The sequence below is a fragment of the Pseudomonas sp. LS-2 genome, assembly GCF_003605735.1.
Taxonomy (GTDB): Bacteria; Pseudomonadota; Gammaproteobacteria; order Pseudomonadales; family Pseudomonadaceae; genus Aquipseudomonas.
Genome location: NZ_QXTJ01000017.1, coordinates 1 through 57,671, shown reverse-complemented (window position 1 = coordinate 57,671; position 57,671 = coordinate 1). Strand labels below are relative to the sequence as shown.

The window sequence follows — 57,671 nt, the reverse complement described above, 5'->3', positions numbered from 1 at the left end:
CAGGCGGTTGGCCACCTGCAGACCTGCAGCATCGTCCTTTGCGCTATTGATTCTCAGACCAGAAGAAAGACGAGACATGGAAAGACTTAATGCATCCGAGGACCGATTGAGATTCCGTTGAACAGACAGTGAAGCGTTATTGGTATGAACGGTTAAAGCCATTTTGAATTCCCTCGTTGATAGAAACGGCTGGTTTTCTAAAGCGGGGAAGTCCCTTTCTCCCGGAAAACCTACATGGGCCTTATCGACGATGCATCAGAGGGCTTTAACAACTTTCCAGCCACACACTCAGTGCCATCACGACAAATGTCGGATGAATATTTCGCTAAGTCCTTAAATACACGGAGGTTAAAAAAAATCAAAAAAAACAGCCCATTCGGACTGTTGATTAACGGTGAGTTGTGACGCCATGTAGGACTTTTCCACGACTTTTACTTATCGGGAAACATTAACCCTTATGAAAAACGAAAGAAGTCCTCAATGATCCGCCGCTTCGACGGTTTCTGTATCAACCCGTCTTCGCCGGCGAACACCATGCAGCCCGCAGCGACGTCTGTGCTGATGACACTCACGCTTTGGGCGATGAGTGCTTCTTTGCCGATGTGGCAGCCGCCGATCACTGCGCTGTTGGGATAGAGAATCACGCCCTCGTCAAGTACCGGTGCGATACCGTGGTTTTTACCGACGGTAGAATTCTGGTAGACGACCAGGTAGTTGGAGTAAGTGGCCTTGGCGAATACGATGCCGGTCGAGTGTCCGATGAAAAAGATCTCCGGCATATGGATCTCATAAAACAGATCGATTCCGTTAAGGGCCTTATTCAGCAGAAACAGTTTGGTGGGCACTTCGGTCGTGCCGGTTTCGCGCCATACCGTATTGGACAGGTAATAGAGATAGGTGCAGTACTGCGAGGAGTGCAAGTAGTTGAATGCGTCCGGGGTCCAGGTTTTGACCGCATTGATGCAGACATGCAAACGGGACAGGGCTTGGTCTATATATTGCTCAATCAAAACGCGGGCCTGCTCTTCGCGTCCGTCAGGCAACAGGTTCGCCAATTGCCGGGTGGTAAACGCCACCAACCCGTCACGCCCCAGGGTCAGGATATTGAGCGGTTTCGTCATGTGGAAGTCCTGAAAATATCGAATCGCATGAGGGGGTGCGGTGGTCAGTCAGTACGCCTTGAGCAAGCCGACCAGGTCATATTCCAGCCAGTCCGCCACCCCGATCCAGTCCTGCCGCTCCTGACATTGCAGGATCGCGCCAAGGACATGGGCCCAGGCCGCGTGTCGCTCCTGGGAGTCGGCGAATATCGGCACAGCGGCGTCTACCAGATCGACCATCTTCAGCGCGGCCTCGATATCCCGTCCCAGGCGAAACAACTGTGCGCAGCGACGGGCCTCGTCGATGAGCGATGCAGGTGTTTTCATGAGGCCGTCCAGTCTGGGTCAAATTCGGCACCGACGATGGTCGCGCCGTCGCGGCTGGTGTTGAAGAACTGCACTTCAGGATGCTTGACGATGTAGCGCTCCAGTTCGATGAGGTAGCTGCGGAAATTGAGCTGTGTCTTGACCTTGTTCCCACGACCGTCGCGCACCCAGTGTCTGGCGATGTTCATTTCCGGCCCCAGATCGCCGTCCTGCCAGCCCGTGTGGGTCTTGCCACCGGGGAAAGCGAAATCGGCGCCGAACAGCGTGATGCGGCTTGCACCCATCTTCACTGCCAGATCAATGGCAGGATGAATCACGCTGCCGCCCACATGCAGCGTAGCCCTGGGGATCTGTTTACGGATATCGGCGTAGACCGGGCTGGAGGAATAGCCGACGTAGCGCGGCCCTTGCCAGGCCTTGAGCATCGCGGCTTCCTGACGTGGCAGGTAGACCAGTGCGATGTCGCGAGTGTCGGACGGCGGAAGGTGGCGGGTGCTGATGCGGTGATCGATGCTGACCACCAGATCGGGCTTGATCCCCTGATTGCGCAGCGGCACGTAGGCGGTGTCGACACAGATGAACAGCGGCCTGTCGGCGCGTTGCCAGGTACTCAGCAAGCGCGGCAGATGCTGTTGCAGGCTTGGGCCGGTGGCGATGACGAACACATCACGGCCTGGTTGGGTGCCGAACAGCGTGGCGACATCGGTGTCGGCTTCCAGCAGTGCCCTGCCCTGCTCCAGTCTCTGGAGGTTGTCCGGGTTGTCCGCCGAGAAATCCTGATTGGTGAAGGTCACGTGAACTTCGCTGACCAGCCGATCACGAATCCGCGCGTTGGCATCGTCGGCCAGCACCAGCTCCGCTGGGAGCGCGAAGAACGGCAACTGAATCTCGGCATGTTCGTCGGCGTAACCCAGCACGACGCGCGGATCGGTCAGCCAGTCCTGTTGATCCACCAGTCGCAATACCTGCATGAACAGCGCGCCATTGAGGATGTGCATCTGGAGCTCGAGCAGTGTTTGGGCTTGCAGCAGGACGCGTTGCAGATCGCCAAGGCCGGTGCCATAGAGATGAACCACGGGGCAGTTGGCGGGCAGGCTGGCGGCCTGGATTTGCGCTTCGGCAAGGTGATCGTGACGACTGGTGAGCTGGATGCCGGCCACGCTTACGGTCCACGCCCGGCCTTCGACAAGCACGACGGGAACGGATGAGGGGGTTTCGGCAGACAGCCGCAGCGCAATTTCGGGCCAACGCTGTTCAATGACAGCAAGGTTGCGCTGAAGTATCTCGCTCATGACGGCAGTCCTTTTCGGGCGAGGATAGCAGAACGCAAAAACGGTGACGTGAAGATCAGCGTCACCGTTGCGGATGGAACAGGATCAGGGACGATAAATGATCGCCGAACCCCAGGACAATCCTACGCCAAAACCGCTGAGGGCCACGCGCTTCCAGGTCGCGTTGAGCACATGCTTTTCCAGCAACAGCGGAATGCTCGACGAGACCGTGTTGCCGGTCTCCAGCATGTCCTTGACGAATTTCTCGGGCGCACTGCCCTCTTCGAAGCGGCGCGCCACGGCGTCGACGATGGCAGCGCTGCCCTGGTGGATGCAGAACGCGTCGATGTCCGAGGATTGCAGGCCGGAGTCATGCAGCAGTTCGTTCAGGTGCGCAGGCACCTTGACCAGCGCGAAGTTGAACACCTGACGGCCGTTCATGAAGAAGTTGCCGTTGGTGGTCTTGAGAAATTCCGCACCACCGCCGTCGGTGCCGAATTTCGACTTGCCCAGTTGCCAGGGTGCGTCTTCGCCCATCCAGGTCGCGGTGGCCGCATCGCCGAACAGCATGGTGGTGTTGCGGTCTTCGGGGTCGACGATCTTGGAGTACGGATCGGCGGTGATCAGCAGCCCGTTTTTCAGACCGGCGGCTTCCATGAACCCTTTCAGCGCATAGATGCCGTAAACGTAGCCCGAGCACCCCAGGGAGATGTCGAACGCCGCGACGTGGGTCGGCAGGCCGAGTTTGTGCTGAACGATGGCAGCGGTGTGTGGCAGGCCTTCTTCATCGCCGTTCTGGGTGACGACGATCACTGCGTCGATGGCGTCCCGCGACAGCTGCGGGTTGTTGGCGAACAACTGGTTGGCTGCTTCGACGCACAGGTCTGAAGTTTCCTGTGTGTCGTCCTTGCGTGGCAGAAAAGCAGAACCGATCTTGCCAAGGATGAAGTCTTCATCCTTCCCGAATTTGGCACCCTGCGCGTAATTGTCGACGCCGGCTGCAGGCACGTAACTCGCTATGCTCTTAATGCCAATCATCATGGCTTCCCAATCAAAAACTGCTGAACATCACCCGTCGCCATGAGGCGGGGCATTGAAAATCCGGGGCTTGAGGCCGAAAAAAATGGCAACGTCAGGACGTAATGGCGTTCAGAAGTTCTCCGAAATCAGCCTGATGCCTTCATTGCCTGCAAGCACGATACAGTGAAGATGCCCGTTATGACTCACAGGTCACCAAAAGTTTTACATGCTTTTAGCTGACCGATGGGCACTGCGCAAGGGTGCAATCGCTTTCAGACAGGCAATTGACATGAAGGCGTCATGGGTTTGTGAACCGTGAGCCAATTGCCAGCAGACGGCCCATCTGTAGCAGCCCGGCCTTTGACTCTGGCTGCAGGCCGTGGGTGGCGCCGGGTGGCGCTCCACCTTGTCGAAGCGCGCTCAGGGTTTTGATTCTGGCCGCAGGCCGTGGGAGCTGCCGGGTGGCGCTCCACCTTGTCGAAGCGCGCTCAGGGTTTTGATTCTGGCCGCAGGCCGTGGGAGCCCGACTTGTCGGCGATCTGCCGGGTACCGGCAGCAAGAACGGCGACTTCGGTCGATCCGCCCCACCACAATGATCGTTCCCACGCTCCAGCGTGGGAATGCCTCGCAGGACGCTCCGCGTCCGCACTCGCAGAAGCGCGTCCTGATTCACCCCACCACATCCCAGCTCAACGCCGTGCCGCGCTTGATGGCGCATCGCGCCTTGCGACCGAGAACGGCGTCGATGTGCTTCGGGGCCAGGCCGAGGCCGGGGCGGATGGCGCGGATGTTGTATTTGCTGAAGCGCTCGCCTTCGGCGATGTCTTGCACCACATACAGCGAGCGGCGGAAGACCAGGGATTTCTGCTCCGCCAGAGTCGCGCCGTAGTGCACCCGGCCCAGGCCCTGCCAAGCGCGTTCGGTTTCGCTCACAAGGCTGGCCATCTCGGCCGGCTCCAGGGAAAAGCTGGCGTCTACACCGCCCTCGGCGCGGTCGAGGGTGAAGTGTTTTTCGATCACGGTCGCGCCCATCGCCACGGCGGCAACCGATACCCCCACGCCCATGGTGTGGTCGGACAGCCCCACCTGACAGCCGAACAATTGCGCCAGGTGGGGAATCGTTCGGATGTGGCTGTTTTCGGGCGATGCCGGGTAGGTGCTGGTGCATTTGAGCAACACCAGATCCGTGCACCCTGCCTCGCGCGCCGCCCGCACGCTTTCGTCCAGTTCGGCGATGCTCGCCATGCCGGTGGAAATGATCATCGGTTTTCCGGTGGCCGCGACCTTGCGGATCAAAGGAATGTCGGTGTTTTCGAAACTGGCGATCTTGTAGGCCGGCACGTCGAGGCTTTCGAGAAAATCCACGGCGCTCTCATCGAACGGCGTGGAAAACGCCAGCATCCCGAGTTCCTTCGCCCGGGCGAAAATCGGCGCGTGCCATTCCCAGGGCGTGTGCGCCTGTTCATACAGCGCGTAAAGCGACGACCCGGCCCACAGGCTGTTGGGGTCCTTGATGAAGAACTCGCCCTCGTCGATGTCCAGCGTCATGGTGTCGGCGGTATAGGTTTGCAGCTTGAGCGCATGAGCGCCGGCCTTCGCGGCGGCCTCGACGATGCGCAATGCCTGATCCAGCGACTGATTGTGGTTGCCGCTCATTTCCGCGATGACGAACGGCGGGGCATCGGGGCCGATGGTTATTGAACCGATCTTGAAGCTATTCATCACTGAGCACTCGCTGAAAATGACGCTCGGCCGAGGTGTACCCGGCCTTCTGAAAAAGAGAAATGGACACCGCGTTATCCGCCAGCACCTGCGCGCGAATCACCCGCACCTGCGGCCAATGCCGTCGCAGGAAGCGCTCGCCCCCGCTCAGCAGCGACTGGCCCCAGCCAACCCCGGTCTGCCCTTCGAACAGATAGATCGACACGTCGACGCCCTCGCCTTCACGGTCGTAGCGCACCATGCCGACAGGACCGCTCACCGTTTCACCGATCAGGATGAGTCGCTGCGGATCCTCGAGGCTGCGCGCCAGCCAGGCTAGGTGATCGTCGCGATCAATCAGCTCGCGATTGAACGCCCACTGCCGGACGTGTGGTGCATTGCGCCCGTCGAACAGCAGACCGGCATCCCGTTCGCCAGCCTGCCGCAGCGACAGTCCCTGCCCGGTCAACGCCACCGCCAGACGCTGCGCCCCCCGGCCATCGACCAACGCCCGCGAGCGCTCGGCGAAACTCTGACGCAGTTCGCGGTTATCACGCAGCAGCGCAATGGCCTGAATCAAGGTGTGTGGGTCAAGAGCATCGTGCGGCCCCAGGTACAACTGCCCGCCCGCCTCCGCCAGCAAACGGGCATTCAGTGCCTGGTTGTGGGCCACCGAAATGCAGATCGTCGGCAAGCCCAACGCAGCGCGCTCCCAAGTCGTGCCGCCGCCGGCGCCGATGAACAGATCGGCCTGTTGCATCAACGCGAAGAAGTCACTGACCAGCGCGTGCAGTCGCCAGTTCGGATGCGCCTTCGCCAGTTGGCTCATGGCGTCCCATTCGGGATTGTCCAGCCCGGCAACGAAATCCACTTGCAGGTCCTCAAAGCCCTGCAGCGCCAGCATCGTCGCGTGCACCTGTCGCGCCGCATCGAAGCCGCCGAAATTCACCAGCACGCGCTTCACCCGGGGTGCGATGACGATGGGCTGGCATTGAAACTCATCGCGCATGAGGGCGAAGCGCGGGCCGAGGAACGTCTTGCAGTCGTCGTTGAGCCACGGCGCATAAGGGCGTTCGAGCACCTGAGCCGAATAATTCTGATCCAGCAGCACGTCCACCGCGTGGGGTCGATTGGCGAGGTCATCGATGGCCATCAGGCGATCGGCAAATGGTCGAGCCGCATTCTCCCAGCGGGCATCCAGACCGTAATGGTCAACGATCAGCCAGTCGAAGCGCGGTGCGTCTTTCAAGACGTCGGCAAGGGCGTCGATGTCGGCTTGCCACGGCAGAACCGTTTCAATGCCCGGATCACTTTGCGCCTGCGGATAGCGCTCGGGCAAACCGAGGGCGATATAGCCTTGTTCGGCCAGACGTCGCAGCGCATGGCCAGGCAGGCGTCGGCAAGCGAAGACCACGTCGACGCCATCCTTGCGCAGGACGTTGGCCAGTGTCAGGCAGCGTGCAATGTGGCCACTGCCGATGGCTGTCGAGGCATCGGCACGAATGAGCACTCTCACGGCTGTAATTCCCCGCCGGCCTTGAGCGCGGCGTAAAGGTATTCGGCACGCAGCCAGTCTTCCTCGTTGTCGATGTCCTGAACCAGATGCCGCGGCAGGACCACCGGCAGGCTGAGCTCGGAAAAGATCACGTCGCCACGCAGCCAGGCCTCGCTGCGCCCCCAATAGAACTGACCGGCGTCCTGATAGGCCGCTGGCAGATCCTGGGAACGCACAGTGCGGTACTCAGGGTGCATCGACCTCAGGCTGCCATCGTCGTTGATCAGCAGCGCCCGCTGCACCGGAAAACCGAAGCCGCAGACCGAAAACGCATAGGATTTGTCGGGCGCGGCCTGCAACGCCTGCAACCCCTGGCGCAGAAACCGCGCTTGCAAGAGGGGTGCGGTGGCGTAGATGCAGCAGGTGTAGTCATAGCGCCGATCCAGCGCACCGATGGCATGCTCGATCACGGCCGCTGTGCCGGTGTAGGCGTCGGCCAGCGCTGCCGGGCGCATGAATGGCACCTGCGCGCCATGGGACCGTGCGACCTGGGCAATTTCCTCGTCATCGGTGCTGACCACCACGCGCTCGAACAGACCGCTTGCCAGCGCCGTGCGGATCGAGCCGACGATCATCGGCTCGCCGTTGAACAGCTTCAGATTCTTGCGAGGGATGCGCTGACTGCCGCCACGGGCAGGGATGATCGCCACTGCGTTCATGGACGTTTTTCCAGCAGGAACCAGGTGATGTCGTCGGCGGGGAACTGCGGATCGCGGCGGTAGACGAATCCGTAGTCGAGCAATTTGAGGTCAGTGAAACGATCGAGCATCTCACCGGCAAAATCGCGCTTGAACAGCTTGCCGCCATTGCCGCGATAAGACACCTCCACCGGTGCCGGGTTGTAATACTCGGCGAGCAACACGTACCGCGAGCTGAGATGATAGAGCTGATCGTAAGCCTGGTTCAGCCACTCAGGCGCCAGGTGAATCAGCACCCCTTTGCTGAAGGTCAGGTCGTAGCTGCGCAGGCGTGGAAAATCGAACAGCGAACCGTGCCACACCTCGGCGATCCCCAGGGACTGCACCTGTGCGTGAGCCTTGGCGTTGATTTCGACGCCATTGAGCTCACAGCCTGGCAATAACCGACTCAGCGCCAGCAGATTGTTGCCGGCGTTAGTGCCCAGTTCGAGCAGACTCGTGAGCCCCTGAACCCGGCCCAGCGCTTTGGCGAACAAGGCGATGTTCGCCGAAATCAGCGCCTGGCCCTGGTTGCGCTCCACGTATCGATCGCCGAAATCGCCTTGCCAGAATTGCTCTTGCTCGGTCAGTTCTCGCATGTCCCTGCTTCCATCATTCAGCGGTCGTCAGCAACCGCTTCAGTTGCCCGATCACACAGTCTTGTTGCTCATCGGTCATGGCCGGATACAACGGCAAACTGATGGCCTGAGCGTAATAGGCGCAGGCCTCGGGAAAATCGTCTGCGGCAAACCCCAGGTCACGGTAGTACGGCTGCAAATGCACCGGGATGTAGTGCACGTTGACCCCGATACCCGCTGCGCGCAAGCCCTCGAACACCTGACGATGACTGACTGTCAGACGCTCGGTCTGCACGCGCACGACATACAGGTGCCAGGCCGACTCGGCATCGGCCTGACAGGTCGGCAAGGTCAACGGCAGATCACCGAGCAACGCCTGATAACGCGCCACCAGCTGCCGACGCCGGGCCAGAAAACCGTCGAGTTTGCTCAACTGCGACAGGCCCAGCGCAGCCTGCATGTCGGTGATGCGGTAATTGAAGCCCAGTTCGATCTGCTGGTAGTACCAGGGCCCGTGGCTGGGTTCGTCCATCTGCGCCGGATCGCGGGTCATGCCATGGCTGCGCAGGCGACGCAGGTGTTCGGCGCGTTCTGGCGAGTTGGTCAGCACCAGACCGCCCTCACCCGTGGTGACGATCTTCACCGGGTGGAAGCTGAACACGGTCATGTCGGCGAACTCACCGCAGCCCACCGGACGCCCGGCATAGCGCGCGCCGACCGCGTGGGACGCGTCTTCGATGACCACGAAGCCGTAACGGCGCGACAGCCCGGCAATCGCGCGCATGTCGCAGCTTTGCCCGGAAAACGCCACCGCCACCAACACCTTCGGCAGTTTGCCCTCACGCTCGGCCGTTTCCAGCTTGCGCCCGAGGACATTGACGTCGAGGTTCCAGGTCAGCGGATCGATGTCGACGAAGTCCACGTCGGCGCCGCAATAACGGCCGCAGTTGGCCGAAGCGAGAAAGGTATTGGGGCTGGTCCACAGCACGTCGCCTTCGCCCAGCCCAGCCGCCAGACAGGCAATGTGCAGCGCCGCTGTGGCATTGCACACGGCAACCCCAAAGCCGGCCTGGCAACGCTCGGCCATCGCCGCCTCGAAACGTTCGATGGTCGGGCCCTGGGTCAGCCAGTCGGACTTGAGCACTTCGACCACCGCGTCGATGTCGGCCTGATCCAGGCTTTGCCGACCATAGGGGATCATGGCTGGATGCCGGCGTGCAGTTCGCCGATCTGCGGGATCGTCAGGAAGTCCGGGTTGGTGTCCGAGCGGTACTCGAACTCATCGCTGACCGCCTTGCCCTGCTCGCCCGTCGCATCGACCGCGAAATCGGTGTCCACGTTGTTGAAGCGGATCGACGGCACGATGGTGTAGTGATCCTCGAACTCCAGGGTCATGCGCGCATCGTCCTGCGGCACCATCAGTTCATGCAGCTTCTCGCCGGGACGAATGCCCACCAGCTTGTGCGGCAGATCGGCGGCCATGGCCTGAGCCAGATCGACGATGCGCACCGACGGGATCTTCGGCACGAACACTTCGCCGCCATGCATGCGCTCGAAGCTCTGCATCACGAAATCGACGCCGTGGTCCAGCGTGATCCAGAAACGGGTCATGCGCGGATCGGTGATCGGCAGCTCTTTGGCGCCCCCCGCAATCAGCTTGTGGAAGAACGGCACGATGGAACCCCGCGAACCCGCCACGTTGCCATAGCGCACGACGGCGAAGCGCGTCTGCTCCTCGCCACCGATGTTGTTGGCGGCCACGAACAACTTGTCCGACAGCAGCTTGGTGGCGCCGTAGAGGTTGATCGGGCTAGCCGCCTTGTCGGTGGACAGCGCGATGACCTTCTTCACGCCGTTGGCAATCGCCGCCGAAATGATATTTTCCGCGCCATTGACGTTGGTGCGGATGAACTCGGTCGGGTTGTATTCGGCCGCCGGCACATGCTTGAGCGCAGCGGCATGCACCACGTAATCGATGCCACGCATGCCTTGCTGCAAACGCTCGGCATCGCGCACGTCGCCGAGAAAATAACGCATGCAGGGCGCATTGAATTCCTGCTGCATTTCGTACTGTTTGAGCTCATCGCGGGAAAACACCACCACGCGCCGGGGCTGATAGCGCTCCAGCAGCGTGCGGATGAATTGGCGACCGAACGAGCCGGTCGCGCCTGAGATGAACACCGATTTGCCGTTGAACATGGCGAAGCCCTCTACCCTTGCAACCTCAAGCGAGCAATTGCGCCCAGGTCGAACCGTCACTTTCGCCAAGGGTGAAGCCCTTGCCGGTGAGCGCCAGGTTTTTGTTATAGGCCAGATCATGGGCGAACGCGTCGGCCCACTTGTCTTGCAGGGCCGCCAGGGCAGTCGGCGCGACGGGCAACGTGCCCGGATGAACGACATGCACCTGCGGCGTCCACACGGTCATGTACCCGGCCTGACCCAGCTTGAGGCACAGATCGATATCGCTGAAGGCGTCGGCGAACTGTTCTTCGTCCAGACCGCCCGCCGCATCGAAGATTTCCGAGCGTACCATCAGACAGGCGTCGGATACCGCGCCGTAGTTCTGGTCCAGCAGCAGGCGTTGCAGATAGCCGCCCGCGTCTTTTGCCTCGCCCACGAACGCCGAGCCGACACCGCCATTGAGCCCCAGAATCAAGCCGGCCTGACTGACCCGATCATGACGATCCAGCAGCTTGGCACCCACCACGCCAACTTCCGGGCGCTGGGCGTGATTGAGCAACGAATCGATCCAGTTCGGGCTGACCACTTCACCTTCAGTGGACAACAGCACCAGGAATTCACCCTTGGCGCTCTGACGTGCCGTATTGACGAGGGCCGCGTGGCTCAAGCGCTGTGGCATGCGAATCACGCGCACCCGGGCCTTCTCCTGCTGCCCCAGCCATTCGACGAGCTCAGGCGACTGGCTGTGGTTGTCGGCGATCAGCACTTCGTAGTTCGAGTAACGAGTGCGCAACAGCACGCTGTTCAGGCAGCGTTGCAGTTCGGCCAGGTTGTCTTCGCTGCGCAGGATGATCGAGACCAGCGGACGCTGGCTGTGACGATAGTCGATGCGCCAGGCGCCACCGGTCACCGCGCTGACCTGCGCCTTGTAGCCACGTTGGGCCAGATGGCGAGTCAAGGCCAGGCGCTGATGCGGATTCTCTTCGGTCGGCAACGCGTCACAGATCAACAGGGGTTCGTCCAGATGGGCCAGCCAGGCCAGACCACCCTGTTCGATTACGCGCAGCAGCAGCTCGAATTCCGGCGCCTGGTCGAAGTCGGCCGAGTAACCACCAGCGTCCAGCAGCACATCGCGACGCATCAGCCAGTGACGTGACATCAGCGAAGGATGGCTCTGCAGCAGGTCCAGGTTGAAACCGGGACGCATGACGTGGGTCAGCGCGCCATTGGGCAGACGCTGGATTTCATCGGCGAACACTGCGCGGCAATCGGGCGCTGCCTGCAATTCCAGCGCAGCGCGCAACAAACCGCCCGGGGTGAACTCATCACCCACTTCGGCCAGCATCAACCAGTCGCAAGTCGACTTGGTCGCCGCTGGCGGTTCGCCGGTGGTGAAGACCACGACCTTGAAGGTCTTGCAGTGCCCCTCAACCAGGCTGTCCAGCGTGACTTGCAGCTTGGCCATGTCGCTTTCCAGGTCCAGCAGCAGAACGCCAAACTGCGGCCCGCCCCCCTGTTCGGCGATGCGCGCGGTGATGGCCTGCACGTCTTCGACGCCCGGCTTGCGCGCATCGAGCCATTGCAGCAGGCGACCCGACGGCATGCTATTGAACCGCACACGGTGGTCTTCGCGATTGACCGATTCAAGGCGTTCAAGCCAGTGAGCCATTTGCGCGACTTCTTCCTGATCGTCCTGTTCGGTCATCAGTTCCAGCAACGGCGCGACGATCTGCGGATTGAAAATGTTGAGCGTCATGGCCTCCCACAATCGGTTGGCGATGGTTTCCGGCGTGTCGTTCTCGTGGGTGCGCAACAGCAATTCCTGTTGCGTCCAGACGCCTTCGAGCTGCTCCATCTGCAGCTTGCCGGCAGGCATGGCATGGATCAGGAATTCGATGTCGCTCAGCACGTCGAAGAACGCCTGGTTGTAAAACGGCATTTCCACGAACTGACGCGTGCCGAACTCTTGCTCGGCCGGCGCGAACACATCGCTCCAGCGCGATACAAAGATGCTGGTCAGGGTCAGCGAGCGCGCTTCCAGCAAGCAGGTGGTCAGCGCCGACATCGCCGTCAGCGCCAGTTGCGAACGTTCCTGTGCGGTTTTATCGCTGATGCCGGTTTCAAGGGAACCGAGGAATCTGGAGAACTGCTGACGCTCGGTTTGCGACTGTGGGTCGGCGTCGGCGAGTTTGACCAGAATGTCGGTCTGATGCTCGGAGCGCAGGTAATTGACCTCACGCACGACATAGGGAATCGGCAGGATCCGCGCCTTGGCGCAGGACAACAGGAAGTAGGCATGGCCAAATTCCTGCAACTCGAAACCCGTGCCCTTTGGCAACGAGGCGTACCAGCGCTGCAACAGCTCGGTGCGGGTCACGGCGTAGAACGGCGGGATGTACTGGCCGAGGTAATCGAGCACGCGCTCGGAGGCGTCTTCGCTGGCGTAATCTTCACAGACCTTCTTGTCGCGACGGTAGTATTCGACCTTGTTGCCATACGCCAGATACATCAGGCAGTAGCCGTGGCACAGGCCGTAATCCGGGTTCGCGGACAGGAAGTCCACCGACTGGATCAACGCGTCATGCAGCAGGAAATCGTCGTCAGGAACGAACGTCATGAACGGAGTCGTTACCAGACCGACGCCGTAGGCAGCCTTTTCCTGCAATCCGGTGTAGGAAAATTGCGGCAGATGACGGTAGTCGACGTCCGGAAACAGCTCGGCGATGGCGCTGGCCGATTCGGTGGACGAGTCCAGCACCAGTACCCGCGCCGGCAAGGTGCTGTAGAACTGCAGGGTCCGACGCAGAAAGGCGGGCCGATTATGGGTCAGAACCACCAGGGTGAGCTGATCGTCGAGCGACATGTTATTTCCTGCGATTTGATGACTGTGCATTAACGTTGTCCCGCCATCCGGCGCATGGCCGGACCTAGAAATGTTTGAAGGAAAAAGCGCATTGGGCAAGGTGCTTCGACGGCGTTCATCAGCCTCCTCTTCGCAGTGGGGCCGGGGATTGCTCGCGCAGTTGCTGCAAGCGCTCGGTCGCTCCCCAGAACGCCATCGGTTCATGACTGGCGTAACCGTAGTGACCCAGATTCAGGGCAATCGTCGCGTTGCGTTCGCGCACCCGAGCTTCCACCAGCGCCCTGACGGAAACCGGCTTGCCGCTGCAGCAATTGACCACCCCGGAAAACTGCGGACGCTGCAGCACATCCACCAGATACCCGGCCGCGGTTTCGATGCTCAAGTAGTCGCGTAGCTGATCGCCGGCGGACATGTCGAAGGTTGCAGCGCCCGCATCCATTGCCCTCTCGAGGCTTGCGAGCAGACTGTTGGGGTTTTGCCCGGCGCCGTGCAGATAGAACAAGCGCGCCCATTGCAGAACGAACGGGTGTTGAACCTGCAACGCCTCGAGAAACAGGCGCAACGTATGTTTGGCCAACCCGTACGGGTTGGTGGGCTGCGCCAGCACCTCCTCGCTCAGCGGCCCGCTCTGCATGCCGTACTCAAAGCAGGTGCCAGTGACCATCACCTGCGACACACCCGACTGCACAACCCGTTTGATGAAGCCGTAGTCGGCCATCAGGTTGTGCTCGAAATGAAACAGATCGCGGTAGTTCGGCAGACCCGGCCAAGCCAGATGAACCAGCGCGTCGATACCGTCGTTGAGCGCCAGAGTGTCTAGGTCAGGGGCATGGATATCGGCGCTGACGAATGTGACTTCGTTGAACCAGGGCATCTTGCGGGCGGTGTCGGGATTGCGTGCAACTGCCCGCACCGAATAACCGCGCGCCAGCAATTGCGTCACCACATGACGCCCCACGAACCCGGTGGCTCCCGTGACCAGCACGTTGCCTGCACTCACAGGAACGTCAACTCGGGAACGGCGATCACGAAGCGGCCACCCCACTCATGCACCACGGCCTGCTGCTGGCTGACTTCCTGAAGCAGGTTCCACGGCAAGACCAGCACATAGTCGGGTTTCTCGGCGGCAATACGGCTCGGATCAACCACCGGAATGCGGCTCCCCGGCAGGTATTTATCTTGCTTGTGGGGACTGGCGTCGGCGACCCAGGCCAACAGGTCAGGCTTGATGCCCGCGTAGTTGAGCAAGGTGTTGCCCTTGGCGGCGGCGCCATAACCCACGACCCGCTTACCTTCGGCGCGGGCCTTGAGCAGAAATGCCAACAACGCGTGTTTGATGCGCTCGGCAGCAGGCGCGAGGGTCGCGTAGAACGGGCGAGTCAGGACGCCCGCCGCGCGCTCTTCTTCGAGCTTGCGGTCGACGCTCGGCTGCACCTCGTGATGGCCACCCTGACGCTGCACGAACACCCGCAGCGAGCCGCCATGGGTCGGCAGTTCGCTGACATCGAACACGTGCAGACCATTGCGCTGGCACAGGGTGTTCACCGCCGTCAGCGACAGGTACGAATAGTGTTCGTGGTACAGCGTGTCGAACTGGTGGCCAGCCATGAGCGCCAGCAGTTGCGGGAATTCGAAAGTGGCCACACCGTCAGTTTTGAGCAAGGTGGCAAAGCCGCTCAGGAAATCGTTGATGTCCGGCACATGGGCCAGCACGTTGTTGGCGGCCATGAGGTCAGCGGCCCAGCCCTCTTCACGCAATTGCGTGGCGCTGGCCTTGCCGAAGAACACTTCGCGAATCTCCAGGCCCCTGGCCCGGGCGACATCGGCGGTGCTGCGCGTGGGTTCGACACCCAGACACGGGATGCCTCGCGCCGCGACGTACTGCAACAGGTAACCGTCATTGGCGGCGATTTCCACCACCCGGCTGTCGTGGTTCAGGCCGAAGCGCTCGACCATCTCGCCGACATAACGCTCGGCATGGGCCAGCCAGGAGCTGGAATAGGAACTGAAATACGCGTAGTCCGCATCGAACAGACTGTCGGCCTGGGTGTAGTCGTTGGTCTGCACCAGCCAGCAGTGCTCGCACACCTCGACCTTGAGCGGCACCCACTGCTCGGCCTGGGTCAGTTGCTCGGCTCGTAGATAGGCGTTTGATGCCGGCGCGGTGCCCAGATCGATCAATGGCAATTTGAGCTCTGTGCCACAACCACGGCAGTTCATAAACGCACTCCAGCGAAAGACGAGTTCAGCAAGGGATGGCCAGCGTCTCTGGCCGACAGATTCTTGACAGGCAGTGGCCAGGCAATGTTCAACCGCGGGTCCTGCGCGGACAGCCCGGCTTCGTGCTGCGGCGCGTAGTCGGCGCTGTGCAGGTACAAAAGCTCGGCATCGTCGGTCAGGGTTTGAAAGCCATGGGCGAAACCGGCCGGAATCAACAGGCTGCGGCCATCCCCGGCTTGCAGATGCTCGGCATGCCAGTGCAGAAAGGTCGCTGAATCCGGGTTCAGGTCCACCGCCACATCCCACACCTCACCGCGCAGGCAAGTGATGAGCTTGGCTTCCGGCTGTGCCGCGGTCTGGTAATGCAGCCCTCGCACACTGCCGCGTTCGGCGGTGCAGGAGTGGTTGATCTGACGCACGTGGAACGCCTGACCGAAGGCGCTCAGACTGCCCTCGCAAAACAGACGGCTGAATTGCCCACGCTGGTCGGCGTGGCGACGGTGCTGGAGACTGAACAGGCCGGGCAATGGCAACGCGAGCATCTGCATATCGCTCATGCGGCCTCCATGTAGGCGGCCAGCTGCTGTCGGGTGAACGCACGCATGTCCTGCCCGGCTTTCCACGCCAGGTGCCAGGACAAGGTGTGTTCCAGGCATTGGGCCAACGACCAGCGCGGTCGCCAGGCCAGTTGCTGGCGCGCACGACTGCTGTCCAGGCGCAACAGCCCGGCCTCGTGCAGTTCGCTGGCCTCGACCTGCAAACCGGGTGCCGATGGCCAGTGTTGCGCCAGGTGCGCGACGACTTCGCCCACCGTGCACATGTCGTCTTCACCGGGTCCGAAATTCCACGCCCCGGCATTCTGCGGGCCATGGACATACAGACTTTCGGCCAGCAGCAGGTAGCCCATCAACGGTTCCAGCGCGTGCTGCCATGGCCGCACGGCCTGGGGATAACGCAAGGTCACCGGGGTGTTGGCCGACCACGCCTTGAGGACGTCGGGGATCAGCCGGTCGGCGGCAAAGTCGCCGCCGCCCAGCACGTTCCCGGCCCGCGCCGTTGCCAGCGCCAGGCCGTGCTCGCTGTAGCGCTCGGCAGGAAAGAACGAAGCAGCATAGGACTGCGCCAGCAACTCGCAGCACGCTTTGCTGCTGCTGTACGGATCATGCCCGCCGAGGGGTTCGTTTTCGCGATACGGCCACAGCCATTCCTGATTGGCGTACACCTTGTCGGTGGTCACCAACACGCAGGCGCGCACCTCGCCGGTCTGGCGGATCGCCTCCAACAGATTGAGCGTGCCCATCACGTTGCTGGAATAAGTCCCCAGCGGATCGCGATAGCCTTCACGCACCAGCGGTTGCGCCGCCAGATGCAGGACGATCTGCGGACGAACTTCGTCGAGCAACGCGGTCAAGGCCGCGAGATCTCGCAGATCGCCGCGACGATCATCGATGCCGTCTGCCACACGGGCGAGTTCGAACAGGCTCGGCTCGGTGCCGGGCTCAAGGGCAAAACCCGTGACCTTGGCGCCCAGGCTTTCAAGCCACAATGCAAGCCAACTGCCCTTGAAACCGGTGTGCCCGGTCAGCAGCACGCGCTTGCCCTGCCAGAAGTCAGCCTTCACGCCCACTGCTTCCACGGCGCGCCTCCACTCTGCCAGAGCTCTTCCAGGTAATTCTTGTCGCGCAGGGTGTCCATCGGGTGCCAGAAGCCTTCGTGCTGGAACGCCATCAACTGGTCACGCCGGGCCAGTTCGACCAGCGGCTCGTTTTCCCACGAGGTGCTGTCTGCGCTGATCATCGGCAGTACATCCGGGGAGAGCACGAAGAAACCGCCGTTGATCCAGCCGCCGTCGCCGCGCGGTTTCTCGGTGAAACCCAGTACACGGTCGCCGTCGCGATCCAGCGCGCCGTAACGGCCTGGCGGTTGCACAGCGGTGACGGTGGCGAGCTTGCCGTGGGTGCGGTGGAAATCCACCAGCGCGCCGATGTTCAGGTCCGAGACCCCGTCGCCATAGGTGAAGCAGAACGCTTCGTCATCGCGAACGTACTGACCGGCCCGGCGCAGGCGCCCGCCCGTCATGCTCTCGTCGCCGGTGTCGATGAGGGTCACGCGCCACGGTTCGCTGTAGTTCTGATGAACGTCCATGCGGTTGTTGCGCATGTCGAAGGTCACGTCGGAGGTGTGCAGGAAGTAGTTGGCGAAGAAGTCCTTGATCGCATAGCCCTTGTAGCCAAGGCAGATCACGAAATCATGAATCCCGTGAGCGGAGTACTGCTTCATGATGTGCCAGAGAATTGGCTTGCCGCCGATCTCGATCATCGGCTTGGGCTTGAGGTGCGATTCCTCACTGATGCGAGTACCCAGACCACCCGCCAGAATGACTGCCTTCATCGTTGCGCTGTTCCTGTCTGCAACTGCGGGACCGACGTGCGCGTGGGCGGCGCAGCGGGTCGGACGCAGGATCTGTTCATCTGTCCACGCCAATCACATGACGCGTGATTTATGGCGCTTTCAGGGGAACTTGCAGGAAACGCGCCAGCTCCGTTAGACGGCGCTGGCGATCGAATCAGGTGTCAATCGGCCAGCCAGCCGTTGACCCAGGTTTGCAGATTTTCACCGCGCAACATGTAGTCACGCAGAACGATGGACCGCAGCTCGTCGCCCATGCGGTAGCTGGCACCGGGGTCCGCCAAGTGCATGCGGATCGCCTCCAGCCATTCGCTGGTGCTGTTGGTCTTCACCCGGGTACAGGGCAGATAGCCCTGATAGGCTTTGGTGTCAGTGCAGATCACCGGGTAGCCGCAGATGCCATATTCCAGCAGCCGCAGGTTGCTCTTGCAGTCGTTGAAGATATGGAACTCCAACGGCGCAAGCGCGAGATCCAGATTCAGGCTGGCGAGCTTGGCCGGATACTCCGACAGGTTGATGGAGGGGTGAAACTCATGCACATAGGGAAGCAGCGCTTCCGGGCACATGCCGAAGAACACCCACTCCACTTCGTCGGCCAGCTCACGCACGACCTCGGCGATCACGTCCAGATCCCCGGCGTGGCTGGTGCCGCCGCCCCAGCCGACACGCGGTTTCTTTGACATGCGACGCTGACTGACACCCACCAGCTTGAGCCAGATGTCGGTCGCCAGCATATTGGGAGCCACGCGAATGTCGTGGTGCATCGACGACAAGGCATCGCCCAGCGCCTGGGTCGACACGACCACGCGATCACACAGCCCGATGCCCCGGCGGACCAGCGACTCCATCTGATCGGCCTCGGGCATGTTGCGCATATGGCCGTTCTTCTTGGGCACGCTGATGACGTAGTCATCGAGCTCATAAATCAGTCGGGCCCGCGAGTAGGTCCTGAGGTTCTCGACCTCGTTGATCATCCCTTCGCTGTAGCGCGCCTGCACGATGACCACGTCCGGCGACTGGCGCTCGAGTTCCACCACCGGCGGCAGCTCGTAACTGATCCGGCCGACGATCTGCCCTGCGGCTTCAAGCTCGGTGAAAGGCTGGCTCATGCGGTAGTGACCGATGGCAGAGGCGTTCAACGGCACGGCCAGCACGTTGGGCAACTGCCGGCTGGCGAACGGGTTCCAGCCGTTGCGCAGCCCCGGCTCCAGACCGAAGTTGAGGCCGCTGAGCGTCAAGTTAGGGTTGTAGGCCGGGTCTCTGGCGATGACCGGCAGCCAGCGCTGATAGAACAGCCGCTCTTCGGCCAGACGTTCGACCTGCGCAACCTCCTCCCGAACCACCTGATGATCCCCCAGCGCAACCCGCGCATACGGCGTCCAGACCACCAGGTAGCCGGCTTCACGGGCGCGCAGGCAAAGGTCGACCTCGCTGTATTCCTTGGTGGCGATCCGGGTGTCCATCGTGCCGATCTCATCGAACACCTGCTTGCGGATCATCAGGCATTCGGAGTTGACCGCGCTCAGGTCCTGGACCACTTGCAGACGCTGCATGTAGCCGGAGGTGTTCATTGGCTCTCCAGCGAACGGAACGCTTGCCGGGCCGCGCAGCCCCAGCACCAGCGGGCCACGCACGACCAAGCCCTGAGCGTTGAAGACCATGGCCCCCACGACGGCGACCTCGGAGCGCTGAGCGTGTAGCAACAGCTCCTGCAACCAGCTTGCGTCGGTGATTACCGAGAACGGGTTGAGCAAAACCAGATACTCGCCACGCGCCGCGCGGGCCGCGAAGTCCTGCTGCGCCGACAGCGTCGAATGCGCGCTGGCGTCGAGCACGCGAATCTTCTCGCCGCCCCACTGCGCGATGCCCGCCAGCCAGGCACGCATTTCCTCATTGCCACGGCCGGTGTCGACGATCAACAGTTCGTAGTGTCCGTAGAGCGTCTTTTCCAGCAGGGTTTCGGCGCAGCGTTGCAGCGCCGCCAGTTGATCCTTGACCACGACGATCACGGACACCAGCGGTTGCCCGGCATGCAGATAATCGATGCGGTTGCCGATCGTTGCCGCCTCGCTGCGCAACTCGAAAGGCACTGACAGGCGATTGAGATGAGCCCCCACGACCCGCGCATCCTGCTCGCGAACCGGCGCCGACGCCAGCCACTGCGGGAATGTGCAACGCGACTCCACGACGATTTCAGCGATGTGTCCGATGGCCTGAGCCCCTTCGCTCTNCAGGGTCGAAACCACCGAGAGCCAAAAAGTTGTCGCGCTCGAAAGCCAGCGCCCGACCGACATAGGGATAGCTGCGCAGCAGATCGAGGTTGAAGTCAGGCTTGAACACGGGCTCGGCCGACTCACCGGCATGCAGCGCGCCTTCGTCGCTGTAAAGACAGCGCAGGTGCCCGTCGGTCGCGATCCGCTCGGCGAGCATGAGCAGGGCCGACTTGACCAGCCGGTCCCCCGAACGCAGCAGATAGAACCACTGAACGGTGTCCAGCTGCGGCAGGGTCTGATTGATCTGGGATGGCCAGTCCGATTGCAGCGGCACGTACAGCACCCGCTCTTCGAGTCGAGTCTCTTCGCAGCCTTCCGACAGCACCAACACCAGCTCAGGCGGATAAAGCTGCGCCTGCAGGCTGTGCAGCGTGTCGCGAAGGCTCGCGCGACCCTCGTTGCGGTCCAGAATCACCGGCATGATGCGCGGCTGGTAAGGCCAGCTGGCCAGACGATCCGGCAACAGTTTTTCGTGCAGCGGCGAGAAGTTGCGGCAGGCGAGCCATTGCGCATAGAACTCACCGAAACTTTCGGTATCGCAGCCGACCTTCGACACCTGCGTGGTCTGGATATTGCCCAGCGCGCGACTCAGTGCAAGCTCGTCCCACGGTCGCGGCGACTCGCCGGCGCGGGTCAGATCGACGATCCGCACCCAGCCTTTGGCCGGTGCCGATTCGCCGCCGCGCGCCTTGAGCATGCTTACCAGCCACTGCATTTCCGTGCCCAGCGCCTCGCGCATCGGTTGCTGACGACTCAGGCGCTCCGGGTACAGCCTTTCAGCGGTAAGAATATGGTTGAGCACCGCCATGTTGCCGTGACGCAGCAAGCAGATATACAACGCCAGGTCCAGCTGCGCGGCGAAGCACTGGCCGGGGGTGGTCAGTGCCGGAAGGAACTGTTCAAGGTCCGAACGACGGAACATCGAGGCGCTGAAGCCACCGAGAAAATTCAGCGGAAACCCTTCGAAGATCTGCAGCATGTCCGATCCCTTGAACACGCAACTGGTGCGCGCCAACGCGCTGTTTTCCAGGCGCGTGGGCAGGACGATGCTATCGGCATCCCAGAGATTACGCTGAGCGACCACCAGGTTGACGTCTTCGTGTTCGATCAACACTTGCGCCTGATAACTCACGCACGATGAGAACAGGTGATCGTCGTCGCAGAGAAACTTGACGAATTCGCCGCTCGCGTGAGCCAGGCACTGCAGCATGTTGCCCACAAAGCCCAACCGTTGCGGGTTACGGACATAGCGCAACGGCGTGGTCGCCACCCCGTCGAACAGGTCGACGATGCGCTTGATTTCATCGCCGCCGGAATCGTCACACACGACCACTTCGAAATGGCTGTAGTTCTGGCTGAGCGCACTGTGCAGCGCACCTTGGAAGAAACGAGGGTTGTAGGCGGGGATGACGATGCTGACGAGCGGAACTGAATTCACGGGCGGACTCACGAGCGGCCTGCCGCCTTCGGCAGAAGGACCGGCTTAACCGCTGACAATAACGGTTGACGCTCAGCGCTGACGGCGCCCGGTGATCCGGGTGCGCCGTCACCGCATCAGGCGATTACAGCTTGCTGAACAGGTTCAGCGCGGACAACTGAGTAAACACCAGTTGCGACGCTTGGAGCATGGTTTTTTGCAGGGTCAGGCGGGCAATCGCGTCCACGGGGTCGGAGGCAGTGATAGTGCTCGACTCGGTGGTGCCATTGTCGATCAGGTTCTGGTTGGTCACCCCTTGATCCGTCGAGGTTCGCGCCCGTGCACCGCCATCGCTGACCGCATCGCTGATCTGATTCGCGGCGCTTTGCAGGTTGCCGATGGTCGAGGTCAGGGTCGCTTGCAGTTTCTGGGTGGCGACCGGATCACCGTCGACCTTGCCATTGAGCGCAGTGATCACGCTGGACAAGGTGTTCAGAATGTTCTGGCTTTGCTGGGTCGACGATTGGGCGGTGAACTGATCGCCCGCAGCCGGCGCTGGCGGAGTGCCGCTGAGGGTGAACGTGACACCGGCCGCCACGGCCTGGTTGGCGACTGGCGTGCCGCTCAGCGTGCCGGTGGAGACCGGGCTGCTGGTGGCCGCATCGTAAGGCGCCGCGTACAGCTCGTAATTGGTCGCGCTGGTGAAACGCAGGACCGCGCCGCCGGACGGGAACGACTCATTGAACTTGGTCTGATCGGTCACCGACGTGCCGGTGATCACCGTCGTCGAGGGATTGCCCGGCAGACGCGCCGTGCTGATCGTGCTTGGCGACACCGCCAGCTCGAAGGTGTGCGGCGTCGCGCTCATCGCGGTTTCCGCCGCAGCTGCGCTGCCGTACTGAGCGTCGGTCAGGTTGATGTTCAGGTTCAGTTCCAGGCCCCGGAAACCGATGGTCTGGTTCGCCGCGCTGGTGGCGCTGAACTTGCCGGCCGAGGTCGCATCGCCGGTGACATCCTTGCCGTCCTTGTCGAGGATCGTGTATTGCGTGCTGTTGCTGAACGAGATGCTGTAAGGCTGACCCGCCGTGAACTGGCTGCTGTAGGTGGCGCTGTTGCTGACGCTGCCGCCGGACAACGAGATCATGCCATCGTCGGTGGCCGGGGACTTCAGGGTGGCCGAGGTGCGTGTGGTATTGACCGCTTGCTCGAACGCGTCCCAGCCCGTGGTGTTGCTGGCCATGGAAATGTTGTTGCCGATGTTCAGCATGTTGCGCGTCTGATCGCCCTGATAGCTGTAGCTGCCATCGGGGTTGACCGCGTACGGCGGCGTGCTCGACTTGGAACCTGAGAACAGGTAGCTGCCGTCGGCGTCCTTGCTGTTCATCAGGCCCAGAATCTGCGTCTGCAGCTCCTTGAGTTCCGACGCGCTGGCCTGGCGGTCCTTGTCGGTGTAGGTCGCGCTGCCGGCGGACAGCACCAGCTCCTGCGCGCGTTGAATCGCCGAGGTGATGGCGGTCAATGCCGTTTCAGTCTGGACCACACTGGTGTTGACGGTGTCGATGTTCGATTTGTACTGATTGAGCATCGAGCCCATCTGCTGCAATTGCAGCACGCGCGCGGCACCGACCGGATCGTCCGCGGCGGTGTTGAGCTTGATCTGACTGGCGACCTCGTCACCGGTCTTGGTGACATTGGCGTAGGTGCGCGAGTAATTGGACGCGCTGGTCTCGTAAAACTGGGTAGTTGAAATACGCATGGATTACGACTCCTTAAAGACTGTTGATCAGCGTGCTGAAGATAGCTTGAGCCGCTTTGATGATCTGTGACGAAGCGGTGTAGTACTGCTGATACTTGACCAGGTTGGCCGCTTCTTCATCGAGCGAAACACCGGAGACACTGTCCCGCGAGCTTTTCGCCTGAGCCAGGACCGCCGTGGTGGCAGTGGCGTCGTCCTTGGCCTGAGCGGCCTTTGACCCGACGCTGGTGATCATCTTGCTGTTGGCATCGCTGAAGCTCATGCCAGTGCCATTTCCGGAAGCGGTGTCGACGGTCTGCCTGGTCTGCAGCCCCATCGCGATTTCGGAGTTGCGGTTGTCCGAAGAGCCGGCGCCAGTCAAGGCGATGCTGTAGGTATCGCCCGCGACAGGGGATCCGGAAATGGACAGGCCGATCTTGAACGACTGCGCCGTACCCGACGAGTCGGTGTAACCCACGTCCATGGAGATGTCGTTGTTCTGGCCCGGAACGATATTGCCGGTGATGGCAGTGCCGTTTTTGTCTTTTACCGCAACGCCATTGGCATCGACCAACGAGTACGACTGCGAGCCATTGGCGGCCGTGCCCATGACCAGACGCATCGGGGTCGCGCCCTCGATGGCATTGCGCAGGTCAGTCGTGGCCTTGGTGTCGTAGATGTTGGCCTGGGTCTGGAGCGTCGGCTGGCTGAACGTACCGCTGGTCGAACTGCTCGCGCCCTTGGTGCCGGTCAACGGCGCAGCCACGGCGAGGGTCTTCGAATCGGTGAGGACGGTCTTGATGCCACTGGCGCCATTGCCGGTCGGACTGACCTTGAAGCTGTCGCCGGCCGCGACCGCGCCGCCGCTGAGCTTGAGCGAGAAGCCATCGATGACCGGGGGTGGCGTGGTGGTCGTGCTGTAGGCGCCCATGTCCTTGCCATCCGGCAGACGCTTGACGCTGTAGCCGGTGGCGCTGGTGAAGGTCACCTGATAATCGTTGGTGGTCAGCGCGCCAGTATTGGCAATGGTCACGTCCAGATTGCCCGAGCCTGCGCTGTTGCCCTGTGTGGCAATGCTGCGCTGACTGACCAGGCTGGGGTCATTGATGCTGTTGAACAGGCTGGTGCCGAAGTCGCCATTGGCGTCCACACCCTGGTTCAGCTGCTGGTTGATCTGGTCGGACGCCACCAGCGCCAGACGGCCAAGCTCGTTGGCGGCCGGCTGCAGCACGTCACTGCGATAACGCAGCAGACCGCCGATGGTGCCACCGGTGACCACCGAGGACACGTCGACGCTGCTGCTCTGATAGTTCAGTTTCACCGAATAGACATTCGGGTCGCTGTCGCTCGGGCCCGCCGTCAGGGTGCCCGCCTTGCCACCGGTGACCAGCGGCTGGCCAGTCCCGATGTAGATGTCGTAGCTGCCGTTGTTCTCGACCACTTTGGCGCCGACCAGACCATTGAGCTGGCGCACGGCCTCGTCGCGGGCATCGAGCAGCGAGTTGGGTTGGCCACCCGTGGCCTTGGCCTGGGTGATCTGGGTGTTCAGATCGGCGATCGACGACGCCAGCGAATTGACCTGGCCGGTCAGCGATGAAAGCTGGCTGTTGATACCGGCATTCTGGTCCTTCATCTGCCCGGCGATGGTGTTGAACTGCGCGGACAGCGCCTTGGCACTGGTTATAAAATTGGCGCGCTCAGCCGAACCCGTGGCGTTGTTGGACAGCGCCTGAAGGTTGGTGAAGAACTTGCTCAGAACGGTGCTGATGCCGGTCGAGCTGTCGGACAGGATCGAGTCCAGCTTGCTCGCCTGACCCAGATAGGCCTGGGCGTCAGAGTCCAGCGATGTACTGGTTTGCACTTGGGTGTTCAGGAAACCGTTGTAGATCCGACGCACGTCGGACAGCGTGGTACCGGTGCCGATGAAACCGACGCCGATATTCTGCTGCGCACCGGAAGTCGTCATCACTTGCTGGCGCGAGTAACCGAGCGTGTCAACGTTGGCAGTGTTGTTGCCGATGGTGGTCATCGCTGCACTGCTGGCGTTCAGTCCCGAAAGCCCAATTGAAATCAGTGACATGGTTCAAACCTTATAAAGTCGTGGAAGAGCCCGATGCGGCTGCGTAGTTCTGGTAACTCTTCATCTGTTTCGCTATCTGAGAAATCTTGCTGGCATAGCCCGGGTCAGTGGCGTACCCGGCCTTTTGCAGCTCTTTCACAAACTGTTCCGGGTTATCGGCCGACTTGAGCGTGGCTTGATAGCGATTGTTGTTCTGCAGGAAGCTCACCAGGTCGTGGAAGCTGCTGGCATAGGAGTCGTAGGAACGGAAGTCCGCCGTCTCCTTGACCATCTTGCCGTCACGGAACTCACTGGTGATCGCACGGGCCTCAGGCCCTTGCCAGCCGCCCTGAGCCTTGATGCCGAACAGGTTGTGGCTGCTGCTGCCATCGGACTGGCGCATGATCGATTTGCCCCAGCCGGTTTCCAGCGCGGCCTGAGCCACCAGCACGGTCGGATCGACGCCGATACGCGCGGCAGCGTCCTTGGCCAGCGGCAGCATGGTGGCGACGAATTCGTCGGCGTTGGCGAACGCAGCCTTGCCCGGGGCCAGCGGAGTCTGCACCCGGCTGCGCACGTAGGCATCGGCCTTGGCGGTGTATTCGGGGCCAACGGTCCAGTCGCCATTGCCCTGGCTGCCGGCCTTTTTGGCGGCGGCCACGGCACTGGAAACGTCGATGCGGTTTTTCAGCGTGGTGGCGCTGGTCGCTGTATCCTGGGTCGCCGCGGTGTTCGGGACGATGCCTGCCATGATCCGGTCGGTCAGCTTGCTCGGCAGTGCCAGANGGTGGTCGCATCGGCGGCAACCGAACGGGTCGCCCACAAAGGCCGTTGTGCGACACGGGTCGCCAGACCGGTTTGCGCCGGGGTCGCGTCTGCCTTGTTCGGGGCATTGAGGTCGGTAGTGGCCGGAGCAACCTGGCCGCTCTTGGTCTTGGACAGCTGACGCATCAACACGTCCTGCAGACCGATACCGCCGCCCTCGCGGGACATGCTCACCGAAAGCTGCTGGTCGTACATGTCCTGATACTGCCGCGTCGCCGCAGTGTTCATCGGGTTGTCCTTGGCCAGCACTTCGTTGGCCGAACGCATGGCCTTGAGCATCTGGCTGACGAACAGCGACTCGAACTCCTGTGCCACCTTTTTCAGGTTCGCATCGCTGTCGCGATCGCCGCCGTTCTTCAGGTTGGCCAGACGATTGAGGTCGGTGTACGCCCCCGAATCGCCAACCGTGCTCGAAGGACCGCCAGTAGGAATACTCATCGCCTTTCCCTTAAATCACGATCAGGTCGGCTTGCAATGCGCCGGCCTGTTTCAATGCTTCGAGAATCGCCATCAGGTCGCCTGGAGCTGCGCCCACCTGGTTAACCGCACGCACGATTTCGTCCAGCGTGGTGCCCGGACCAAACTTGAACATCGGGTGCATTTCCTGCTGCGCGTTGATCTTCGAGCGAGGCACCACGGCGGTCTGGCCGTTGGAGAACGCACCCGGCTGGCTGACCACAGGGTCTTCAGTAATGGTCACAGTCAGGCTGCCGTGGGTGACCGCCGCAGGCGATACCTTGACGTTCTGGCCAATGACGATGGTGCCGGTACGCGAGTTGATGATGACTTTGGCCGAGGTCTGGCCCGGATCGATTTCCAGGTTTTCCAGCACCGACAGGTAGTCGACGCGCTGGTTCGGGTCCAGCGGCGCAGTCACCCGCACGGAACCACCGTCCAACGCCTGAGCGACGCCAGGGCCGAGCATGTCGTTGATCTTGTCGACGATGCGCTTGGCGGTGGTGAAGTCGTTGCGGTTCAGGTTCAGGGTCAGCGAATTGCCCTGGTTGAAACCACTCGGAACGGCACGTTCCACCGACGCACCGCCAGGGATGCGACCGGACGACGGAACGTTGACGGTGATCTTCGAGCCGTCACGGCCTTCGGCGTCGAAACCGCCCACGACCAGGTTGCCCTGAGCGACGGCGTAGACGTTGCCGTCGATACCCTTCATGGGGGTCATCAGCAGGCTGCCGCCGCGCAGGCTTTTCGAGTTACCGATGGACGACACGGTAATGTCGATCTGCTGCCCGGGCTTGGCGAAGGGCGGCAGGTCGGCGTACACGGCCACGGCCGCAACGTTTTTCAGCTGCACGGTGCCCGAGCCCGCCGGCACCTTGATGCCGAACTGCGAGAGCATGTTGTTGAAGGTCTGCAGGGTGAACGGGGTCTGGGTAGTCTGGTCACCCGTACCGTTGAGACCCACCACCAGACCGTAACCGATCAACTGGTTGGTCCGCACGCCGGAAATGCTGGCGATGTCCTTCAGGCGCTCGGCGTGAGCGCCAAGCGCAGTGGTGAACAACAGCGCTGCCGCTATCAGTTGCTTGAACGTGATCATGGCTATCCCGGTATCAGAAAGGGAACAACGGGCTTAGGAAGAATCGGTCGAACCAGCCTGGCTGGCTGGAGTCGGCAAACGCCCCTGTACCGGAATACGTGATGCGCGCATCGGCCACGCGAGTGGACGAGACGGTGTTGTCGGTGGCGATGTCATCGGCACGGATGAGGCCCGCAATACGCACCAGCTCGTCGCCGGTGTTGAGGGTCATCCACTTCTCGCCGCGCACCGACAGAATGCCGTTGGGCAGCACATCGGCCACGGTCACGGTGATCGAACCGGTCAGGCTGTTGCTCTGCGCGGCCTTGCCGTCGCCCTTGGTGGCGCGGTCGCCGCTGTAACCGGCGTCCAGGCTCAGGCTACCGCCACCCACCGGGTTGTTGGTTTTCACGCCGGCGCCGAACAGCGATGTCAGACCGATACTGGTGTCGCTGGTCTTGCTGATGCTGGAGTTCGCAGCTTTGCTGGCGGCCATGCGCTCGGACAGGGTGATGGTGATGATGTCACCGACCCGGTAGGCCTTGCGGTCGCCATACAGGTTCTGCTCGAAACCGGCCTGATAGATCGAGCCGTTGTTCGCCGCCGATGGCAGCGGCGTTCGCGGCAACACCGGCGCGTAATAAGGGTCATTGGGTTTGGCCGAAGGCGCAACGCAACCGGTCAGCAGCGCGATACCGCACAGCGGTGCTGCCAACAGGGAAAGCCGCAATACAGAAAGCCGTTTCATGACACTTAAAACCTCGCGGTGTAGCAGGCGTTTTTCAGGCGCCCCATCGGATTGATCAGGTGTTTCGTTGAAGGACATCAGGTGTTTCAGATTCCGTTTACCGATTCGCACTAAAGACGACTTACAAGTTCTGAGTCACGTACTGCAGCATCGAGTCGGCGGTCGAGATCACTTTGGAGTTCATCTCGTAAGCGCGCTGAGTGGTGATCATGTTCACCAGTTCTTCAACGGTGCTGACGTTGGAGTTTTCCAGGGTGTTCTGCTTGACCACGCCCAGACCGTTCAGGCCCGGAGTACCCACTTGCGGCGCACCGCTGGAAGCGGTTTCCAGGTACAGGTTGCCGCCCTGGGATTGCAGGCCGGCCGGGTTGATGAAGTCAGCGGTCTGGATGTTGCCGATAACCTGCGGCGTCGCGGTGTTGGCCGAGGTGGTGATCGACACGGTGCCGTCTTCGCCGACGGTGAACGTCTGCGAGTCCTGCGGAACGACGATTGCCGGTTCCAGCGCGTAGCCGTTGGAGGTCACGATCTGGCCGTTCTGGTCCAGGTGAAAGGTACCGTCACGGGTGTACGCCAGGGTGCCGTCGGGCTGACGGATCTGGAAGAAGCCACGACCGTTGACTGCCATGTCCAGCGGCTGATTGGTGGTCTGCAGGCTGCCGGCGGTGAAGTTTTTCTGAGTGCCGACGATGCGCACACCGGTACCCAGCTGCAAACCCGATGGCAGCTCGCTGTCCTGCGTGGACTGAGCACCCGGCTGACGCTTGATCTGGTAGAGCAGGTCCTGGAATTCGGCGCGATCACTCTTGAAACCGGTGGTCGAGACGTTTGCCAGGTTGTTCGAAATGGTCGTCAGGTTCATGTCCTGAGCGGCCAGGCCGGTTTTAGCTACATAAAGTGCCGGAAGCATTGTTCAATCTCCTCAAGCGCCTGATTATCGGCGCAAGCTGTCAGTCATTAGCCCATTTGCAAGACGCGAGCCATCGACTCGTCATCCTGCTCGGCGGTCTTCATCATCTTGATGTGCAGTTCGAATTGACGGGACAGCGCCAGCACCGAGGTCATCTCCTCGACGGCATTGACGTTGCTCGACTGCAGAAACCCGGATTCGACTTGCACGTCGGCATCGGCTTGCGCCGGCTTGCCGTCTTTGGTGTGCATCAGACCGTCGGGGCCTTTTTCCATGTTCGCCAGGTCCGGCTTGACCAGCTTGATGCGGTCGATTTCGGCCATGACTTGCGGGCTCTCACCCAGCGAGCGGACGCTGATGGTGCCGTCGGCGCCGATCTCGATCTGCTGCTGAGGCGGCACGGCAATCGGCCCGCTGTTGCCCATGACCGGCAAACCATTGCCATCACGCAGCACGCCGAGGGCGTCAATGTTCATGCTGGAGGTGCGGGTGTAGGCTTCGCCGCCGTCGGGAGTCTGGACCGCCATCCAGCCATTGCCTTTGACGGCAACGTCCAGTTCGCGACCGGTATCGATCATCGAACCCTGGCTGAAATCGGTACCCGGACGCTCGCTCATGGCGTAGGCGCGCGACGGCATGACCTCGCCAAACACCGGCATCGAGCGGGCCTGTTCAAGGTCGCGCTGAAATCCGTTGGTCGAGACGTTCGCCAGGTTGTTGGCATGGGCCTTTTGCGCAATGGCGTTTTCCGACGCACCGCTCATGGCCACGTAAAGCAACTTGTCCACAGTCTTCCTCCTCCGACAGACGCTTGCCGCCTGTAGCTGTACTGATCAGGTCATAGCAATAATCGAACCAGTTTTTCGGACGTGATACAAAGTGCTGATTTTGCAGTGGTTACTGGGCCAAATCAGCGCCGACGACACCTGCGAAGTCCGGCCGCGACGGCGGACCGCCACTTTCTTTGAAAATCGCCCCGCATGCCGCCAAAAAAATTTCGCGTGGGGAGCGATAATTGCAGCGATTGGTTCACCGGCCTTTTTAGCCCACAGGAAATTGTCATGCGTCTGCCGCTTGCCCTCGCCCTCCTCCTCGCCTGCTCGACCGTTGCGGTCGCCGCGCAGGCGCCTTATTACCTCTGGCAGGGAAAACACCGGACCGTGTGCGCGCAGACCAGCCCTGGCAAGGGCTGGACCAAAGTGAGTCGCGGGTTCGTGAAATCGGACTGTTCGATTTAGCGGATGCTTTTTTTTGGCCGCCCTTCTTCGGTCCGTAGCCGCACAGCTTGCCGGCGGTGGCGATATTCAATTACGCCACCGCCAGCAAACGGAACGCCGCCCGGCCGGACTGCTGCAGGATCAACAGCATCAGCCGTTCATTACGTGGCGCGAATGAGCGTCTGCATCAACTCCGCTTCGGTCGACAGGGTTTTGGAGTTGGCCTGATACGCCGTCTGCGCCTGGATCAGCTCCACCAGCTCTTCGGCCAATGACACGTTGGAACCTTCCAGCGAGCGCCCGACGATACTGCCAAGGCTTCCCACCGCAGCCCCGTCGTAATTGGCCCTCCCCGATTCATGTGTCTCTTTCCAGCGGGTGCCGCTGATCGGTTGCAGGCCCTGCTCGTTAGTGAAACTGGCGAGCATGACCTGACCAATCTTGCGGTTCAGCCCGTTACTGAAACCGGCACTGATAATGCCGTTACGATCGATGGAAAGGTCGCGCATTTCTCCCGCGGCGTGGCCATCGGTAATTGGCGACGTCAGCGCGGTCTGAGCCCGGTACTGACTGAGCTTGCTCAGGTCCAGCGCGATGCCCTCGGGGTTGGCCGACGCGCCGTTGCTGCCCCAGCGTTGACCCGCTCCCGCACCGTCCAGATCCTTGGCGGGCACCCAGTTGCCAAGCGTCAATTTCTGGTTGCTGGCCACCAGCCCCTGCCCTCCGACCAGAGACAGCAGATCACCGCGCGCGTCGAACAGCATGCTCGCGGTCACAGGGTCGGTACGCTCCGGATCCTGAGGGTTACGACCATCGATCAGCACGTGCATCTTCCAGCTGTTGCTGCCGTCCTTGACGAAGTGCTGAGTCATTTGATGGCTCTCGCCAAGGCTGTCGAACACGTTGGTGGTGAACATCTTGTTGAAGGTCGTGATGTCGCTGGGGTCGAACACCGGAACCGGGCGCGACTTCACAAGATCGGCAGGGTCGAGCAGCGGAGCGCCGGCATCATCGAGCGCCAGTTTGATGGGACCCGTATTGGCCGCGCCGCTGGGCGCCGAGCCGCCGTTGACCATGGTCGCCGGCTGCCAGTCGCGCAGCGCCAGTTCGGCGTCGGACACCTTGCTCACGGCGGCGGAATTACCGGTCAGCGACAACTGACCGCCGGGATGCGTATGCAGACCCACTTCCAGCGGCGCCAGGCTCGAAGGATCCAGCGGATTGACGCCGTCGATGAGAATGTACGAGGTCCAGTCATTGTCGGTAGTCTTGACGAAGTACTGTTTGAGTTCATGATCCTGAGGTGGCACTGCTGCTCTGGCATGAATAATGACGATGTCCTGGCCTTTGGCATCCTTGCCCCTGACCTCTTTCACTGCCGGCACGCCGGCATCCCGAATGGTGCGCGTCACCACGCGGGTATAGGTGCGGGGGTCGTCGGGGTTGAACCGTGGAAGCGCCGCCAGCGAAGCCGAAGCGGCGTCCAGATTCAGCGTCTGCTCCATTTTGCTGGTGGGTTTGGGCGCGACGTTGGCGGTGTCGATCTTCAGATCCGTGCGAACCCCGTTGACGATCTTGCCATCCTCGCTGACGCCATAACCCTGCAATCTCCCGCCTTGCGGGTCGACCACGAAATTTTCCGCATCAATCTGAAAGGCCCCGGAACGCGTGTAGCTCAGCGCGCCTCCATCGCTCATCACGAAAAAGCCCTTGCCCTGAATCCGCATGTCCAGCGGCCGCCCTTGACTGGACATTGCCCCGCCGGCTGCGAAATTCTGCGAGACATCGGCAACCCGAACACCATCGCCTACTGCCGAGCCACTGCCGCCCAGCGCCGAAGAGGAATACACCGCGGAGAACTCCGCGCGCGAAGACTTGAAACCCGAAGTACCGACGTTGGCGATGTTGTTGCCCGCCACTTCCATGCGTTTATGCGCCGCATGCAAACCGGCCACTGCGATGTTGAATGACATGAACACTCCCTGAGTCGTTATCAACGACACGTTCGTCAATGCATTGGTAGTCGCAGACAAAGGAATACGGTCGAGCGAGGCTCAAGGGCATTCATTTGTCAGCGAATCCGAGTCTCGCATCAACGAAAGTAGGAATTTTCTAGTAATCGAGTGGGATGGCTCTTGTTGTTTTCGCTCGCCCCGACCAGTCATCAAAAAACAGCACCCATAAAAAAGCCCCTCCGAAGAGGGGCCTTGAGAACCGCGATCAATCGACCCTTATCAGGTCATCTGAATCGTGGTCTGCATGATGGTGCTTTCAGTCGAAATGGTCTTCGCGTTCGCCTGATAGTTACTCTGCGCCTTGATCAGCTCCACCAGTTCGGTGGTCAGGTCAACGTTGGATTCTTCCAGCGCCGAACCGGTAATGTTCCCCAGCGTACCCGACTCCGGCGCACCGGTAACCGGGATGCCCGAAGCGTAGGTTTCACGCCACATGGTGCCGCCTGCCGGAGACAGCCCCTGCACGTTGGCGAAGGTAGTCAGCGCTACCTGGCCGATGGTGCGCGATTCGCCGTTGGTGTAAGTGGCGAACAGGTTACCGGTGGCATCCACGCTCATGGCACTGATCTGGCCGGTGTAGTTACCGTCCTGAGTCTTGGCGATCGCACCGCCTGCCGCGTTGGTCTGGGTGGTCGCCAGCATGTCCAGCTTCATCCCGCCGGTTGCCGCCGAAGCGCCGTTGGCAGCCCAGGTGGTGGACGAGCCGATGGTCTTGCTCTGACCTGGAACCCAGTTGGCAATGGTGAAAGTGCCGTCAGCGTTCACCGCCACGTTGGCCGTGGAGGTCGGCGCTGGCGAGGTCACCAGGTTACCCGACGAGTCGAACGTCAGATTGGTGGTGTCTGGCGTGGTCTTGGTCGGATCGTTGACGCTGCGGCCGTCGACCAGGGTGTACATGTCCCAGGTATTGAGTCCCGTCTTCCGGAAATACTGGTCGAGGGTGTGCTCGTTACCCTGGCTGTCGTAAATCTTGGTGCTGTAGGTCAGGTCGTAGGTTTCGACTTTTTCCGGATCGAACGCAGCGGCACTGTTGATCTCCTTGGACGAGTCCAGGTTGGAGCTGATGGTGATGCTGCTGGTCGCCTTCGGCGGCATGTTCGAAGTGTCGACCTTGAGGTTGGTCAGCACGCCGGTTTTCACGTTGCCGTTGGCATCAACGCCAAAACCCTGGAGGTTGTTGCCGTTGGTGTCGATGATGTTGCCGGCGGTGTCGGTGTGGAAGTTACCGGCACGGGTGTACAGCTTCTCGCCGCTGTTGCTGACCATGAAGAAGCCGTTGCCGTTGATCGCCAGGTCCAGGTCACGACCGGTGCCGGTGGTCAGGGCACCCTGGGTGAAGTTCTGGGTGACCGCTGCGGTGGTCACACCGCTGCCGACGTTGGTGCCGCCGGACGTGCCACGAATGGATTGCGCGTACTGGTCGGCGAATTCCGCACGGGACGACTTGAAGCCGACAGTCGCGACGTTGGCAATGTTGTTGCCAGTGACGTCGAGACTTTTATTTGCTGCGTAGAGCCCACTCAGACCGATGTTGAAAGACATGTATCACTCCTGCGCCGTCGAGTCGGCTCTAGATTCCGATTTGCTGAACTTTGGACAAGGCGATGTTTTCGCCGTTGGCCAGATTGAGAGTCATGGCAGCGCCTGCCGAGCCCATGGTGACGCTCGTCACCGTCGCGGGCAGATAGGTCGTAAGACCGGTGTTGGTACCGTCCAGACTGCCCGTCGCCTTGAAGGTGTAGTTACCTGTCGCGAGGGGCTGGCCCGCCTCGTCCGTGCCGTCCCAGGTAAAGCTGGCTTTGCCGGCCGACTGTTCACCCAGATCGAGGGTGCGAACGACCGTGCCGGTGCTGTCAGAAATCTCGACGCTGGTGATGGTGCTGGTGGAAGGCAGCACCACTTGGCCGGTCATGCCTTTGCTGGTGTCGACGTTGGTCGAACTGCTGTCGGCGATCACCGAGCGGCCAACCAGCGAAGATGCCTGCAGGGCCTGGGAAGACTGGTACATGCCGCCGATGGCGTCGACCGAGGTGCTCAGGTTCTGCATGGTTTCCAGGCTGCTGAACTGAGCCAACTGGGCCACGAACTCGCTGTTGTCCTGTGGATCGAGCGGGTTCTGGTTCTGCATCTGGGTCACCAGCAGTTGCAGGAACGAATCCTTGCCCAGCGTGCTGGCACCGGTGGCGCTGTCGCCGGTCTTGCCGGAGGTGGCACCCTGTAGCGACTTGAGGTAGTCGCTCGTGGTGTCGTTGCTGACGGTAGTCATTGCGTTCGCCCCTTATCACTGACCCAGGGTCAGGACCTTCTGCATCATTGTTTTAGCGGTATTCATGATTTCCGCGTTGGTCTGGAACGAACGGCTGGCCGAGATCATGTCCGCCATCTCGTTGACGACGTTGACGTTCGGGTAATAGACGTAACCGTTCTTGTCGGCGGCCGGGTGGTTTGGCTCGTAACGTGCTTCCAGGTTGGAAGCATCTTCGACGATGCCGGAAACCTGAACGCCGGTGCCGGCCTGCCCCTGATCTTCGAACAGCGACGCGCTGCCGCCGGATTCCTGCCCCTGAAACACCGTGGCGAATACCGGGTGGCGGGCGCGATAGGTCTTGTCCAGGCTGGAGGACACGGTTTCGGCGTTGGCGATGTTACTGGCGACGGTGTTCAGGCGAGTGTTCTGAGCACTCATGCCACTACCGGCAATATTGAAAACACTGGATAGAGACATGAATTACTCTCCGCGCAAGGCTGCTACCAGCCCTTTGAACTTACTGTTAAGCAACGTGAAACTGGCCTGAAAGCCAATGGCGTTCTCGGCGTAGTTGGCGTTTTCGACTTGAGCGTCGACGGTGTTCTGGTCCAGCGATGGCTGCGACGGCGTGCGATACAGCAGACTCGCGTCGCCATCGCTCATGCCTTCAGCTTCGATGTGATGGCTGTTGGTGACGTTCAGGGCAAATGTGCCTTTGGTGGCCTTATCGTTTTCAGCGGCCAGCACCTTGGAAAAATCCAGGTCGCGCGCCTTGTAGTTAGGCGTGTCGGCGTTGGTGATGTTGTTGGCCAGCACTTCGGCACGTTGAGCGCGGAAGTTCAGCGCTTTCTCGTGAATGCCCAGTGCCTTGTCGAAGCTGATGCTCATGTCGGGAAACCTTTACCGGTTGACCAGATGTTCGTGAGCAAGAGATAGCAAGTGGCGTGCCACTTTCAGAAACACCCGTATTCCGTGGCTTTCAAGCGGGTACGGCAGAGGTGATGCCAGAAAAGCGGCAAGTGATTTCCGCTGGCGGTGAGGAAAGCGGCAAGAGGGGTGTCGTTTTTTTGCCGCTGTGGCGGGGATTGCTGTTATGGCGTTGAGACCGGGAACCCATCCGATACCTGGGGTGGCACTGATTTTTTGGTTCGGCCTAACGGCCGAACTGTTTCGCCTCCGGCGAGTTACTTGAAAGCCGGAATGCCGTACCAACCCCAAGTAACTCGCCGAAGGCGAAACAGGCCTGGCGTTAGCCAGACCCCATCAGCGCCATCACCGAGACAGGCGATACACGCAGACACCAGCGCCACCAAAAATCTAAAACCCAAAAAAAGAAAAACCCCGCCAAAGCGGGGCTCTCAAAAAACAGGACGACCCGACTCACTTGGCCTGATAAATGATCCCGGGACTGCACTGCACCATCTGATAATGATCCGGCAACCCGTTCAACGCCTCCGAAGCACCGAGGAACAAATACCCTCCCGGCTTCAACGTCGAATGAATGCGCAGAAGAATGTCCTTCTTCACATCCGCCGAAAAATAGATCAGCACGTTGCGACAGAACACAATGTCAAACTTGCCCAGCGCCGCGTAACTGTCCAGCAGATTGAACGAACGAAACTCCACACGGCTCTTGATCGGCGCCTTCACCGTCCAGCGCCCTGGCGTCTTCTGATCGAAATAACGCTGCAGGCGTTCCGGCGACAGACCGCGACCAATCGCCAGACTGTCGTACTCACCGGTCTTGCAATTGTTCAGCATGCTGCCTGACAGATCCGTCGCCACGATCTGCGCCCCGGCCTTCAACTGGCCAGGATTACTGCGCTCGAACTCGTCGATCGACATCGACAGCGAATACGGTTCCTGACCCGACGAACAGGCCGCCGACCAGATACGCGGACGCAAGCCGGGGCTGGCCTTGATCTGCTCGGGCAAAACCTTGTTCTTCAGCACTTCGAAGGGATAGGTATCACGAAACCACAGCGTTTCGTTGGTGGTCATGGCATCCACCACCTGCTCGCGCAGACCGCTGCGTGGCTGGGTCTGAATGCGCTGGATCAACTCGCCCAACGACTTGATGCCCTGTTGTTCCATCAGCTTGTTCAGGCGGCTGGAGACCAGGTATTGCTTGTTTTCACCCAGCAAAATGCCACAGGCTTTTTCCAGGAAGACCCGGAACTGTTCAAAATCCAAATTACCTGTAGACATGCCGCCTCTCAAATCATGTGAACAGCAAGGAGGGATCACCCCTCCTCAACTGATATCTGCCGCCTTGATACGATCTACCACTCTAGCTGCTAGATCGTCGGGCCGAAACTTTGCCAGGAAATCATCGGCACCTACTTTCTTCACCATCGCCTGGTTGAAGACGCCGGACAGCGAAGTATGCAAGATGATGTGCAGCTTCTGCATGCGTGGATCACTGCGGATCTCGGCCGTCAGTGTGTAGCCGTCCATCTCCGGCATTTCAATGTCGGAAATCATCATCAGGAACTCTTCTTCGGGCTTCTTGCCCTCGTCCACCAGCTTGCGCAGAAACTCCAGCGCCTGACGACCGTCATTCAACGCCGTGACTTCGACACCCACGGTTTGCAGGCAGCGGGTCACTTGCTTGCGCGCCACCGATGAGTCATCGACGGTCAGCACCCGTAAGGACAATGCTTTGTGCGCCACTTCTTCGGTCACAACGCCTGCAGAAATATTTTCCGAAACCGGCGCCACTTCGGCGAGGATTTTCTCCACGTCGATGATTTCCACCAACTGGTTGTCGATCCGCGTCACTGCCGTCAGGTAATGATCGCGGCCGGTTCCCTTGGGTGGCGGATGAATGTCTTCCCAGTTCATGTTCACGATGCGCTCGACCGAGTGCACCAGGAAACCCTGAATCTTGGTGTTGTATTCGGTAATGATCACGAACGCATTGTCGATGTTGCCCAGCTTCGCCGACCCCGTTGCCATCGCCAGATCAAGGATGGGAATGGTCCCACCCCGAATACTTGCCACTCCGCGCACAATCGGACTGGATTTGGGCATGTGGGTAAGTTTTGGGCACTGAAGCACCTCTTTTACCTTGAACACGTTGATCCCATACAACTGCTTGCCGTCCAGACGGAACAACAACAGTTCAAGGCGGTTCTGCCCTACCAGTTGAGTGCGCTGGTTCACTGAATCCAAAACACCAGCCATGCCCCACTCCTTCCCAAAACGACCAATTGCGCACTGCCAAATCGGCAAGCGGCACGGGCCTTGCTATTTACCTGTCATGAACACACAAACGACAGTATCTCGACGCCTGACCTCCGCAACCCGCCACTTTCTCAGCGCGGTGGTTGCGGTGTGTCTGCTTGGCACCGCCGGGCTGAGCCGGGCGGAGAATGTAACCCTGCCTGAACAACTTATCGGCGTCACCCAGGGCTTTCTTGAATTCACCGTGGAAGACTATCTGGCTACTAGCCAAACCCAGGGCCGCTACGAAATAGAAGTCAAACAGCTCGACCCTCGGTTGCGCATGCCTCACTGCGACAAGGATTTGACAGCCTCTCTGGAAAGCCCCGCTCAGCCCATCGGCCGGGTCACCGTCAAGATTCGTTGCGAAAGCAGCTCCCCATGGACGGTGTTCGTGCCCGCCCAGGTACATCTGTTTCGCAACGTGGTGACCGTGGTGCGCCCGATGAAGCGCGACGCCATTGTCTCGGAAGGCGATATCGCCATGCGCGAGCGTGACGTAGGGCTGCTGGGGCAGGGTTTTCTCGATTCGCTGGATCAGGCGGTCGGACAAAAGGTTGTCCGACCAACGGTCATCGATCAAATACTGACGCCGGTGCACCTCCAGCAACCGGAAATGGTCCGCAAGGGCGATCAGGTGGTTATCAATGCCCGCAGTGGCTCGATGAGCGTGCGCATGCCGGGCGAGGCCTTGTCGGACGGTGGTTTCAACGAGCAAATCCGGGTCAAGAACCTCAATTCCAAACGCGTGATCAAGGCCAACATCGTCGCCCCCGGGCAGGTCGAGGTGCCTATGTAACCGGTATTGACCTCTGGCGCTGCGCTTGCGCTTTTTCTACACTCGGAACCCAAATGCCCTGTGCGAAGTCCATTCGAGACTGTTTTCGCACTGGCCCTAAAGTTATTCCGGGTTTGGCCGAAACCAAGGCAAGCGTCCAAGAACCCAGAGGTTTTCAATCATGGTCATCGACTTCAGTCGTTTGAATAGCTCCACTACCGTTGGAGGTACGTCACGTACCGCCAGCACCAAGGAATCTGGCAAAACCGAAGCCCCGGCGACGGTAAGCACTTCCGAAAATGTAAGCGGTAGCGGTGAGAAGGTACATTTGAGCAGCGAAGCTCAACAGTTGCAGAAGATCACTGATTCGTTGCGGGATCAGCCCGTCGTCAACAGCAGCCGTGTGGCTGAGTTGAAACAGGCTATCGCCGACGGCAGTTACAAGGTCGACAGCAACCGTGTTGCTAACAAACTGCTTAATTTCGAAGCCCAGCGCTAGCCCCCGGTCCGCGCAGGGGCTTCTGGACGCTTGAAACCCAGGGCATGCGATGCAAGACACTACTTTGCTTCAACTGATCACGGACGATATTGCGCCGACCCAGCATCTGCTGGAGATCCTGAAGGCCGAGTCATTGGCGCTTCACGGTCGCAATATGGTCGAAATGGAACACATCCTGGCGCAGAAACAGGCGTTGGTGATCGTGCTCGAACAGCACGGACGCAGACGCAGCCAGCTGATGACAAGTCTCGGCTTGCCCGCCAATCGCGCGGGCCTCGAAGAAGTGGCCAGACATTCATCGGTCGGTGAAGCGTTGTTGAAAGCGGGCGACGAGCTGAGTGCGCTGATGGCCGAATGTCAGGCCGCCAACGAGCAGAATGGCAGTTTGATTCAGCTCCAGCAGCTGACCACGGCACAGCAACTCAGGATTCTCAACGGTGGCGATACGCCGACGCTGTATGACAGCCGAGGATCGACTGCCGGCAAGATGAGACCACGTCCGCTCAGCCAGGCGTAAGTTCTTGTATCAAGGCGTGCAACATGATGGCAATATGCCTCGCGCCGCACGCTGTCGTTTTTTGCCTGGAGATGGATAAACCGTGAATGCCTCAAGCGCGGAAGATGTTCCGCAGCCCCCGAAGGTACTTACTACGCCTTTGGAAATTGCCGCCAACATGCGGTTGCTGATGGAAAGCCATGATCCTCTGATCATCACTTTTCATGAGCGCAGTCAGCGCTTCCAGAGCTATGTCATTGATGTCGATCGCGATACCCACGAGATCGCGCTGGACGAAATGATCCCCCGCGACGGCGAACGCTTCCTGGCCAATGGCGAAGCTTTCCGCGTCGAAGGCTTCCACGACGGCGTGCGCATCGCCTGGGAAGTCAAGGCGCCGATGACCATCATCGAGGACCCGCACTGCTATCGTGGTCCGCTGCCTGAAGAAGTCGTCTATCACCAGCGTCGCAACGCATTTCGCGCGGCGCTGAAGCTGGCATCTCTGGTGGACATCGAGATCGGTGGCGACAGACTCAAGTCGCCGCTGCGCGGCAAGCTGCTGGACATCTCTGCCACGGGTTGCAAACTGCGTTTCGAGGGCGACGTCTCCGAGCGTATGCAACTGGGCCAGGTCTACGAGCGCTTCATCGCCTCCCTGCCCTTCGGCAACATGACCACGTCGGTCGAACTGCGCTATCTGCATTTCGAAGAGAAGATCAACACCACCTTTGCCGGCGTGCGCTTCCACAACATCAGTGGACTGGTGCAGCGTCAGGTCGAGCGTTTCGTCTATCAACTGCAACGCGAAGCGCGCCGCTTCGATAAAGACGACGACTTCTGATCCGTCGTGCAGTGATCGATATCCAGTAACAAAACGGCTTGCCGGCGGAAGGGTCCTTGAGACCGCTACCGCCGGCAAGCCGTTTTGCTATAGACAGCCAATCTTCACAACGGTCGGTCCACGCCCACGTCCCGCGATGCATCCAGTGACGCATCCGGCCGGGCATCCTGTGGGTCGGTGCTGACATCGACGTCCACGATCGCCACCGGCCTCACGACACCCTCCCCTGACGGCACCACACGTTCCGGCTGGTCGGCATCCGCCGGGGCGTCGCCCTCGGTCGGCGCGTGCGCGTCCGGCTCCGTCGCAGTCTGCATCTGGTCCTGCACCACTTGCTCATCGACACGCGGGTCGAGGGCCACGACCAGAGGTGAGCTGGACATGCTGTCGGGCATGGCGATGTGATGCAGCGGGGCATCCTCGACCTGGTGCAGATTGGTGACGGCTTTCGGACGAATCCGCAGCACCAGGATCAGCGCCGTGAAGCACACGAACGCATAAAGCATGTTGCTGCCGAACTGCTTCATCAGCACACCAGAAACCAACGGCCCGATACTGGCGCCCACGCCGTAGGTCATCAGCAACATCGCTGTCAGCGAAACCCGCCGTTCGCCTTCGACGTGGTCGTTGGAAAACGCGACGGCCAGCGGATACAGCGAGAACTGCAGCAACGAAGCGACGAACCCCACGGCAAACAGCACTTCCAGTGGCACTTCGGGGAAGATCGCCAGCGGCAATGCCGCCAGCACCAGCAACCCCGCGACACCACGAATCAGCCAGGCCCGGTCATAGCGGTCGGACAGCTTGCCCAAGGGGCCCTGTACCAGCAAACCGGCGCCAATGCAGCAAGCCATGAACAGACCGACGTGTTCGGTCGACAGCCCCTGCTGGGCTGCATACAGCGGCGCCAGACCGTAGAAAGAGCCAATGATCAATCCGGCACTGAGGACCGTCGTCAGCGACTGCGGCACACGGCGCATGAAGAACAACGGCTCCAGCGGCGCAGGGCGCATCGGTGCGGGGTGAATGCTGCGAGTCATTGCCACTGGCACCAGGCACAGGGTGAAGCACATCGCAACCAGCATCAGCAGCTCAGGCCCCAACTGCGGATGGATCACCAGAATCAACTGACCCAGCACCAGCCCCATGTACGAAGCGATCATATAGCCGCTGAACACCAGCCCTCGCTGTTTGGGCGAGGCCTGCTCGTTGAGCCAGCTTTCGATGACCATGTACTGACACATCATCCCCAGGCCGACGATCATCCGCAGGAAGATCCACGCCGGCAGGTAGTCGATCAGTCCATGCCCCAGCACCGCCGCGCCGACGATCCCGGCGCACGTGGCATAGGCGCGAATGTGCCCCACTCGCCCGATCAGCCGGTGACCGATCTTGCCCCCCAGCGCCAGGCCCACGTAGTTGGCAGCCATCAGCGCACCGACCCACAGGCCATCGACCTGATCGGCTGCAAGACGCAATGCAAGGTAAGTACTCAGAAGGCCTGAGCCGATCAACATCATCAGCGAGGCAAAATACAGCGCTCGAAAAGACTTCCAGATTTGGCGCATCGGCTTTCCAAAAACGGAAATCCTCACTCACGGAGGATTTCCGAACCACGGTTCTTAAGCCTGGGTGGCCAGAACGCGGCGTTCCCAGGGAGTAATTTCATTGAAGAAACTGGTCAGTTCCAGCGTCTTCGATGCAATGTAGCCTTCGATGAATTCGGCACCAAACAGTTCCTTGGCCAACTGGCTGCGTTTCAGACGCTCCAGCGCGGCGTGCAAGGTACATGGCAGCGAAAGATTATCCGGAACGACAAACTCCCCCTGAATCGGCGCCGACGGTTCGAGCTGTTGCTCTATCCCGCGCAACCCGGCTGCAAGACTCGCTGCAATGGCCAGATAAGGGTTGGCGTCTGCACCTGGCAAGCGGTTTTCCACACGTCGTGCGACCGGCGCGCTGGCCGGAATTCGCAGGCCTGCCGCACGGTTGTCGTAAGACCAGCACGCGTTGTTCGGCGAGGCGAAAGGATGACACAAACGCTGGTAGGAATTGACGTTAGGTGCGAACAAGGCCGTGAAATCTGCCATCGCCGCCTGCTGCCCGCCAATGAAGTGATGGAACGCGGCAGTGGCTTCGCCCTGGGCGTCGCTGAAGATGTTGTCCCCCGTCACCGTGTCGACCACGCTCTGATGAATGTGCATCGAGCTGCCCGGCGTGTGGGCCAGCGGTTTTGCCATGCACACCACTGTCAGACCATGCTTGAGTCCGACTTCCTTGAGCATGTGCTTGAACAGGAAGGTCTGGTCCGCCAGCACCAGCGGATCGCCGTGCAGCAGGTTGATCTCGAACTGACTGACGCCCATCTCATGCATGAAGGTATCGCGGGGCAAGCCCAGCGCCGCCATGCATTTGTTCACTTCGCTGAAGAACGGACGCAGGCCGTTGTTGGAGCTGACACTGAACGCCGACTGGCCATCCTCGCGACGACCATCGAGACCCAGCGGCGGTTTGAATGGCTGATTGGGATCGTTGTTCGGGGCGAAGACGAAGAATTCGAGTTCGGTGGCGACCACCGGCGACCAGCCGTGGCTCGCATAACGGGCGATGACCGATTTGAGCTGGCCACGGGTGGACAGGTTAGAAGGCTCGCCATCCAGTTCATCGGCGTCGCAGATCGCCAGCGCTCGTGGCTCTTCACTCCAGGGCAGGCGGTGGATCTGTCGGGGATCGGCAATCAATGCCAGATCGCCGTCATCGCTGCCGTAAAACTTCGCGGGGGGGTAACCGCCCATGATGCATTGCAGCAGCACACCCCGTGCCAGCTGCAAACGACGGCCTTCGAGGAAGCCCTCGCCCGTCATGACCTTTCCCCGTGGCACGCCGTTCAGATCCGGGGTGACGCATTCAATTTCATCAATGCCCATCAATCGCTGCGCGAGTGAATTGTGGCCATCGCTACTCATGACTCAGTCCTTTAATTGTTGTGCAGGCCGCCGCGCGGCAAGGCGTACAAAATAAGCATCAGGCGTTCGGAATTTCAAGCAAAGTCGGCAAAAGCCTGCTCTTTGAATGCACGCGACGAATTGGCCGACTTCTTGCTATTTCCCCGTATTCGTCGAGCGAACGCCATTTTCATGACAAAGGCCCAGAGGGTCACGCCACATGGACATGCCAGACGCCTCGCAGCCATAGCCCATACAGAGCGCAGCCTTCATGAGCAAAACAACTCCCGTCACCCGGCCCCTGCTCGCGCCGCTCGAAGAGTTCATACCCTATCTCGAGCAGATCTGGGAAAGCCGGCAGTTGACCAATGGAGGCCCGTTTCACCAGCAGTTCGAACAGGAGCTTGCCGAGTACCTGGGCGTCGAGCATCTGTCGCTGTTCGCCAACGGAACCCTGGCGCTGGTGACCGCATTGCAAGCGTTGCGCATCACTGGCGAAGTGATTACCACGCCCTACTCGTTCGTCGCCACTGCCCACTCGCTGCTGTGGAATGGCCTCAAGCCGGTGTTCGTCGACATTGATCCATACACCTACAACCTGGACCCGGTGCGCATAGAAGAGGCCATCACGCCAGCGACCACGGCCATCATGCCGGTGCATTGCTACGGCAGGCCGTGCGATGTGGACGCGATTCAGCGACTCGCTGATCGCTACGGCCTGAAAGTCATCTATGACGCTGCCCATGCTTTCGGCGTGCGTGAACGAGGGCAGAGCATTCTGCGTCACGGCGATTTGTCAGTGATGAGTTTTCACGCCACCAAGGTGTTCAACACCTTCGAGGGCGGCGCCATCGTCTGCCCGGATGCCAAGACCAAACAACGCATCGATTACCTGAAGAACTTCGGTTTCGCCGATGAAGTGACCGTGGTAGCCCCCGGAATCAACGGCAAGATGAGCGAAATCAACGCCGCGTTCGGCGTTCTGCAGCTCAAACACATCGACGCCGCGCTGGCCCGTCGCAAACAACTGGACGCCATTTACCGCGAGGCCCTGAGCAATATCGAAGGGATTGCCATCGCCTGGCCGGAGCGTGAAGGCCACAACTATTCGTACTTCCCCATCCTGGTCAATCCTGAGTTCCCGCTGACCCGAGACGAGCTGTTCGAACGCTTTCGTGCCAGCGACATTCTGGTCCGTCGGTATTTCTACCCGTTGATTTCAGCGTTTCCGATGTACCGGGGACTGGATTCGGCGCGGCCGGAAAAACTGCCGATTGCCGACAGCGTCTCCAGCCGGATCCTCTGCCTGCCAATTTTCGACAGCCTGACCCATGAAGAAATCACCCACGTCCTGGACATCATCGTCCAGGCCGCGAACGGAGCCCATTAATGCGTAGCTGTCCGGTCTGTTCGTCCGAGTTCGCGAACTTCCTGCCCCTGACGTCCCATTACTTCGAGATGCTCAACGAGTTGAACGTCAGCTACTCACTCGAAGATTTCGAAACCCTCAACACCGGGCAATATGCTTGCCCCCGTTGTGGTTCATCCGACCGGGACCGACTGTACGCCCTGTTCGTGCGGACGTTTCTGGCGCGACCGGCGAACAGACCGCTGCGCATTCTGGACATCGCACCGGCGCCGATACTGTCCCGGTTTCTGAAGTCCATCGCCGACATCGAATACCGTTCCGCCGACCTGTTCTCGCCCCTGGCCGACGACATCGTCGACATCATGGACATGAACATCTACGCCGATAACGCCTTCGACTTCATCGTGTGTTCCCACGTGCTCGAGCACGTACCGGACGACCGCAAGGCCATCGCCGAGCTGTTCCGCGTGCTGGACAACAACGGCGTGGCGATTCTGATGGTGCCGATCCTGCTGACCGCCCAGGTCACCGACGAGGACCCGGACGAGACCGACGTCAATGTGCGCTGGGCGCGATTCGGCCAGGACGATCACATCCGCATGTACGCCAAGCACGACTATATGTCGCGCATTCGCGAAGGCGGTTTCGAACTGCTCGAACTCGATTCGCGCTCCTTTGGCGATGGCACATTCCGGCAACACGGCATCACCGATCAAAGCGTTCTTTACATCGGCACAAAGTAGTCTGTGGACAATAAGGGGTCGTCGACAATGGGCCGTTCAAACGAATTGAATGAAGGTTTTCGCGCACTCGGCGAGAACGTCAAGATCTATCCCGGCGCCAAACTCTACGGACGGGAATTCATCAGCATCGGATCGAACGTCATCATTGACGATTTCGTGTTCATCTATGCCACCGCGCCGCTGTACATCGGCAGCTATGTGCATATTTCGTCGTTCTGCTCGATCAGCGGCGGAGGCGCCGTCGTGCTGGAAGACTTTTCGGGCCTGGCGTCCGGGGTTCGCGTGGTGTGCGGCAGCGACGACTTCCTGGGAGAAAGCCTGACCAACCCGACGGTCCCGGCTGAATATCGCAATACCAAACGCTCCTTCGTGCATGTGGGACGTCACGCCATCGTTGGCGCCAACGCCGTCATTCTGCCGGGCGTCACCATCGGTGAAGGGTGTGCGGTGGGCGCAGGATCGGTGGTCAGTAAATCGCTGGAACCCTGGGGCATCTGCGCAGGCCAGCCCGCCAGAAGAATCAGGACACGTCCCCATGAGGTCATTCTGGAAAGCGAGCGAGCCCTGACCCGCGACGGGCTTTTCCAGCCCATGCCCGCCTCTTCACTCGACGACGCTTTGCAGACTTCGCGCTCGTGAATCAATCATCAGGCATCGAAATGAATTCTCGCCGTTTGGTCAGTATCGCCATCCCCGCTTACAAGCCCGACTTCTTCGAAGCAGCGCTGCACAGTGCGTTCAGTCAGACACACGACGACATCGAAATCGTGATCTGCGACGACTGCAAGGACGACGCGATGTATCGCATCGTCGAACGCCTGCGCCCCGACAGCCCGTGGCCCATCCGTTATTTTCGCAACGAGACGGCCCTCGGCGAGACAAAGAACGTCGCCCGCTGCATCCGTGAAGCCCGGGGCGAGTACATCAAGTTTCTCTACGACGACGACCTGCTCCATCCCGAATGTGTGAGTTCGCTGTTCGAGCTGCTGGACGGTCATCCGGACATCACACTCGCCAGCTCTCGCCGCCGGTGGGTGAACGAGCAGGGAGAAGCGCAACCGGACAACTGGGCGACCACCTTCCCGTTCGCCCATGACGTGATTTTTTCGGGCGTGGAACTGGTGTCGTTTCTGGGGCAGTTCCCGATCAACTTCGTCGGCGAGCCGAGCTGTGTGATGGTTCGTCGTTCTGACGTGGCAGCGTTCGGCGACGACCTCATGGCGCTCAACGGCACGTCCATCACCTGGGTGGGCGACCTGGCGATCTACGTCAAGCTGCTGCGCAAGGGCAATCTGGCGATGCGTGCTGCGCCGCTGTCATACTTCCGCGTTTCGAGCGTCCAGTACAGCGCCGACGGGCGTAACACACCCAACCTTGGCGATCAGGCGCAACGGGTGTTCTGCCAGCGGCTGACAGAACTGGGCTGGACACAAAGCCTGGATCAATACCGGCTGCTTAAAATGGCGACGCTGGAAAGTCGCGACACCTTCATGGAAGTCGATTTGCTGCCGTACTTCACCAACAGCCTGCCCCCGGAGAGATTCGGTCTTGGGGTGACCAACTGGCTGAGCCGACGCACGATCAACCCGCACCAGAAGCGATTGATCGAGGACCGGATCCAGCACACCAGCGCAGGTTCTTCGCTGTTGCTAGTAATCATCGACGACGCCCGTCACCCGCAAAAAATCGACGTGACGCTGCACAGCATCATGGCCCATCAGACGCTGTCTGCCGGGCTTAAGGTAGTGGTGCTTTCCAGTCGTCACCACCCGGCTACCTTAGCCGGTAGCGTTCACTTGCAATGGCACACCCACGCCCCGGAACTTGAGGTCCAGGCGCTTAATCATTGTCTGGAGCGACACGACTGCGACTGGTTCATGATCGCTGAAGCGGGCGTCAGCTTCAGCGAACACGGTATGTCGAGGGTTCGGCTCAAGCTTCCCGAACTGCCACGCAGCCCTGCCCTGTTCGCCGATGAACTGTATCGTCTGAGTGAAGGCGGTCACGACCTGGCGATGCGTCCCGACTTCAACCTGGATTACCTGCTCAGCTACCCGGCAGCGATGAGCAGGCACTGGGTCTTCCATCGTCAGACGATCATCGGTATCGGCGGTTTCAATCCCGAAGTCGCACAAGCGATGGAGCTGGATCTGATCCTGCGCCTTGTAGAAAGCGAAGGTGCCGCCGAGCTCTATCATCTGGCCGAGCCGCTACTGGTCTGCGATGCGGTCGAAGGCCAGCGCTGCGATGCGCAAGGCCGCGCCCTGGCTCGGCATTTACAGACCCGTGGCTACGCCGACAGTCAAATCTTCGAAACCGGCGCCGGTCAGTACCAGATTCGCTACAACCATGCCGAGCGGCCACTGGTTTCGATCCTGATCCCGACCAAGGATCAGTTGGGCATTCTCAGCCGATGCGTTGAAAGCGTCCTGGAAAAGACCGCCTACAGCGATTACGAAATCATCATCATCGACAACAACAGCGAAGAACCCGATGCGCTCGAGTGGCTGGCGGGCGTGGAAAGCATGCAAAGCGAAAAAGTGCGCGTGCTGCGTCATCCGTTTCCATTCAACTACTCGGAAATCAACAACACCGCTGCCCGCCATGCCCGGGGCGAATACCTGGTCCTGCTGAACAACGACACGGCAGTCCTGCATGAGGACTGGCTCGACAACCTGCTCAACCATGCCCTGAGGCCGGAAGTCGGCATCGTCGGCGCCAAGCTCTACTACCCGGACGGCGCAATTCAGCATGCCGGAGTGGTGATGGGGATCGACGCGCCCGCGCTGCACGTCTTTCTCGGCGCGCCGCAGAACAGTCCTGGCTACATGCAGCGTCTGCTCGTTGATCAGGACTACAGCGTGGTGACCGCCGCCTGCCTGATGATTCGCAAATCGCTGTACGAACAGGTCGGGGGGCTGGACGAGGTCAACTTCAAGGTCTCGTTCAACGATGTCGACCTGTGCCTGAAGGTTCGCGAGTCCGGCTATCTGGTGGTGTGGACGCCCCATGTGCAGCTGTTGCACGAATCCAGCGTCAGTCAGGTCCAGACCGACAAGACCGCCCACGAACGAAAAGTCGCGCGCTTCCGCAGCGAGCAACTGGCGATGTACCGCAAGTGGCTGCCCGTCATGGCGCACGACCCGGCCTATAACCCGAATCTTGCGCTGACAGGCAACGGCTTCGAGGTCGAATCCAATGTTGACCTCACGTGGCGGGTGTTGCCGTGGCGTCCTCAATCGCTGGTGCTGGTCCATCGGACACCTCGCTGGAATGACGGTGACACGCGCATCACTACCCCACTCAATGTCATGCGCGAGCAGACGCTGCTGGACGGCGCAATCTCGGCACGCTTGCCCAATATCGCCGAGATCGAACGGCTACGCCCCGAAGCCATCGTTTTTCAGCGCCCCTTTACCCAGGAGGATCTCAACGGCGTCGATCTGATCCAGCAATTGTCGCCGGCCACCCGCATTCTGGATCTGGATCGCCTGCCTCGGGACCACCGCAACGATCCTTTGTTTCTTCGCACGCTGGAGCGTGTCGACCGAGTGGTGGTTGGCACTGCCCGATTGGGCCAGGCGCTGGAGGGCATGCACAGCGATATTCGCGTGGTAGCCGACTACCTTCCTGCGCCGTGGCGACATGTGCAGGCAGAGCGGCGGCGCGGCAAAAAGATGCGCGTCGGCTGGCGCGGGGATCATGACGGGCTGGATCTTGAGTTGCTGGCGCAGATCATGCCGGTGCTGGCAGACGAGGTGGACTTCGTCGTCATGGGCGGGTGCCCGATGCCCCTACGGCCGTTCGTTCGCGATCAGAGGCTTCAGGTCGAAGCGTCCCGCCGTCCTGACGCCGTGGCGGCGATGAATCTGGATCTGGCGTTGCTGCCACTGCGCAACAATGCGCTGGAGGACTGCCAGAGCGTCTTGAGACTGCTGGAGTATGGCGCGTGTGGCTTCCCGGTGATCTGCAGCACACAGGCCTGTGATAACGAAACGCTCCCTGTCACCCGGCTAAACAATGTGGCGCAGACGTGGATCGATACGATCCGCGAGCAGATTGCCAATGTTCGCACCCTGGAGCAGCAGGGCGACGCCCTTCAGCGCGAAGTGCAGACCCGCTGGATGCTGGACGAAGGCAATCTGCAAATCTGGCGTGATGCCTGGCTTGGGTAAGAGCCGGGTTGGTGTCAGTCGTTTTCTCGGGGCATAGCCGCCAATCGGTACTGCCCCGGACTCTCGCCCGTCCATTTCTTGAATGCCCGGTGAAACGCACTAGGCTCCTGAAACCCCACCCACGCTGCAATGTCCACCACACTCATGTCGGTTTCCCGCAATTTCTGCTGAGCAATCCCCCGCCGCACGTCGTCCTTGATGCCCTGAAACGCACAACCCTCGCGCTCCAGCCTGCGTCGAAAGGTGGTCGGGCTCAGCTTCAGTTCGTCGGCCATTTCCAGCAATGTCGGCCAGTGCCCGTAATGACTGTTGCGCAGACGCTGATAAACCTGCGCCGCAAGGCCGCGCTGATTGCGGAAGCGAATGACCAGCCACTGCGGGGCCGTGCGCAGGAAGGATTTGAGTGATGGCAACGACTGCACCACCGGTAGACGCAGGTAATGGCTGGAAAACTCGATTTCGGTTTTCTGCGCGCCAAAGCTCAGGTTGAATCCCCACAACAGCGAGTCGTCACTGAGGCGCTGGCGGGATTGGCGAAACTGTGCGCGATCGATGGTGATGCGCCGCCCGCCCAACCAGCACAGCAGACTGATCATCAAGAGCAGAAAGGTCTCTTCGCCGAAGCGTCGTTTGGTCGGGTCGCCGGCGTGGGTCTCCACCGAAATGATCGCTCGTTGACCGCGCACGATCAGGCTTGCGCGAAAGTCTCGCAAAAACAGCCCGAAGTTGGCCAGACACTGACGCAAGGCTTTTTCCAGGTTCGGTTCCTGAATCAGCCCCCGACAGATCAGCGCAAAACTTCCCAGAGGCATGCCGTGAGAGTCCAGGCCGAAGAATTCGTCCTCGAGCTCCTTGATCTGAATCAACCACAACGCGGCGAACGCACTGGCGGGCACGCGCGCGGTCGGGTCGTCCAGCAGCGCCATGTCGATCCCGGCCGCTTGCAGCACCGATTGCAGACGCAACGGCTGGTCGCGCAATGCATGCACCATCAACTGGACGAAGTAGATCGACACCGAATCCTTTTCCCGCATACCCGCGTTTCCTTTTCTCTTTGCGTTGCCGAACGACCGCATGCTGAATATCTGTAGCCGTCCGGCTTGCCGGCGGTGGCCAACCTGATGACGGCGCCGCCGGCCAGCCGGACTGCTACAGGCATGTTATGTCCAGATGGCACTGAACGACGCTGATGGTAAAGAACGCCAGTCGATCTGGACAGTTTTGGCATAGGCCCGCTGCAAACGTCGATCTAGACTTGCCCGCAACCAGTACCTGACTGAAATGCCGTTTGTCAGGGGCCCTCACAATAAATTCAACAGGTTTCAGGAGTCGACATGAGCAATACCGAAGTTTTCGTCGTCAGCGCACTGCGTACCGCCATCGGTGGATTCGGCGGTTCTCTCAAGGACGTTTCTCCTATCGAACTGGGCACCCAGGTCAGCCGCGCTGCGATCGCAGGTTCCGGTCTGGCGGCCGAGCATATCGGCCATGTGGTGATGGGGCATGTCATACCCACCGAAGTGCGCGACGCTTACCTGTCTCGCGTCATCGCCCTGGAAGCCGGTCTGACCAAGGAAACCCCGGCCATGAACGTCAATCGCCTGTGCGGCTCGGGCCTGCAGGCCATCGTCTCCGCCGCGCAATCACTGATGCTCGGCGATGCCGGTGCCGTGCTGGCCGGTGGCGCAGAGTCCATGAGCCGTGGGGCTTACATCATGCCTCAGGCGCGCTGGGGCGCGCGCATGGGCAACGTGCAGGCTTATGACTACATGCTCGGTGCCTTGCACGACCCATTCGCCAATATCCACATGGGTATCACCGCCGAGAACATCGCCGAGAACTACGGCATCACCCGTGCGGATCAGGACGCGCTGGCACTGACCAGCCAGCAACGTGCAGCACGCGCCATCGCTGAAGGACGTTTCGAGGGCCAGATCGTGCCCATCGAAATCGCGACCCGAAAAGGCACCGTGACGTTCGCTCAGGATGAGCACGTGCGGGGCGACGTCACCGCCGAACAACTGGAAAAAATGAAGACCGCGTTCAAGAAGGACGGCACTGTCACCGCGGGCAACGCGTCCGGTCTGAACGACGGCGCCGCAGCGCTGGTCATGGCCAATGGCGACATGGTCCGCGAACATGGCCTCAAGCCTATGGCTCGACTGGTGGCTTACGCACATGCGGGTGTCGAGCCTTCGATGATGGGCCTGGGCCCGATTCCCGCCAGTCGCAAAGTCCTGGAGCGTGCGGGTCTGACCGTCGCCGATCTGGACGTCATCGAATCCAACGAGGCCTTTGCCGCACAAGCCTGCGCCGTGGCCCGCGAACTGGGCTTGGATCCCGAGAAGGTGAATCCGAACGGTTCGGGTATTTCCTTGGGCCACCCGGTCGGCGCGACCGGCGCAATCATCGCCACCAAAGCGATTCATGAACTGCACCGCATTGGCGGTCGTTATGCGCTGGTGACGATGTGCATCGGTGGCGGCCAAGGCATCGCCGTTATCTTCGAACGCGTGTAAAAGGGGCGCCTTCCATGACCATGCAACACATTGCCGTGATCGGCGCAGGCACCATGGGCAACGGCATCGCGCAGGTCTGCGCCATCGCCGGATTCGACGTGACCTTACTGGACATCAACGACGCTGCGCTGGAGCGGGGTCTGGCCACCGTGCGCAAGAACCTTGAGCGGCAGGTGAACAAGCAGACGCTGACGGTCGACCTTGCCGAAGAGGCGCTGGGCCGGATTCGCTGCATCACCGACTATGCATTGCTCAATGATCCGCAGGTCGTCGTCGAAGCGGCAACCGAAAACCTGGACCTGAAGCTGCGCCTGCTCAAACAGATCGCCGCGAACGTGGGTGCCGATTGCGTGATCGCCTCTAACACCTCGTCGCTGTCGATCACCCAACTGGCGGCCAGTGTCGACAGCCCTGAGCGCTTCATCGGCCTGCACTTCTTCAACCCGGTACCGATGATGGGATTGATCGAAGTCATTCGAGGCCTGCAAACCGCGGATGAGACCCACGTCGTCGCGATAAAGCTCGCCGAGCGGCTGAACAAGACCGCAATTACCGCCGGCAACCGCCCGGGCTTCGTGGTCAACCGGATTCTGGTGCCGATGATCAACGAAGCGATTCTGGTCCTGCAGGAAGGCCTGGCGACCGCGCAGGATATCGACGACGGCATGCGCCTTGGTTGCAATCAGCCGATCGGCCCGCTTGCTCTGGCCGATCTGATTGGCCTGGATACCCTGCTGGCCATCGTCGAGGCCTTCCATGAGGGCTTCAACGACAGCAAATACCGCCCTGCCCCGCTGCTCAAGGAAATGGTCGCGGCAGGGTATCTGGGTCGCAAGAGCGGTCGCGGGTTCTTCGGCTACAACTGAGTCGACTTGCGCCTGTAGGAGCGCGCTTGCCCGCGGTGACCCAGAGCGACAGATGTGTGCCGGATGTACCGGCCATTCTCGGGCAAGCGGGCTCCTACACTGTTCGTCGCGCCGAAAAAAAACCGCAACCCTCACAGGTTGCGGTTTTTTTTTTTTCATGCAGCGATCAATGGGAAAACAGCGAATTGCCCACCTTGCCGGCCATCTTCTCCGGTTTGATCAGGAAGCGTGCCAGCGCGGGCAGCAGCCACAAGGCGCCGAACATGTTCCACAACAACATGAATGTCAGCATCAGGCCCATGTCCGCCTGAAACTTGATCGCGGAGAAGATCCAGGTGCACACGCCAATCGCCAGGCACAGGCCGGTGAACAGCACCGCCTTGCCGGTGGACTTAAGCGTTTCGTAATAAGCCTCCTGCAACGGCAGCCCCGCGCGCAGGAAGCTTTCCAGGCGGCTGTAGATGTAGATCCCGTAATCGACGCCAATCCCCACGCCCAACGCCACCACCGGTAGGGTCGCCACTTTGACGCCGATCCCCATGAACGCCATCAGCGCGTTGCCCAGCACTGAAGTCAATACCAACGGCAGGACGATACACAAGGTGGCTGCCCACGAACGGAAGGTGATCATGCACATCACCGCCACGCAGACATACACCAGAATCAGAATGGTCAACTCCGCCTGCTTGATGACCTCGTTGGTGGCCGCCTCGATCCCTGCGTTGCCCGCTGCCAGCAGGAACTCCAGGCCTTCCTTGTTGTGGGTGGTGGCGAACTCCTGCACGGCATGCACCGCACGATCCAGGGTTTCAGCCTTGTGATCGTTGAGGAAAATCAGCAGCGGCGCCAGAGAGCAAGTGTTGTTGTACAGGCCGTCGGCACGGGAGATCGAGCTGTTGAGGACATCCTTGTTGCGCGACAGCGACTCCCATTTCAGGTTGCCCTCGTTCATGCCCTTGATCACCTGCTTGGACACCGTGACCAGCGATACCGCCGATTGCACGCCCGGCGTGTTCTCCATCTTCCACGACAATTCATTGATGGCGGACAGCGTCTGATAGGCTGAACAGCCTTCAGCCGGGGTCTTGACCATCACCACCAATACATCGGAACTGGTGGAGTAGTTGTTGATGATGAAGTTGTTGTCCTGGTTGTAACGCGAATCCGGACGCAGCTCCGGTGCACCCTGATCAAGATCGCCGATCTTCAGGTTATGGCCGTACCAGAGCCCCCCCATCAGCGCGAGCAGGGCGAGCACGACCGAAACCCGTGCGACCTTCGGTGCCGCGAAATTCGACAGCAGCCGCCAGAACGGGTGTTCACGTACAGAGTCCTGCTTGCTGCGCACCACCGCTTTTTTGCTGATTCCGACGTAGGAAATCGCGACCGGCAACAGTATCAGGTTGGTGAACACGATCACCGCCACGCCAATGGACGCGCCGATGGCCAGTTCGCGAATCACGCCGATGTCAATGATCAGCAAGGTGATGAAGCCTACAGCGTCCGCCAGAATCGCGATCATTCCCGGCAGAAACAACTGACGAAACGTCCGGCGCGCCGCAGTCAGAGCGTTTTCGGCGTCACTGGACTGCAGGGCGATGCCGTTGATCTTCTGTACGCCGTGAGAAATGCCGATGGCGAAGATCAGAAAGGGCACCAGCATGGAGTAGGGATCCAGACCGAATCCCACCACATGCATCAGCCCCAGTTGCCAGATCACCGCAATCAACGTCGTGCTCAACACCGCGACGGTGCTGCGCAGGCAACGGGTGAACCACATCAACAGCACCAGGGTGATCAGGAACGCGATGCCGAAAAACATCACTACCATGATCAGGCCATCGATCAGGTCACCGACCTTTTTGGCGAAACCGACAATGTGAATATCGACGTTAGGGTTCTGTGCTTCGTATTTGTCGCGAATCTTCTCTTCGAGCTGGTGGGAGAACTGCCGGTAGTCCAGCGGCAGCAATTTGCCCTGGTCAGTTGGGTCCGGATAGAACTCCTGCAGCGGCACATCGATGATGCTGGACTTGAAGTTGTTGGCGACCAGGCGTCCGACCTGACCTGACTTGAGTACGTTGTTGCGCAGCCTGTCGAGACTCTGCTGTGAGCCATCATAGCTCTGCGGGATCACTTCCCCGCCAGCGAAACCCTCCTCCGTCACCTCGGTCCAGCGCACGCTCGGGCTCCACAGCGACTTGAGCCCGGAACGATCGACGCCAGAGATGTAGAACACCTCATCGTTTATCTGGCGCAGGGTCTCCATGTACTCCCTGGAGAAGATGTCCCCCTGTTTGGCCTCCACCGAAATACGCACGGTGTTGCCCAGATTTGCCAGGTCGTTGCGATGCTCCATCATGTTCTGGATGAAGGGATGCCCTAGGGGAATCATCTTCTCGAAGCTGGTAGAGGGGCGTACCAGGGTGGCTTGCCAAAAGAGGACAATACTGACCAACAGGCAAATACCAATCACCGTCGGACGATTGTTGAAGATCAGTCGTTCGAGCAATGTCGGCTTGTCGTGGTGGTGTTGAAGATTTGTCATGCGAAAGCTTCCTCGCCTGGTAAGTTCTTATTGTTGAGCATCGTCAGCTATTACTGCTGAGCCACATCGGCGCCCGTTGGCGAGGTGATGTGAACGCCACCCTGTCCTACCAGAACCAAATTGCCTTCATCGTCCTCCGTTACGCCAGCCAGCGAGAGGCGGTCAGAACGATTGGAAACCGTAAAGTTCTCGCCGTCATCGCTGCTGCGCATGACGCTGCCGCCGTTCCCTACCAATACGATGGAGTTATCAGGTAACAAGGAGGCGCTGGCGATACTGAACTCCAGAGGACCGCGTTCACCTTGCAGAGCGATAGGCTCCCACGTGCTGCCAAAGTCTGTGGAGCGGAACAGATTGCCGCGCAAACCGTAAGCCAGGAGCGTGTTGGGTTGTGCCGTCCCCACGGCACCGAATAGCGACCCTTGGTAAGGACCATCGAGCTTTTCCCAAGTCTGACCGTCGTCAGCGGAGCGGAACATACTGCCCATTTCACCCACGATGAACAGCCCGGCGTCTTTCACGTAGGTGATCCCGTTAATGTGGTACTGGTCATCGTTATCCAGGCGATCGCCGATGTCTTCCCAATGCTGACCGCCATCGGTGGTTTCCAGCATCGCACCATAGGCGCCTACGGCAATGCCGGTGGAAAGATCCTTGAACCAGACATCCAGCAGCGGTGCTTCACGCTTGAGGTCCTCGAATTGCCTGGTCCAGGTCGCCCCACCGTCAGTGCTGGCCAGAATCTGTGCGTCATGCCCCACAGCCCAGCCATGCTGGTCATCAACGAAGTACACGGAAGTCAGCAACTGACGGGTAGGCACTTTGGCCTGGGTCCAGTGTTTGCCTTGATCATCGGAATACAGGATGTGGCCACGATCGCCTACGACGACCATGCGTTTGCCAGCACGTGTCACATCGAGCAGCAGACTACGGGAGGCTTTGGCAGATTCGAGCGCGAATCCTGCTGACTCGCCGGTGTTGGCGGGCGCATCGACTGGCGAGGTTTCCGCAGCCCGTACGGCGCCACAGACACTCATGGAGATCAACACGGACAGCACAACGCTCAGAGGCTTGCTCATGGGGCGCGTTCTTGAGTTGTCAGTGCTCTGAATGAGCGCGGAACGAGTGCGCCGAATGACTGGCTCACGCATGAAGCTTCCCCTTCCTTTATTTTTATTAGGTTCTCGGGCAGGCCAGTGCTACGACCGCGAGCGCTCTAGCCTGCGTGCGGCGTGGCCTTACCAAAGCGACCTCATCCTATCCAGCTTTGGAAACGTATGACAATCGACATGACGTTATCTTTTGTTAAGCAACGCGTCGGTGATTGAAGCGTTATCACCAGGATTGATTGGCAACTGTAGCGGCTGGGGTAGGCTGTCGGACGACATACAAGCAAAAGCCATCAATGATGGACTGAGCTCAGAAATGATGGTGTTGGCGGAAGGCGGTGAGTTTTGCGCGCGCAAAAACAAAACCCCATCTGCTTTCGCAGATGGGGTTTCGGAATTTAATCTTGACGATGACCTACTCTCACATGGGGAAACCCCACACTACCATCGGCGATGCATCGTTTCACTACTGAGTTCGGGATGGGATCAGGTGGTTCCAACGCTCTATGGTCGTCAAGAAATTCGGGTACTGACTCGTGACCTTGCGGCCTCGCTTCAGCAAATCGGGTATGTGATCAGGTCTGTCTGTCTCGCAAACTTTCGGTGAAGGTCATCTTCACAGTCACCGCAATCTGTGCTCGTCGAGTCGCAGATTGCTTGGGTGTTATA

Annotated in this window: 48 protein-coding genes, 1 rRNA gene and 2 pseudogenes (1 of these 51 running past the window's edge); 11 read left to right on the top strand and 40 right to left on the bottom strand. The window is 60.3% G+C overall.

Annotated features, from left to right (window positions below; all coding sequences use genetic code 11):
- From D3M70_RS12170 to D3M70_RS12050, 27 genes and pseudogenes are all read right to left on the bottom strand, one after another.
- Positions 1-162 carry the beginning of a flagellin gene (locus D3M70_RS12170; protein ID WP_120126011.1) on the bottom strand. Its footprint begins 990 nt before the window's first position, so the window shows 162 of its 1,152 coding nt (coding positions 1-162); it begins with the start codon at positions 160-162; its stop codon lies off the left edge, out of view.
- Between the two features lie 293 nt (positions 163-455).
- A complete protein-coding gene (locus tag D3M70_RS12165) occupies positions 456-1,121 on the bottom strand; it encodes a hypothetical protein (RefSeq protein ID WP_120126010.1) in 666 nt (221 codons plus the stop codon).
- A gap of 48 nt (positions 1,122-1,169) precedes the next feature.
- Complete coding sequence (locus D3M70_RS12160) at positions 1,170-1,427, bottom strand: hypothetical protein (RefSeq protein WP_120126009.1); 258 nt, start codon at positions 1,425-1,427, stop codon at positions 1,170-1,172.
- Positions 1,424-2,719, bottom strand: a complete 1,296-nt coding sequence (locus tag D3M70_RS12155; RefSeq protein WP_120126008.1) for a motility associated factor glycosyltransferase family protein — start codon at positions 2,717-2,719, stop codon at positions 1,424-1,426. The genes D3M70_RS12160 and D3M70_RS12155 overlap by 4 nt, the downstream gene beginning before the upstream one ends.
- Before the next feature lie 84 nt (positions 2,720-2,803).
- Positions 2,804-3,736: a ketoacyl-ACP synthase III gene (locus tag D3M70_RS12150; protein WP_120126007.1), complete on the bottom strand. Its 933-nt coding sequence runs from the start codon at positions 3,734-3,736 to the stop codon at positions 2,804-2,806.
- 651 nt (positions 3,737-4,387) lie between these two features.
- Positions 4,388-5,440 carry a pseudaminic acid synthase gene (gene pseI / locus D3M70_RS12145; RefSeq protein WP_120126006.1) on the bottom strand — a complete coding sequence of 351 codons (1,053 nt, stop codon included), beginning with the start codon at positions 5,438-5,440 and terminating at the stop codon, positions 4,388-4,390.
- The gene (gene pseG, locus D3M70_RS12140; protein WP_120126005.1) at positions 5,433-6,935 is read right to left on the bottom strand and encodes a UDP-2,4-diacetamido-2,4,6-trideoxy-beta-L-altropyranose hydrolase; all 1,503 of its coding nucleotides are present in this window, start codon (positions 6,933-6,935) and stop codon (positions 5,433-5,435) included. The genes pseI and pseG overlap by 8 nt, the downstream gene beginning before the upstream one ends.
- Positions 6,932-7,633 carry a pseudaminic acid cytidylyltransferase gene (gene pseF / locus D3M70_RS12135; RefSeq protein WP_120126004.1) on the bottom strand — a complete coding sequence of 234 codons (702 nt, stop codon included), beginning with the start codon at positions 7,631-7,633 and terminating at the stop codon, positions 6,932-6,934. The genes pseG and pseF overlap by 4 nt, the downstream gene beginning before the upstream one ends.
- Positions 7,630-8,250: a pseudaminic acid biosynthesis-associated methylase gene (locus D3M70_RS12130; protein ID WP_120126003.1), complete on the bottom strand. Its 621-nt coding sequence runs from the start codon at positions 8,248-8,250 to the stop codon at positions 7,630-7,632. Before D3M70_RS12130 ends, pseF begins: the two co-directional genes overlap by 4 nt.
- 13 nt (positions 8,251-8,263) lie before the next feature.
- Positions 8,264-9,430, bottom strand: coding sequence for a UDP-4-amino-4,6-dideoxy-N-acetyl-beta-L-altrosamine transaminase (gene pseC / locus D3M70_RS12125; protein ID WP_120126002.1), 1,167 nt, complete (start codon positions 9,428-9,430; stop codon positions 8,264-8,266).
- On the bottom strand, positions 9,427-10,428 hold the full coding sequence (gene pseB, locus D3M70_RS12120; protein WP_120126001.1) for a UDP-N-acetylglucosamine 4,6-dehydratase (inverting): 1,002 nt from the start codon (positions 10,426-10,428) through the stop codon (positions 9,427-9,429). Before pseB ends, pseC begins: the two co-directional genes overlap by 4 nt.
- A gap of 25 nt (positions 10,429-10,453) precedes the next feature.
- The gene (locus tag D3M70_RS12115) at positions 10,454-13,303 is read right to left on the bottom strand and encodes a TIGR00180 family glycosyltransferase (RefSeq protein ID WP_120126000.1); all 2,850 of its coding nucleotides are present in this window, start codon (positions 13,301-13,303) and stop codon (positions 10,454-10,456) included.
- A gap of 88 nt (positions 13,304-13,391) precedes the next feature.
- Positions 13,392-14,273: an NAD(P)-dependent oxidoreductase gene (locus D3M70_RS12110; protein WP_120125999.1), complete on the bottom strand. Its 882-nt coding sequence runs from the start codon at positions 14,271-14,273 to the stop codon at positions 13,392-13,394.
- On the bottom strand, positions 14,270-15,493 hold the full coding sequence (locus D3M70_RS12105; protein ID WP_120125998.1) for a class I SAM-dependent methyltransferase: 1,224 nt from the start codon (positions 15,491-15,493) through the stop codon (positions 14,270-14,272). Before D3M70_RS12105 ends, D3M70_RS12110 begins: the two co-directional genes overlap by 4 nt.
- Positions 15,490-16,050, bottom strand: coding sequence for a dTDP-4-dehydrorhamnose 3,5-epimerase family protein (locus D3M70_RS12100; RefSeq protein WP_120125997.1), 561 nt, complete (start codon positions 16,048-16,050; stop codon positions 15,490-15,492). The genes D3M70_RS12105 and D3M70_RS12100 overlap by 4 nt, the downstream gene beginning before the upstream one ends.
- Positions 16,047-17,129 (bottom strand): CDP-glucose 4,6-dehydratase, encoded by a 1,083-nt coding sequence (gene rfbG, locus D3M70_RS12095; RefSeq protein WP_120125996.1) that lies wholly within the window; start codon positions 17,127-17,129, stop codon positions 16,047-16,049. Before rfbG ends, D3M70_RS12100 begins: the two co-directional genes overlap by 4 nt.
- On the bottom strand, positions 17,111-17,884 hold the full coding sequence (gene rfbF, locus D3M70_RS12090; protein WP_120125995.1) for a glucose-1-phosphate cytidylyltransferase: 774 nt from the start codon (positions 17,882-17,884) through the stop codon (positions 17,111-17,113). The genes rfbG and rfbF overlap by 19 nt, the downstream gene beginning before the upstream one ends.
- A 182-nt stretch (positions 17,885-18,066) precedes the next feature.
- A complete protein-coding gene (locus tag D3M70_RS33085) occupies positions 18,067-19,902 on the bottom strand; it encodes a glycosyltransferase (protein WP_375232957.1) in 1,836 nt (611 codons plus the stop codon).
- A 231-nt stretch (positions 19,903-20,133) separates the two neighbouring features.
- Positions 20,134-21,613 (bottom strand): glycosyltransferase family 2 protein (locus D3M70_RS33080; RefSeq protein ID WP_375232956.1); only part of this gene is annotated, 1,480 nt, incomplete at its 3' end.
- Between the two features lie 124 nt (positions 21,614-21,737).
- Positions 21,738-23,348 (bottom strand): flagellar hook-associated protein 3, encoded by a 1,611-nt coding sequence (locus tag D3M70_RS12080; RefSeq protein ID WP_120125994.1) that lies wholly within the window; start codon positions 23,346-23,348, stop codon positions 21,738-21,740.
- A gap of 13 nt (positions 23,349-23,361) precedes the next feature.
- Positions 23,362-25,407: a flagellar hook-associated protein FlgK gene (gene flgK / locus D3M70_RS12075; RefSeq protein ID WP_120125993.1), complete on the bottom strand. Its 2,046-nt coding sequence runs from the start codon at positions 25,405-25,407 to the stop codon at positions 23,362-23,364.
- 10 nt (positions 25,408-25,417) lie between these two features.
- A pseudogene (gene flgJ / locus D3M70_RS33075) lies at positions 25,418-26,171 on the bottom strand (flagellar assembly peptidoglycan hydrolase FlgJ); the annotation flags it as partial.
- A 1-nt stretch (position 26,172) separates the two neighbouring features.
- Positions 26,173-26,649 (bottom strand): annotated as a pseudogene (locus tag D3M70_RS33070) (rod-binding protein); the annotation flags it as partial.
- A 10-nt stretch (positions 26,650-26,659) separates the two neighbouring features.
- Positions 26,660-27,769: a flagellar basal body P-ring protein FlgI gene (locus tag D3M70_RS12065; RefSeq protein WP_120125992.1), complete on the bottom strand. Its 1,110-nt coding sequence runs from the start codon at positions 27,767-27,769 to the stop codon at positions 26,660-26,662.
- Positions 27,770-27,782: 13 nt separating this feature from the next.
- On the bottom strand, positions 27,783-28,496 hold the full coding sequence (gene flgH, locus D3M70_RS12060) for a flagellar basal body L-ring protein FlgH (protein ID WP_120126027.1): 714 nt from the start codon (positions 28,494-28,496) through the stop codon (positions 27,783-27,785).
- 121 nt (positions 28,497-28,617) lie between these two features.
- Complete coding sequence (gene flgG / locus D3M70_RS12055; protein WP_120125991.1) at positions 28,618-29,406, bottom strand: flagellar basal-body rod protein FlgG; 789 nt, start codon at positions 29,404-29,406, stop codon at positions 28,618-28,620.
- A gap of 47 nt (positions 29,407-29,453) precedes the next feature.
- Positions 29,454-30,194 carry a flagellar basal body rod protein FlgF gene (locus tag D3M70_RS12050; RefSeq protein WP_120125990.1) on the bottom strand — a complete coding sequence of 247 codons (741 nt, stop codon included), beginning with the start codon at positions 30,192-30,194 and terminating at the stop codon, positions 29,454-29,456.
- A gap of 273 nt (positions 30,195-30,467) precedes the next feature.
- Here D3M70_RS12050 and D3M70_RS31925 point away from each other — a divergent pair, with 273 nt between their 5' ends.
- The gene (locus D3M70_RS31925) at positions 30,468-30,644 is read left to right on the top strand and encodes a hypothetical protein (protein WP_165869783.1); all 177 of its coding nucleotides are present in this window, start codon (positions 30,468-30,470) and stop codon (positions 30,642-30,644) included.
- A gap of 140 nt (positions 30,645-30,784) precedes the next feature.
- Here the strand turns inward: D3M70_RS31925 and D3M70_RS12045 are convergent, their stop codons facing one another.
- The 7 genes from D3M70_RS12045 to D3M70_RS12015 all read right to left on the bottom strand — a co-directional run bounded on the left by D3M70_RS12045 (position 30,785) and on the right by D3M70_RS12015 (position 38,072).
- Entirely contained in the window at positions 30,785-32,596 is a 1,812-nt protein-coding gene (locus D3M70_RS12045; RefSeq protein ID WP_120125989.1) for a flagellar hook protein FlgE, read from the bottom strand.
- A 261-nt stretch (positions 32,597-32,857) separates the two neighbouring features.
- A complete protein-coding gene (flgE, locus tag D3M70_RS12040) occupies positions 32,858-34,180 on the bottom strand; it encodes a flagellar hook protein FlgE (protein ID WP_120125988.1) in 1,323 nt (440 codons plus the stop codon).
- Between the two features lie 28 nt (positions 34,181-34,208).
- Positions 34,209-34,904, bottom strand: a complete 696-nt coding sequence (locus D3M70_RS12035) for a flagellar hook assembly protein FlgD (protein WP_120125987.1) — start codon at positions 34,902-34,904, stop codon at positions 34,209-34,211.
- A 15-nt stretch (positions 34,905-34,919) separates the two neighbouring features.
- Positions 34,920-35,363, bottom strand: coding sequence for a flagellar basal body rod protein FlgC (gene flgC / locus D3M70_RS12030; RefSeq protein ID WP_081568811.1), 444 nt, complete (start codon positions 35,361-35,363; stop codon positions 34,920-34,922).
- Positions 35,364-35,366: 3 nt separating this feature from the next.
- On the bottom strand, positions 35,367-35,774 hold the full coding sequence (gene flgB, locus D3M70_RS12025; RefSeq protein ID WP_120125986.1) for a flagellar basal body rod protein FlgB: 408 nt from the start codon (positions 35,772-35,774) through the stop codon (positions 35,367-35,369).
- 492 nt (positions 35,775-36,266) lie between these two features.
- Entirely contained in the window at positions 36,267-37,094 is an 828-nt protein-coding gene (cheR, locus tag D3M70_RS12020; protein ID WP_120125985.1) for a protein-glutamate O-methyltransferase CheR, read from the bottom strand.
- 45 nt (positions 37,095-37,139) lie between these two features.
- The gene (locus D3M70_RS12015; RefSeq protein ID WP_120125984.1) at positions 37,140-38,072 is read right to left on the bottom strand and encodes a chemotaxis protein CheV; all 933 of its coding nucleotides are present in this window, start codon (positions 38,070-38,072) and stop codon (positions 37,140-37,142) included.
- Positions 38,073-38,148: 76 nt separating this feature from the next.
- On the opposite strand from D3M70_RS12015, the gene flgA reads away from it, so the two are divergent.
- The 4 genes from flgA (at position 38,149) to D3M70_RS11995 (ending at position 40,728) form a co-directional block, all read left to right on the top strand.
- Positions 38,149-38,910, top strand: coding sequence for a flagellar basal body P-ring formation chaperone FlgA (flgA, locus tag D3M70_RS12010; RefSeq protein ID WP_120125983.1), 762 nt, complete (start codon positions 38,149-38,151; stop codon positions 38,908-38,910).
- Between the two features lie 160 nt (positions 38,911-39,070).
- Positions 39,071-39,388, top strand: coding sequence for a flagellar biosynthesis anti-sigma factor FlgM (flgM, locus tag D3M70_RS12005; protein ID WP_120125982.1), 318 nt, complete (start codon positions 39,071-39,073; stop codon positions 39,386-39,388).
- A 49-nt stretch (positions 39,389-39,437) separates the two neighbouring features.
- Positions 39,438-39,905: a flagella synthesis protein FlgN gene (locus D3M70_RS12000; RefSeq protein WP_120125981.1), complete on the top strand. Its 468-nt coding sequence runs from the start codon at positions 39,438-39,440 to the stop codon at positions 39,903-39,905.
- Between the two features lie 82 nt (positions 39,906-39,987).
- Positions 39,988-40,728: a flagellar brake protein gene (locus D3M70_RS11995; protein ID WP_120125980.1), complete on the top strand. Its 741-nt coding sequence runs from the start codon at positions 39,988-39,990 to the stop codon at positions 40,726-40,728.
- 104 nt (positions 40,729-40,832) lie between these two features.
- Here the strand turns inward: D3M70_RS11995 and D3M70_RS11990 are convergent, their stop codons facing one another.
- The gene (locus tag D3M70_RS11990; RefSeq protein WP_120125979.1) at positions 40,833-42,296 is read right to left on the bottom strand and encodes an MFS transporter; all 1,464 of its coding nucleotides are present in this window, start codon (positions 42,294-42,296) and stop codon (positions 40,833-40,835) included.
- 54 nt (positions 42,297-42,350) lie between these two features.
- Positions 42,351-43,592, bottom strand: coding sequence for a glutamine synthetase family protein (locus D3M70_RS11985; RefSeq protein ID WP_177418411.1), 1,242 nt, complete (start codon positions 43,590-43,592; stop codon positions 42,351-42,353).
- Between the two features lie 352 nt (positions 43,593-43,944).
- Between D3M70_RS11985 and vioA the strand changes: the two genes are divergently transcribed.
- From vioA to D3M70_RS11965, 4 genes are read left to right on the top strand one after another with little or no spacing between them, the layout of a single operon-like run.
- A complete protein-coding gene (gene vioA, locus D3M70_RS11980; RefSeq protein ID WP_120125977.1) occupies positions 43,945-45,063 on the top strand; it encodes a dTDP-4-amino-4,6-dideoxy-D-glucose aminotransferase VioA in 1,119 nt (372 codons plus the stop codon).
- The gene (locus tag D3M70_RS11975) at positions 45,063-45,785 is read left to right on the top strand and encodes a methyltransferase domain-containing protein (RefSeq protein ID WP_120125976.1); all 723 of its coding nucleotides are present in this window, start codon (positions 45,063-45,065) and stop codon (positions 45,783-45,785) included. The genes vioA and D3M70_RS11975 overlap by 1 nt, the downstream gene beginning before the upstream one ends.
- Positions 45,786-45,812: 27 nt before the next feature.
- The gene (locus D3M70_RS11970) at positions 45,813-46,424 is read left to right on the top strand and encodes a DapH/DapD/GlmU-related protein (protein ID WP_120125975.1); all 612 of its coding nucleotides are present in this window, start codon (positions 45,813-45,815) and stop codon (positions 46,422-46,424) included.
- Between the two features lie 20 nt (positions 46,425-46,444).
- The gene (locus D3M70_RS11965; protein ID WP_120125974.1) at positions 46,445-49,960 is read left to right on the top strand and encodes a glycosyltransferase; all 3,516 of its coding nucleotides are present in this window, start codon (positions 46,445-46,447) and stop codon (positions 49,958-49,960) included.
- Between the two features lie 14 nt (positions 49,961-49,974).
- Here the strand turns inward: D3M70_RS11965 and D3M70_RS11960 are convergent, their stop codons facing one another.
- Positions 49,975-50,994 carry an AraC family transcriptional regulator gene (locus tag D3M70_RS11960; protein WP_120125973.1) on the bottom strand — a complete coding sequence of 340 codons (1,020 nt, stop codon included), beginning with the start codon at positions 50,992-50,994 and terminating at the stop codon, positions 49,975-49,977.
- 300 nt (positions 50,995-51,294) lie between these two features.
- On the opposite strand from D3M70_RS11960, the gene D3M70_RS11955 reads away from it, so the two are divergent.
- Both D3M70_RS11955 and D3M70_RS11950 read left to right on the top strand, forming a co-directional pair.
- A complete protein-coding gene (locus tag D3M70_RS11955; protein ID WP_120125972.1) occupies positions 51,295-52,479 on the top strand; it encodes an acetyl-CoA C-acyltransferase family protein in 1,185 nt (394 codons plus the stop codon).
- Positions 52,480-52,493: 14 nt separating this feature from the next.
- Positions 52,494-53,345: a 3-hydroxybutyryl-CoA dehydrogenase gene (locus tag D3M70_RS11950; RefSeq protein ID WP_120125971.1), complete on the top strand. Its 852-nt coding sequence runs from the start codon at positions 52,494-52,496 to the stop codon at positions 53,343-53,345.
- A gap of 166 nt (positions 53,346-53,511) precedes the next feature.
- Here D3M70_RS11950 and D3M70_RS11945 read toward each other — a convergent pair whose 3' ends face one another.
- The 3 genes from D3M70_RS11945 to rrf form a co-directional block, all read right to left on the bottom strand.
- Positions 53,512-55,893, bottom strand: coding sequence for an RND family transporter (locus D3M70_RS11945; protein ID WP_120125970.1), 2,382 nt, complete (start codon positions 55,891-55,893; stop codon positions 53,512-53,514).
- Positions 55,894-55,943: 50 nt separating this feature from the next.
- Complete coding sequence (locus D3M70_RS11940; RefSeq protein ID WP_120125969.1) at positions 55,944-57,044, bottom strand: YCF48-related protein; 1,101 nt, start codon at positions 57,042-57,044, stop codon at positions 55,944-55,946.
- Positions 57,045-57,404: 360 nt separating this feature from the next.
- Positions 57,405-57,520 (bottom strand): 5S ribosomal RNA (gene rrf, locus D3M70_RS11935).
- Positions 57,521-57,671: the final 151 nt, after the last annotated feature.

What these genes read in the sequence shown, in the direction of transcription:
- D3M70_RS12165 (WP_120126010.1), bottom strand. Translation starts at nt 1,121, where the DNA reads ATGACGAAACCGCTCAATATCCTGACCCTGGGGCGTGACGGGTTGGTG.
- D3M70_RS12160 (WP_120126009.1), bottom strand. Translation starts at nt 1,427, where the DNA reads ATGAAAACACCTGCATCGCTCATCGACGAGGCCCGTCGCTGCGCACAG.
- D3M70_RS12155 (WP_120126008.1), bottom strand. Translation starts at nt 2,719, where the DNA reads ATGAGCGAGATACTTCAGCGCAACCTTGCTGTCATTGAACAGCGTTGG.
- D3M70_RS12150 (WP_120126007.1), bottom strand. Translation starts at nt 3,736, where the DNA reads ATGATTGGCATTAAGAGCATAGCGAGTTACGTGCCTGCAGCCGGCGTC.
- pseI (WP_120126006.1), bottom strand. Translation starts at nt 5,440, where the DNA reads ATGAATAGCTTCAAGATCGGTTCAATAACCATCGGCCCCGATGCCCCG.
- pseF (WP_120126004.1), bottom strand. Translation starts at nt 7,633, where the DNA reads ATGAACGCAGTGGCGATCATCCCTGCCCGTGGCGGCAGTCAGCGCATC.
- D3M70_RS12130 (WP_120126003.1), bottom strand. Translation starts at nt 8,250, where the DNA reads ATGCGAGAACTGACCGAGCAAGAGCAATTCTGGCAAGGCGATTTCGGC.
- pseC (WP_120126002.1), bottom strand. Translation starts at nt 9,430, where the DNA reads ATGATCCCCTATGGTCGGCAAAGCCTGGATCAGGCCGACATCGACGCG.
- pseB (WP_120126001.1), bottom strand. Translation starts at nt 10,428, where the DNA reads ATGTTCAACGGCAAATCGGTGTTCATCTCAGGCGCGACCGGCTCGTTC.
- D3M70_RS12115 (WP_120126000.1), bottom strand. Translation starts at nt 13,303, where the DNA reads ATGCACAGTCATCAAATCGCAGGAAATAACATGTCGCTCGACGATCAG.
- D3M70_RS12105 (WP_120125998.1), bottom strand. Translation starts at nt 15,493, where the DNA reads ATGAACTGCCGTGGTTGTGGCACAGAGCTCAAATTGCCATTGATCGAT.
- D3M70_RS12100 (WP_120125997.1), bottom strand. Translation starts at nt 16,050, where the DNA reads ATGAGCGATATGCAGATGCTCGCGTTGCCATTGCCCGGCCTGTTCAGT.
- rfbF (WP_120125995.1), bottom strand. Translation starts at nt 17,884, where the DNA reads ATGAAGGCAGTCATTCTGGCGGGTGGTCTGGGTACTCGCATCAGTGAG.
- D3M70_RS12080 (WP_120125994.1), bottom strand. Translation starts at nt 23,348, where the DNA reads ATGCGTATTTCAACTACCCAGTTTTACGAGACCAGCGCGTCCAATTAC.
- flgK (WP_120125993.1), bottom strand. Translation starts at nt 25,407, where the DNA reads ATGTCACTGATTTCAATTGGGCTTTCGGGACTGAACGCCAGCAGTGCA.
- D3M70_RS12065 (WP_120125992.1), bottom strand. Translation starts at nt 27,769, where the DNA reads ATGATCACGTTCAAGCAACTGATAGCGGCAGCGCTGTTGTTCACCACT.
- flgH (WP_120126027.1), bottom strand. Translation starts at nt 28,496, where the DNA reads ATGAAACGGCTTTCTGTATTGCGGCTTTCCCTGTTGGCAGCACCGCTG.
- flgG (WP_120125991.1), bottom strand. Translation starts at nt 29,406, where the DNA reads ATGCTTCCGGCACTTTATGTAGCTAAAACCGGCCTGGCCGCTCAGGAC.
- D3M70_RS31925 (WP_165869783.1), top strand. Translation starts at nt 30,468, where the DNA reads ATGCGTCTGCCGCTTGCCCTCGCCCTCCTCCTCGCCTGCTCGACCGTT.
- D3M70_RS12045 (WP_120125989.1), bottom strand. Translation starts at nt 32,596, where the DNA reads ATGTCATTCAACATCGCAGTGGCCGGTTTGCATGCGGCGCATAAACGC.
- flgE (WP_120125988.1), bottom strand. Translation starts at nt 34,180, where the DNA reads ATGTCTTTCAACATCGGTCTGAGTGGGCTCTACGCAGCAAATAAAAGT.
- D3M70_RS12035 (WP_120125987.1), bottom strand. Translation starts at nt 34,904, where the DNA reads ATGACTACCGTCAGCAACGACACCACGAGCGACTACCTCAAGTCGCTA.
- flgC (WP_081568811.1), bottom strand. Translation starts at nt 35,363, where the DNA reads ATGTCTCTATCCAGTGTTTTCAATATTGCCGGTAGTGGCATGAGTGCT.
- flgB (WP_120125986.1), bottom strand. Translation starts at nt 35,774, where the DNA reads ATGAGCATCAGCTTCGACAAGGCACTGGGCATTCACGAGAAAGCGCTG.
- cheR (WP_120125985.1), bottom strand. Translation starts at nt 37,094, where the DNA reads ATGTCTACAGGTAATTTGGATTTTGAACAGTTCCGGGTCTTCCTGGAA.
- D3M70_RS12015 (WP_120125984.1), bottom strand. Translation starts at nt 38,072, where the DNA reads ATGGCTGGTGTTTTGGATTCAGTGAACCAGCGCACTCAACTGGTAGGG.
- flgA (WP_120125983.1), top strand. Translation starts at nt 38,149, where the DNA reads ATGAACACACAAACGACAGTATCTCGACGCCTGACCTCCGCAACCCGC.
- flgM (WP_120125982.1), top strand. Translation starts at nt 39,071, where the DNA reads ATGGTCATCGACTTCAGTCGTTTGAATAGCTCCACTACCGTTGGAGGT.
- D3M70_RS12000 (WP_120125981.1), top strand. Translation starts at nt 39,438, where the DNA reads ATGCAAGACACTACTTTGCTTCAACTGATCACGGACGATATTGCGCCG.
- D3M70_RS11990 (WP_120125979.1), bottom strand. Translation starts at nt 42,296, where the DNA reads ATGCGCCAAATCTGGAAGTCTTTTCGAGCGCTGTATTTTGCCTCGCTG.
- D3M70_RS11985 (WP_177418411.1), bottom strand. Translation starts at nt 43,592, where the DNA reads ATGACGGGCGAGGGCTTCCTCGAAGGCCGTCGTTTGCAGCTGGCACGG.
- vioA (WP_120125977.1), top strand. Translation starts at nt 43,945, where the DNA reads ATGAGCAAAACAACTCCCGTCACCCGGCCCCTGCTCGCGCCGCTCGAA.
- D3M70_RS11975 (WP_120125976.1), top strand. Translation starts at nt 45,063, where the DNA reads ATGCGTAGCTGTCCGGTCTGTTCGTCCGAGTTCGCGAACTTCCTGCCC.
- D3M70_RS11970 (WP_120125975.1), top strand. Translation starts at nt 45,813, where the DNA reads ATGGGCCGTTCAAACGAATTGAATGAAGGTTTTCGCGCACTCGGCGAG.
- D3M70_RS11965 (WP_120125974.1), top strand. Translation starts at nt 46,445, where the DNA reads ATGAATTCTCGCCGTTTGGTCAGTATCGCCATCCCCGCTTACAAGCCC.
- D3M70_RS11960 (WP_120125973.1), bottom strand. Translation starts at nt 50,994, where the DNA reads ATGCGGGAAAAGGATTCGGTGTCGATCTACTTCGTCCAGTTGATGGTG.
- D3M70_RS11955 (WP_120125972.1), top strand. Translation starts at nt 51,295, where the DNA reads ATGAGCAATACCGAAGTTTTCGTCGTCAGCGCACTGCGTACCGCCATC.
- D3M70_RS11950 (WP_120125971.1), top strand. Translation starts at nt 52,494, where the DNA reads ATGACCATGCAACACATTGCCGTGATCGGCGCAGGCACCATGGGCAAC.
- D3M70_RS11945 (WP_120125970.1), bottom strand. Translation starts at nt 55,893, where the DNA reads ATGACAAATCTTCAACACCACCACGACAAGCCGACATTGCTCGAACGA.
- D3M70_RS11940 (WP_120125969.1), bottom strand. Translation starts at nt 57,044, where the DNA reads ATGCGTGAGCCAGTCATTCGGCGCACTCGTTCCGCGCTCATTCAGAGC.